Here is a 54,746-nt window from a genome sequence, read left to right as displayed (position 1 = left end):
GACAGCAGTGTCTCAGCAGCGGGCCGCCGCAGCACGGTTCGCACCCCGTGGCCGACGGGCGGGACATGTCGACAACGATCCTCGCGCGGCGATACCGTATTTTACGTTTTCCTTACCCAGGGGGCCGCCCTGGGCTTCCCTCGAACAGCAGCGGGCGGAGCCGGCATGAACGACCAACCGATGGGCCCCGACGGCGGCAATCCGCCCGCCTGGGGTGGGCAGCCCGGTCAGCCCGGCTCGAACCCTCAACCCCCGTGGTCCCAGCCGGCGCAGCCGGGCTGGGGTCCGCCGTCTCAGCCTCAACCCGGCTGGGGCCCGCAGCCCGGCTATCCGCCGCCGCCCCAGCCCGGTCAGCAGAACTGGGGAGCGCAGGCGGGCCCGCCCGGTTGGGGGCCGCCGCCGATGCCGCCGAAGAAGAGCGGTTTGTCGAAGGGCTGCCTGATCGCGCTGGTGGTGACCGGAATCATCGTGGTCCTGGGCATCGGCGCCGTCGTCGCGGGAGGCCTGTTCGTGGCCGGCAAGGTCAACGAGGCGGCGGAGCAGAGCGCGCCGGGATCGGACCGGCTGCCGAAGGAGATCGACGGGCTCGAGCTCCTGCAGGGCGGCGTGACGGGGCTGGCGTGCAGCCTCGGTGGAGGCCAGTTCGACGGCATCGCCGAGTCCGGGAAGATCGGCTCGTACTGCTACACGAACGACGCCGGCGCGTTCGCCATGGCCATCGCGGGCAGGGGCGAGGCCTTCGAGATGACGGGATCGGTGATGCTCAGCGGCGCCGGCGACGGCACGAAGCCGGAGGACGTCGACGGGGCCCGGTGCGTCCGTGACGCCGGCGCGTCGGCGATCTGCGTCGCGACCGAGAACGGCGTCACCGCCCTCGTCGTGACCTCGGGCGGAGTCAGTGAGAGCACCGCGGCCGAGATCGCGGTCACCGTCGCGGGAAGGGTCGGCTGAGCGGCGTCGTCGCGGCCGGGGCGGGGCACCGTACGATGAAGGAGACGGCGGGTTCGCCGTCTTCGGCAGGCTGGGGCACGCGAGCGGCGTGCCTGAGGGAGGGCTGTCCGTGCACTTCGACATGGTGGTGGAGACGCCGAGAGGGTCGCGCAACAAGTACGAGATGGATCCCGCGAGGCAGCGGATCCGCCTGGACCGGCTGCTGTTCACCGCCACCGCCTATCCGTACGACTACGGCTTCCTGCCGCACACCCTCGCCGAGGACGACGATCCGCTGGACGCGATGGTGCTGGGCGAGCTGCCGACGTTCCCCGGCTGCGTGATCGCCGTACGGCCGGTCGCCGTGTTCTGGATGCACGACGAGAAGGGCCCCGACGCGAAGATCCTCTGTGTGCCCGCCACCGACGATCGTTTCGCCCACATCCAGGACATCACCGACATCCAGCCGCACGTGCTCGACGAGATCGGCCACTTCTTCGAGGTCTACAAGGTCCTCGAACCGGGAAAGAGCGCCGACGCCCGCGGCTGGGAGCCACGGGCGCAGGCCGAGATCGTGGTGGAGGAGGCGCGCAGCCGGGTCGCTCAGATCTCCTGAAGGCTACTTGCCGAAACCGGCGGTCAGACCGCTGAGCAGCTGGCGGCGGCCCACCGTGTAGAGGATCAGGATCGGCAGCATGGTCAGCACGACGGCGGCGAGTACGGCGGGCACGTTGACGCCGTACGGTCCGCCCTGGAACGCCGCCAGCGCCAGCGGCAGCGTGCGCTTGTCAGGGCTCTGGGTGAGGATCAGCGGCAGCAGGAACCCGTTCCAGACCGTCAGCGCGTTGTAGATCGACACCGTCACGACGGCCGGCCGGGTGAGCGGGAAGGCCAGGCTCCAGAGTGTCTTCCACTCGCTCGCGCCGTCCAGCCGCATCGACTCGAACAGCTCCTTGGGCACGTCCCGGATGAAGTTGGCCAGCACCAGCACCGACAGCGGGATCGCGAAGGCGATCGACGGCAGGATCAGCGCGGTCAGCGAGTCGTAGAGGTGCAGCTTGATGATCAGCAGATAGACCGGGATGACGGTCGCCTGCAGCGGGATGGCCAGGCCCATGAGGAACAGCGAGTTCACCCCGCGCAGGAAGCGGCCGGCGCCGCCGCTGCGAACGATCGCGTACGACGCCATGAACGCGAACGTCACCGCGGGGACCACCGTGCCGACGGCGACGATGAAGCTGTTGAGGAAGTACAGCGGGAAGTCCAACTCGATGACGAGCCGGTAGTTCTCCAGGGTCGGGTCGGATGGGGGCGCCAGCGGGTTGGTCAGGAAGTAGGTGCTCTGTGTTTTGAAGCTTGTGATCACGATCCAGTAGATCGGGGTGATCACCACGGCCAGCCACAGCCAGCTCACGAGCCCGCCTGCCCAGTTGGGGCGCCTGGGGGCCGTCCCTGGCTGGCGTCCGCGCGTGTTGGGCGCGATGGCGCGCCCGGCTTCCGTCGGCGTTCGGGTGGCGGTCACGGTCAGGTACCTTCCAGCTGACTGGCGCCCGGGTCACGGCCGCCGAGCCGGCGCAGCAGCAGCGCCAGGGCCAGACCCAGGAGGACGAGGATGACGCCGATCACGCAGGCCGCTCCCATGAGGTTGGCCTGGAAGCCCCGCTTGTACATGTCCACCGCGAGCACGCGGGTGGCGTCGCCGGGTCCGCCCGCGGTCAGCACGAAGATCAGGTCGAAGAAGGTCAGGGAGCCGACGACCATGAGCGTGGAGGACGTGATGATCGTGTACTTGAGCTGCGGCAGCGTGATGCTGAAGAACGTGCGGACGCGGCCCGCGCCGTCCAGCTCCGCGGCCTCGTACATCGAGCGCGGGATCTGCCGCACGCCGCCCTGGTAGAGCAGCGAGTGGAACGGGATGAACTGCCAGGACACCACGAAGATCACGACGCTGAAGGCGAGCACGGGCTCGCCGAGCCAGTCCTGGTTGAGCAGATCGAGGTGCAGTCCGGCCCCGAGTCCGAAGTTCGGGTCGAGCAGCGCCTTGAAGGTGATGGCGATGGCCGCCGAACTGAGCAGCAGCGGGATGAAGTACAGCACCGCGAGCAGTTCGCGGTAGCGCTGATGACCGGCCAGGAACACCCCGATCAGAATGCTGGCCGGCGTCTGGACGGCCCAGGAGACGGCCGTCACCAGGAACGTGACCCACAGCGCGTGCGGCAGCCCGGGGTCGGTGAGTACGGCCCACCAGCTGTCGAACCCGGTCAACTGGATGTCGCCGAGTGTGTCCCAGGAGGTGAAGCTGAGCGCCAGGACCCCGATCAGCGGAATCACGGCGAAGGCCACGAAGCTCAACAGGGCCGGCACGGCCAGCCACGGGAGGACGCCGCCGCCGCGCACCTCGGGCGCGGCGGACGATGTCCGTCCAGCGGTAGTCGCGGACATGCTCACTTGCCGATGACCGCGTTCATGTTCGTCGCGAACTGCTGGGGCGAGATCGACAGCTGGAAGAGCTTGGCGATGTTGTCCAGCAGCACCTCGGCCGCGGTCGGGCTGAGCGCCTGGTCCCAGGACTGGGCGAACACCTTGGCGTTGCTGGCCACGCCGTAGACGAAGTTGAGGAACTCCGCGTCCTTGGAGCCGGAGAACAGGCTGTCGGAGCCCTTGATGATCGGCACGCCGCCGGTGTCGACCCACTCCTTCTGCTCCTGGTCGTCGAGCACACCGGAGGTGAAGAACTTCTTGGCGATCTCCTTCTCTTCCGGGGTGGCCTTCGAAGAGATCGACAGGTACTGGCCGGGGTTGCCGACGGTGTCGCTCGGGTCGCCCTTGCCCCCGTCGATCGGCGGGAAGTTCATCCAGCCGAGACCGCCACTGGGGACGAAGTCGCCGCCCTGTGCCTGCTGGATGCCGTACGACCAGCTGCCGTGCAGCATCATCGCGGCCTTACCGGTGTACAGCAACGCCTGGTCGGCGTTGGAGTCGGCGGTGACGGAGGAGAAGCCCTTGATGAACCCGTTGGCCTTGATGAGCTCCTGCATCTTGGTCAGGGCCTCGATGGCGGCGGGGTTGTTCCACGCGTCCTTCTCGCCGTCGAAGACGGCCTGGAACACCTCGGGGCCGCCGATGCGGTCGAAGAGGAACTCCAGCCACATCATGTTCGTCCAGCGCGACTGGCCGGCCAGGGAGAAGGGCGCGATCCCCGCCGCGTTGAACTTCTTCACCAGGTCCAGGATGTCGCCGTACGACTGCGGCGGTTGCGCCCCGACCTTCTCGAAGACCTTCTTGTTGTAGAACAGGACGATCGGCTGCACGGTCTCGCACGGCATGGCGTAGATCTTGCCGTCGATGGTCGCGGCGCCGAAGGCCCCGGAGAACAGCCGGTCCTTCACGGCGGCGTTCTCGTCGAACCACGAGGTGAGGTCCTCGACCTGGCCGGCCTGGACGTAGCTGCGCAGGCCGCCGCCACCCCAGCCCCAGATGATGGTGGGCGCCTGGCCGGCTCCGATCGCCGTCTTGATCTTCGTCTTGTACGCGTCGTTCTGGACGGCCGTCAGCTCGATCTGGCTGTTGGGGTTGGCCTTGTTGAATCGCTCGACGGCCGCGGTGCGGACGGGCTCGCCGGGCGGGCCCGAGAGGAACCAGTAGGTGGCCTTGGCGCCGCCTCCGCCTCCACCCCCGCCCCCGCCGGGCTTGGCCGGGCCGGACGTGCCGCAGGCCGCTAACGCGGCACCCAGGGGAAGGCCCATCGAGAGGCCGAGGAAGGTGCGACGGGAAGTAGTCCTGGACTCCACGCTGATCTCCGTACGTCTATGTCGAGGCTGGCAGCGGCTCAATGAAAGATCGAACACGGGGGCCGGTTGTCGTGGATCGTACTTCAGGGTCCCCGCCTACTCCTCCTCAGGTCAGCTCGTCGAAAAGTTTCGACACGCGCCGCGTGGCACGCAATCTAAGTTTCTCTCACTTTTCCTGTCAAGGGCATACTCGTCGAATCCCCGAGGACCTGTGTAAAGTACCTTCGCACGGTGTTCGTCTAATGATCAAACGGGGGTCCACCTAGTGATCTCGCACAGGGCGGTTCTCGAGCGGGACTACCGCTACTATCGAAAATATTTCGAAAACTTTCGAGACCAGGTTCTTTGTGAGGAGAGCAGATGACGGCGCTAGATCGGACCCCCGCGGTCGGCCAGATCCACCGGCCGTGGCAGGATCCCGCGCTCCCCGTTGCCGACCGGGTCGACGCCCTCCTCGCGGAGATGACGCTGGAGGAGAAGATCGGCCAGCTCGGCAGCCGGTGGGTCGGCAACGAGACGCAGGCCGGAGAGGGCGGGCAGCCCGGCGAGGAGGCCGCCGACACGCCGAACGTGGCCCCGATGCAGGACGTCTTCGCCGCCACGGAGACCGATCCCTTCGAGGAGGCGGTCCGTGACGGGCTCGGCCACCTGACGCGGGTGTTCGGCAGCTCTCCGGTGACGACGGCCGAGGGCGCGGCCGAGGTGGTGCGGCTGCAGCGCGAGGTGGTCAAGCACTCGCGGCTCGGTATCCCGGCGCTGGTCCACGAGGAGTGCCTGACCGGTTTCACCGCCTACGGCGCCACCGTCTACCCGGCCGCCATCGCCTGGGGCGCGACGTTCGACCCGGCTCTGGTGGAGCGGATGGCCGCCGCCATCGGGCGGGACATGCGCGCCGTCGGCGTCCACCAGGGTCTTGCCCCCGTGCTCGACGTGGTCCGCGACTACCGCTGGGGCCGGGTCGAGGAGACCATGGGCGAGGATCCGTACCTCGTGGCGATGCTCGGCGCCGCCTACGTGCGCGGCCTGGAGAACGCCGGCGTCATCGCCACGCTCAAGCACTTCGCCGGATATTCCGCGTCCCGGGCGGCACGCAACCACGGCCCGGTGTCGATGGGCCGGCGCGAGCTGATGGACATGATCCTGCCGACGTTCGAGACCGCGATCGTCGAGGGCGGCGCGCGTTCTGTCATGAACTCCTACTCCGACGTGGACGGCGTCCCCGCGGCGGCCGACCCGTGGCTGCTGACCGACCTGCTGCGCGACGAGTGGGGATTCACCGGGACGGTCGTGTCGGACTACTGGGCGGTCGCCTTCCTCGCGACCATGCACCGGGTCGCCGCCGACTCCGAGGAGGCCGGGGTGCAGGCGCTGACCGCCGGCATCGACGTCGAGCTGCCCGACACGCTCGGCTTCGGCCGGCACCTGGCCGAGCGGGTGCGGCGGGGCGAGCTGCCGGAGGCGCTGGTCGACCGGGCAGCGCGCCGCCTGCTCACCCAGAAGGTGCAGCTCGGCCTGCTCGACCCGGACTGGACGCCGGAGAGGTCGGTGGAGGGCGCCGAGGCCGTCGACCTGGACTCGCCGGACAACCGGGCGCTCGCCCGGGAACTGGCCGAGCGGTCGATCGTGCTGCTCGACGCCGGTACGGCACTGCCGCTGCTGGGCGAGGGACGGCAGCGGCCGCGCCGGGTGGCCGTGGTCGGGCCCTGCGCCGACGACCCCCGCACGTTCATGGGCTGCTACGCCTTCCCCAACCACGTGCTGCCGCGCCATCCCGGTCTGGGGCTCGGCGTCGAGGCGCCCAGCCTGCTCGACGCGCTGCGTGCCGAGCTGCCGGACACCGAGCTCGTCCACGAGCGAGGCTGCGACGTGCGGGACGGAGACCGCTCGGGCTTCGCCGCCGCGCTCGGGGCGGCGCGCGAGTCCGACCTGGTCGTCGCCGTCGTCGGCGACCTGGCCGGGCTGTTCGGGCAGGGCACCTCGGGGGAGGGCTGCGACGCCGAGGACCTGCGGCTGCCGGGTGTGCAGGAGGACCTGCTGCTCGAGCTGGCCGCCACCGGGACGCCGGTCGTGGTGGTCGTCGTGTCGGGCCGGCCGTACGCGCTGGGCGAGGTGCACACCAGGGCGGCCGGCCTCGTCCAGGCGTTCATGCCGGGTGAGGAGGGCGCCGGGGCCATCGCCGGAGTCCTGTCCGGGCGGGTGCAGCCCACCGGAAAGCTGCCGGTGCAGATCCCGCGCGTCCCCGGCGGGCAGCCGGGCACCTACCTGCAGCCGCCGCTGGGCTCCGGCGGCAACGGCATCAGCAGCCTCGACTCCACCCCGCTGTTCCCGTTCGGGTACGGCACCTCCTACACCGCCTTCGAGATCGACGACCTGCGGATCAGCGACGAGGAGGTGCCCACCGACGGCGAGTTCACCGTGTCCGTGCGGGTGCGCAACACCGGCGGCCGGGCGGGGGAGGAGGTCGTCCAGCTCTACCTGCACGACGTGCTCGCCCAGGTCACCCGGCCGATGCGGCAGCTCGCCGGGTTCGCCAGGGTCCGGCTGGAACCCGGCGCGAGCGCGCGGGCGACCTTCACCGTGCACGCCGATCGCACCGCCTTCACCGGGCGCGATCTGCGGCGCGTCGTCGAGCCCGGGGACGTCGAGGTGTTCGTCGGCACGTCGGCGTCGCACCAGCCGTGCCAGGGCGTCGTGCGGCTGACCGGCCCGCTGCGCCACGTCGGCCATGACCGCCGCCTGGTCACTCCTGTGGACGTGACACCGGCATAGGGTGCCGTCGCGCACGCCCGGACCTCCCGGCCCGATTCGGCCCGGGTCCGGGCGTGCGCTCATTCCTGATAAATGTGGACACTCCGAAGGGCGACGTGAACGGGCTTCGCGACGAGACCTGACGAGGAGTGGGCGCGTGCGGGTGCTGGGGCTGATCTCGGGGACCTCCCATGACGGGATCGACGGTGCCGTCGTGGCGTGGTCGGCGGACGGCGGTGTGCTCACCGGGGTCGTCGAGCACGCCGGCACGCTGCCGTACCCGCCCGAGCTGCGTGCGGCGATCATCGCCGCGCTGCCGCCGAACGCCGTCGACATGGCCGAGGTCTGCCGCCTGGACACGCTCATCGGCCAGGCGTTCGCCGACGCGGCGGCGCGCTGCCCGGCCGCCGACCTGGTCTGCTCACACGGGCAGACCCTCTACCACTGGGCGGAGGGCGGCCGGGTGCGCGGGACGCTCCAGCTCGGCCAGCCCGCGTGGATCGCCGAACGGCTCGGCGTGCCGGTGGTCTCCGACCTTCGGGTGCGCGACGTCGCCGCCGGAGGGCAGGGCGCGCCGCTCGTCTCGGCCTTCGACCTGCCGCTGCTGGCCGGTCTGCCGGGCCGCGGCGGGGCGCTCAACCTCGGCGGCATCGCCAACCTGACCCTGCGCGACCCCGCGCTCGCCTACGACACCGGCCCGGCCTCGGCCCTCATGGACGCGGCCGTGCTCGCCGCCACGGGCCGTCCGTACGACGAGGGCGGCCGGTTGGCCGCGGCCGGGCAGGTCCATGAGGGGCTGCTCGCCGAGCTGCTGGCCGAGCCGTACTATCACCGCCGGCCGCCCAAGAGCACGGGCAAGGAGCTGTTCCACGCGGGATACCTGGACCGGGTCGCCGGGCCGTACGGCCTGGGCCTGCCCGACCTGGTGGCCACGCTCGCGGCGCTCACCGCCGAGACGGTGGCGGCGGAGATCCGGCGGCACCGTCTCGACACGGTCGTCGTGTCCGGTGGCGGCCTGCGCAACCCGGCGCTGATGAACGGCCTGCGTGAGCGCACGCCGGGGGTGCGGCTGCTGCCGAGCGACGAGCTGGGCGTGCCATCGGACGCCAAGGAGGCGATCGCCTTCTCCTACCTGGGGTGGCTGACCGCGCATGGTCTGCCCGCCACCGTGCCCGCCTGCACGGGCGCGTCCGGCCCCCGGGTGCTCGGCGCACTCACCCCGGGGCGGGGACCGCTGCGCCTGCCCGCTCCGCTGCCGTCGGCACCCGAGCGGATCCGCATGGAGTGCCGCCCGCTGACGTAATCACGGACGCGGCGGACGGATTTGAAAGTTTTCGGACATTGACCCACGGTGGGGACGCCGAGCGGTGCTCCGCCCAACGGGCATATAACTAGGACCCTACCGGCGGAAAGGGGTTGACGTCCACCCTTGACGCCCCCCAACCGTACGCCTATATTTCCGCAAGATTAATGAGAACTAGCGAAAGTTTCGGCGCGCCGTGGTGAGGCTTCCCGCCGCGGGATGAAGCCGTCATCGGCCGAAGGGATGGCATGAACGGCAGGCACCGAGCGAGACGGGCTCCGCACCTGGTGAGAGCATGAGCGCGGTCACGACGATCGACGAGTCACCGAGCACCCCGCCTCCGCGCGACGCGAGATCACGGCACGCCGGTGGGAAGCGCCCTCCCGGTCGCACCTGGCGTCAGGCACTGCGCCGAGACTGGCAGCTTTACTCGCTGGTGATCCTCCCGCTGCTCTTCTTCTTGATATTCCGCTACCTGCCGATGATCGGCAACGTGATCGCCTTCCGGAAGTTCGAACCGGGCGGCAGCGTGCTGGGCGAGGAATGGGTGGGCCTGCGCTACGTGCGGATGTTCCTGAACGATCCGACGTTCTGGCAGGTGTTCGGCAACACCATAATCATCGGTGCGTTGACCCTGCTGTTCTGCTTCCCGACGCCGATCGTGCTCGCCCTGCTGATCAACGAGCTGCGCGGCCGGCGGGTCAAACGGTTCGTCCAGTCGGTGTCGTACCTGCCGCATTTCCTGTCGATGGTGGTCGTGGCCGGGCTGGTCATGGAGCTGCTGTCGGTGGACGGGCCGGTCAACCAGATCCTGAGCAAGATGGGCAGCGATCCCATCCCGTTCCTGCAGGAGGCGGGGTGGTTCCGGACGATCTACGTCTCCTCCGAGATGTGGCAGACCGTCGGCTGGGGCACCATCATCTACCTCGCCGCGCTCACCACCATCGACGAGCAGCTGTACGAGGCGGCCCGCATCGACGGCGCGAACCGATGGCGGCAGATCTGGCACGTGACGCTCCCCGGCATCCGGCCGACCGCGGTCACGCTGCTGATCCTGAACATCGGCACGTTCATGGCGGTGGGCTTCGAGAAGATCCTGCTGCTCTACAACCCGCTGACGTACCCGACCGGTGACGTGATCTCGACGTACCTGTACCGGATGGGCATCGTCTCCAACAGCTTCAGCTACGCCGCGGCGATCGGACTGTTCGAGGCCCTGATCGGCCTGACCCTCGTCATGTCGGCGAACCTGATCTCCCGCCGCACCGTGGGGGCGAGCCTGTGGTGACCGTCGACAGGACCCGGGGCTACCAGATCTTCCGGGTGATCAACACACTCGTCCTGACCGGCGTCCTGGTCGTCACCCTGTACCCGTTCGTCAACATCGTCGCGCGGTCGTTCAGCGACGAGTTCGCCATCCGCGCCGGCAAGGTCAACCTCTTCCCCGTCGGGTTCACCTTCCGGACGTACGAGTACGTCGCCTCCGACCCGACCTTCTGGACGAACTACCGCAACACCGTGGTGTACACGGTCGTCGCCACGGCCATCGCGATGTTCATGACCACGTGCTACGCGTACGTCCTGTCGAAGAGGCATCTGAAGGGCCGCAAGATCCTGATCGGAATCGCGGTCTTCACCATGTTCTTCTCCGGCGGCCTCATCCCCAACTACATCCTGATCTCCAGCCTCGGGTTCACCAACAGCATCTGGTCCATCGTGCTGCCCAACGCGATCAGCGTGTTCAACCTCCTGGTGATGAAGGCGTTCTTCGAGGGCATGCCGACCGATCTGGAGGAGGCCGCCGCGATCGACGGCATGAACACCTACGGCATCCTGCTCCGCATCGTGCTGCCGCTGTCGAAGGCGGTCCTCGCGACGATGGTGCTGTTCTACGCGGTGTCGTTCTGGAACTCGTGGTTCGCTGCGTTCCTCTACATGAGCCAGTCCGATCTCTTCCCGGTGACCGTCTATCTCCGCAACCTCATCGCCGGTGCCACCACGGGGACGTCCGTCGGCGCCGACGCCACCGACCTGACCGTGGCCACCAACATCAAGTCCGTGACGATGGTGCTCACCGTCATCCCGATCCTGGTGGTCTACCCCTTCGTCCAGCGGTACTTCGTCAAGGGCGTCATGCTCGGCGCGGTCAAGGGATAGCCCTCGCCTGACCCGTTTGAAACCAGCCATTTTCCAGGGAAAGGACCCCCTTCATGTATGAGATGAACCGGCGCCAGGCGATGGCCGCCGTGGGAGCGTTTCTCGCCCTCGCCGCCTGCAGTACCGACGGCGGCTCCGGTGACTCCGGCGAGGCCAAGAAGAGCGACGACTTCGCGGCGAACCGGGACGGCGCGATGTCCGACTACGCCGCCGGCAAGCAGTTCACGGCCGCCGCGCCGCTCACGTTCGGCATCCTCTACAACAACCACCCGTTCTATCCGCTCAAGAAGGACTGGCTGTTCTGGTCCGAGCTCACCAAGCGGACCAACGTGACGCTGGAGCCGAACGTGGTGCCGCTGAGCGACTACGAGAACAAGCGCAGTCTGCTGATCGGCGCCGGCGACGCCCCGATGATCATCCCGAAGACCTACCCCGGCCAGGAGACCCCGTTCGTCGCCTCCGGCGCCATCCTGCCGGTCAGCGACTACATCGACCTGATGCCGAACTTCAAGGAGAAGATCGCCAGGTGGAACCTGGAGCCCGACCTGGACACGATCCGGCAGGCCGACGGCCAGTTCTATCTGCTCCCCGGTCTGCACGAGGACTACTGGGTCGACTACTCCCTGGCGATCCGCGCCGACATCCTCGACGAGCTCGGGCTGGAGATCCCGCAGACCCTGGACGACCTGCACAACGTGCTGAAGGCGATGAAGGAGAAGTACCCCGACTCCTACCCCTTCTCCGACCGGTGGAGCAACCCCACGCCGGGCGGCGCCCTGCTGAACCAGATCCTCGGCCTGGCGTACGGCGCCCACGGCGGCTGGGGCTACCTGAACGGCGTGACGTGGGACCACACCGCGCAGAAGTTCGCCTACACCGGCGCGATGGAGCAGTACAAGCAGATGCTGCAGTTCCTCCACACGCTGGTGGAGGAGAAGCTGATGGACCCGGAGAGCTTCACCCAGCAGGACGACCAGGCGATCCAGAAGCTGGTGTCCGGTAAGTCGTTCGTGATCAGCACGAACGCGCAGACCCTGGTCAACGAGTACCGCCCGCCGCTGAAGAAGGCGAACCCGAAGGCGAAGCTGATCAAGATCCCGGTGCCCATCGGGCCGCTCGGACCGGTCAAGGCCGACGCCACCACCACCCGGCTGGAGAACGGCATCATGATCTCCAAGAAGGCCCGGGACAGCAAGAACTTCGTCGCGATGATGCAGTTCATCGACTGGCTCTGGTACTCCGACGAGGGCCAGGTGTTCGCCAAGTGGGGCATCGAGGGGACCACCTTCACCAAGGACGCCTCCGGCAAGTACCAGCTGGCCGAGGACGTCGACTTCGTCGGGCTCAACCCCGACGCGTCCAAGCACCTGCAGAAGGACTTCGGCTTCTCCAACGGCGTGTTCGCCTACGGCGGGACCACCGAGCTGCTCCAGTCGACGTTCTCCGAGGAGGAGATCGAGTTCCAGAAGGTGATGAACGCCAGGGAGGCGCTTCCGCCCGCGCCGCCGCGCCCGCTCACCGACGAGGAGCGCGAGCAGGCCTCGCTGTGGGAGACCCCGCTGAAGGACCACGCCACCCAGAACACGCTCAACTTCATCCTGGGCAAGCGGAGCTTCGACGAGTGGGACGCCTACGTCCAAGAGCTCGAGGCGAAGAACATGTCCGCCTACATCAACCTGATGAACAACGCCCACGAGCGGTACAAGAAGGAGCACGGCTGAGCGGCCCGGGTCGGCCGTGCCTGTCCCGCGGCCGGCCCGAGCCTCATCCGACGGCGGGTGAAGGACGATGACGCGCAACTCCGTTCCCGATGTGCCCTCCCACGAGACCCCGAGCCGGCTGCCGGACGCCTGGCGGTTCTGCGTCGGCACGGGCCGCTTCGATCTGGCGCTGCGCGGGGACTACCGGGAGTCGCTGGCGCTGGTCCAGCGGGAGATCGGTTTCCGGCACATCCGGGGACACGGACTGCTGAGCGACGGGGTGGGCGTGCATCGGCCGTACGAGTACCGGGGGGAGCGGCACGTACGGCACGCGTTCACCTATGTGGACCAGGTGATCGACGCCTACCTCGACCTCGGGATCAAACCGTTCCTCGAGCTGGGCTTCATGCCCTCCGGGCTCGCCTCGGGCGAGCAGACCGTGTTCTGGTGGCGCGGCAACATCACCCCGCCCCGCTCCTGGCAGGAGTGGGCCGCGGTGGTGCGGGCCACGGTGACGCACCTGATCGACCGGTACGGCCTGGAGCAGGTGCGCACCTGGCCGATCGAGGTGTGGAACGAGCCCAACCTCGAGCAGTTCTGGCTGGACGCGGACCGGGAGGCCTACCACCGCCTGTACGAGGTGACCGCGAACACCGTCAAGGACGTCGACGCCGCGCTCCAGATCGGCGGTCCGGCCATCTCGCCCGGCGCCGACGAGTGGATGGTGCGGTTCGCCGAGTTCGTCGCCGAGCGGTCCCTGCCGATCGACTTCGTCAGCCGGCACGCCTACACCTCCGGCCCGGCCCGGCATGTGCCGTTCGGCGTACACCAGACGCTGGCGCCGGCGTCGCGGCTGCTGGAGCAGTTCGCCACCCCCCGGCGGCAGCTCCGGGGCGGCCCGCTGGCGGATCTGCCGGTGCACATCACCGAGTTCAACTCCTCCTACCGGCCCGACAACCCCGTGCACGACACGGCCTTCCACGCCGCCTACCTCGCCCCGGTCCTGGCCGCGGGGGGAGACCTGGTCGACTCCTTCTCCTACTGGACCTTCTGCGACGTGTTCGAGGAGGTGGGGGTGCCGACGTCGCTGTTCCACGGCGGCTTCGGCCTGCTGACCCATCGGCAGATCAAGAAGCCCACCTATCATCTGTACGCGTTCATGGCCCGGATGGGCGGGGAGATCCTTGCCCGTGGCCGCGACCACCTGGTCACCAGGGACTCCACGGGCGGCACCGGCCGGGTCACCGTACTGGCCTGGGCGCCGGTGGACGTCACCGGCGGTCCGCCGGTCGACGGGCACACCGTGCGGCTGTCGGTCCCGATCGGTTCTCCGTCGGCGGCCTTCGTGCTGCGCTCGTCGGTGAGCGAGGAGAAGGGCAACGCCTGGCGGGCGTGGTGCGAGATGGGCCGCCCGGCGTCCCCCCGGCCCCGGCAACTGGACGTTCTCCGGGAGGCGGCCGAGCCGGTCAGGAGCCACCGCGCGCTGCCGGTCGAGGGTGGACGCGTCGATCTCGACCTCACGCTCGACCGGCACGAGGTCACGCTGCTGGAGATCACGCCGGTGGTGAACGAGACCCCGCCGTGGTGGGACGAACGCCGCCTGCTCGGCCTGGACGAGGCTCAGGGAGGCGACCGATGACCGAGACGACGATCGGACGGTTCGGGGAGGGGCCGCTCTCGCGCGCCTCCGCGCTGATCTACACCCTCCTGGTGGTCGAGATCCTGTTCCTGGCCACCACCGTGCCCGGCCTGGCCGGGCTCGTCCTGCTCGCACGCGACGCCGCCAACGTCCCGCTGGCGGCGCTGTGCCTGCTCCCGGTCGCTCCGGCGCTGTCGGCCGCGTTGTACGCGGTGCACCGCCGCCGCCTGGATCTGACCGATCTCCATCCGGCCAGGGCGTTCTGGCGCGGCTATCGGATGAACCTCCGCGGGGTCGTGAAGATCTGGATCCCGCTGCTGGCCTGGCTGACCGTCCTCGGGGCGACGCTCGCGAACTTCGCCGCCGCCGGCGTCCCGGGATGGTGGGCGGCCCTGCTGGTCCTCCTGGCACTGGTGGCGACCCTCTGGGGCGCGAACGCACTCGTGATCACGTCGCTGTTCGAGTTCCGGGCGAGGGACGTCGGCCGCCTGGCGGCGTACTTCCTGTTCTGCTCGCTCCGGATCACGCTGGGCAACGCCTGTCTCGTCATCGTGGCGGCCGGCGTCACGCTGGTCGTCACCGAGGCCGGGCTTGCGCTGCTGGCCTCGGTGTTCGTCTCGGCGCTGCTGCTGAACAGCCGCCCGATGATCGCCGAGGTCACCGAGAGATTCACCCGACCCCCCACACCCCCACCCCCTTCCCCGTGATCTTGCGAATTCTCGCACGCCATCCCCCTGACCTGCCCAAATCGATTTCGTGATCTTGCGATTTCTCGCAGGCGTACTGCCTGGCCTGCGCCTATGTGCTCGCCGACCTTGCAGTAGGCCACGAAGTGCAAGATCGCGGACGGTGTTTTCGCTGTTCAGTGGGTAGATCTGCGAGAAAGTGCAAGATCACGAACGCAGACTCCCTGGTCACGGCTTGAGATGCGAGTATTCGCAAGATCACGGGATTGGAGCTGAGGAGCCTCGTGACGATTCCCGATCAGACCGGTGCGGACACGACGACCGAGGTCCACGCGGCCTGGCTGCCGCCGGAGGCGTTCCGGGCGGTCGGCTCACGCCGCGTCCTCGTACACGGTGAGGGCCTCCTCGTCGACACCGTGCGCGAGGAGGTGGCCGGGGCCTGCGCCCGGTACGGCGGCGCGTACGACAGTGCGTACGGCGGTGCGTATGGCGGCGAGCCGCACGCCCACGCCGGGCCGTACGATCTGGTGCTCGCGCTCACGACGGCCGAGCCGCTGCCGGGCGTCGCCGGTGAGGTGCGGGCGGAGCTGCGGCGGCGGCCGGACCCGGCGATAGGCGAGCAGGGGTTCGCGCTCGCCCGCCGCGACGGTGTCACCGTCGTGCTCGCCGACGACCCGGCCGGGCTGCTCTACGGCCTGTTCCAGGTCGTACGGCTCGGCGAGGCGGCCTTCGAGGCCGACCGCCCGGTCGAGCTGCACCGGCCCGCGATGCTCCGGCGGATGCTCGACCACTGGGACAACGTCGACGTGCATCCGGTGATGGGCCAGGTCGAGCGCGGCTACGCGGGCGGCTCGATCTTCTGGCGGGACGGCGCTGCGCGCGGCGACCTGGCCCGGGTGCGGGCCTACGCGCGGCTGCTGGCCGCCTGCGGGGTGAACGCGATCGCGGTCAACAACGTGAACGTGCACGCCACCGAGGCGCACCTGCTGACCGACCGGCTCGGCGACGTCGCCGCGATCGCCGACGAGCTGCGGCCGTACGGGATCAGGGTCCACCTGTCGGTGAACTTCGCCTCGCCCGTCGTCCTCGGCGCGCTGCCGACCGCCGACCCGCTCGACGAGGGCGTACGCGAATGGTGGGCGGCGACCACGGCGAAGGTCTACGCGACGATCCCCGACTTCGGCGGCTACGTGGTGAAGGCCGACTCCGAGGGTCAGCCCGGCCCGTTCGCGTACGGGCGAAGCCACGCCGACGGCGCGAACGCGCTCGCCGACGCGCTGACGCCGTACGGCGGGGTCGTCCACTGGCGCGCCTTCGTCTACGACCACCGGCAGGACTGGCGCGACCGGTCGACCGACCGGGCCCGCGCGGCGCACGACCACTTCGCCCCGCTCGACGGCCGCTTCGGCGACAACGTGATCCTGCAGGTGAAGCACGGGCCGATGGACTTCCAGGTGCGCGAGCCGGTGTCGCCGGTGATCGCGGCCATGCCGGCCACCCGCCTGGCGGCGGAGCTGCAGGTGACCCAGGAGTACACCGGCCAGCAGCGACACGTGTGCTACCTCGCCCCGATGTGGCGTGAAGTGCTCGGATTCCGTCCCTGGGGGCCGGACGGGCCCGCCGTGGCCGACGTCGTCGGCGGCGGTGGCGGCCTGGTCGGGGTCTCCAACGTCGGCGACGACCCCTACTGGACCGGCCACCCGCTCGCGCAGGCCAACCTGTACGCCTTCGGCCGGCTCGCCTGGGCGCCGCCGCTGGACCCGGCCGCGATCCTCGACGAGTGGATCGACCTCACCTTCGCCCCGATGACGACCGGGAAGACCGCGCCTGCGGCGACCGGGGAGACCGCGCCTGCGGCGACCGGGGAGACCGCGCCTGCGGCGACCGGGGAGACCGCGCCTGCGGCGACCGGGGACGCCGAGCCGCTGCGGCGCACGCTGCACGCGATGATGGACGACTCCTGGCGCACCTATGAGCGGTACACCGCGCCGCTCGGCGTCGGATTCATGGTCCGGCCCGGGCACCACTACGGCCCCGACGTGGACGGCTACGAGTACACGCCGTGGGGCACCTACCACTTCGCCGACCGCGACGGCGTCGGCGTCGACCGCACCCGCGCCACCGGGACCGGCTTCACCGGTCAGTACCCGCCGCCGTGGTCGGAGGTGTACGAGTCGCTCGACCACTGTCCCGACGAGCTGCTGCTGTTCTTCCACCACGTCCCGTACGGGCATGTGCTGCACAGCGGCTCGACGGTCGTCCAGCACATCTACGACACCCACTTCGCCGGCGTCGAGCAGGTGGAGCGGATGCGGCTGCGCTGGGCGGAGACGGCCGGGTCGGTCCCCCCGGGACTGCACGCCCGGGTGGCCGAGCTGCTCGACGAGCAACTGCGCTGCGCGCGGGAGTGGCGAGACCAGATCAACGCCTACTTCTTCCGCAAGTCGGGGGTGCCCGACGCCCGCGGCCGCCGCATCCCCTGAGGCCCCGCCGGGCCCATCTCCGTCGAACCAGTCCAACCATGGGAGCGATCGAATGTCCGACCCTCGCATGTCCGGGTTCAGGAACCGCCTCGGCGGCCTGGCGTTCGGCGGCGACTACAACCCCGAGCAGTGGGATCCCGCCGTGTGGCGGGAGGACGTCCGTCTGATGCGCGAGGCGGGGGTGAACCTGGTCTCCCTCGGCGTCTTCGCGTGGGCCTCGCTCGAACCCGAGCCCGGCAGGTACGCCTTCGGCTGGCTGGACGAGGTCATGGACCTCCTCCACGAGAACGGCATCGCGGTCGACCTGGCCACCCCCACTGCGGCGCCGCCCGCCTGGCTGACCCACCTGCACCCCGAGGTCTTCCCGGTCATGGCCGACGGCGAGCGGTTCGGCTTCGGCAACCGCCTGCACTACGACCCCTCGTCCCCGATCTACCGCGAGTACGCGGCGAACATCACCACCAGGCTCGCCGAGCGCTACTCCTTCCACCCCGCGCTGGCCATGTGGCACATCAGCAACGAGTACGGCCCCACGGCCTACAACGAGGCGGCGTCGGCGAACTTCCGGCGCTGGCTCCGGCGCAGGTACGGCGACCTCGCCACGCTCAACGACGCCTGGACCACCCGTTTCTGGGGCCAGATCTACACGGACTGGGCGCAGATCGAGGTGCCGAGCGTGCCGCGCACCTGGATGAACCCCAGCCGCATCCTCGACTTCAAACGCTTCACCTCCGACGCCCTCCTGGAGTGCTTCATCGCGGAACGCGACATCGTCCGCTCCTTCCGCGACGACATCCCGGTCGTGACCAACTTCATGCGCTTCTACCGGAACGCCGACTACTGGAGGTGGGCACCGGAGGAGGACGCGGTGGCCCTGGACATCTATCCCGACCCCGCCGAGCCCGACTCGCACGTGTCGGCGGCCTTCCAGTTCGACCTGTTCCGGTCGCTCAAGGGCGGCCGGCCGTGGCTGCTGATGGAGCAGGCGGCCGGTGCGGTCAGCCAGTGGCGGCTCAACGTGGTCAAGGAGCCGGGGCGGATGCGGCTCGGCTCGCTGCAGGCGGTGGCACACGGCGCCGACTCCGTCATGTTCTTCCAGTGGCGGGCCTCGCGCGGCGGGCACGAACGCTTCCACTCGGCGATGCTGCCGCACTCCGGGCCCGACTCGCGGACCTTCCGCGAGGTCGCCGACCTCGGCCGCGAGGCCGGGCTGCTGGCTCCGGTGGCGGGGACGACCGCGCGCGCCGAGGTCGCCGTGCTGTTCGACTGGAACGGCTGGTGGGGGCTGGAGGAACTGTGGGGCCTGCCCCGCAACGACTTCAGCTACCCCGGCACCGTCATGCGCCACTACACGCCGCTGTGGGAGCACCACTACGCCGTCGACGTCGTGCCGACCCACGGCGACCTCTCGCGCTACAAGGTGCTGATCGTGCCCAACGCCTACCTCGTCGACGACGCGGGCGTGGCCGCCGTCACCGAGTTCGCCCGCGCGGGCGGCACCGTCGTCATGTCGTTCTTCTCCGGGGTCGTGGACGAGTGCAACCGGGTCCGCCCGAACGGCTACCCCGGCGCGTTCCGCCACCTCATCGGCGCGAAGATCGACGAGTACTGGCCGGCGCGCCCGGGGGAGGAGTTCGCCGTCGCGTTCGCCGACGGCCGTACGGCCACCGCGCACTGGTGGCGGGAGGACGTCCACCTCGAAACCGGGACCGCCCAGGCGACCTATGCCGACGGGCTGCTGGCGGGCCGGGCCGCGATCGTCGAGAACGCCTTCGGGTCCGGCCGGGTCGTCTACCTCGCGACGCTGCTGGAACAGTCCGCCTTCGACGCCGTGCTGCTGGCGGAGGTGCGGGCCGCCGGGGTGACGAACCGCTTCCCCGGCGTCCCCGCGTTCGTCGAATGCGCGGTGCGGGAGGACGAGCGGCATGAATACGTCTTCCTCCTCAACCACAGCGCCGATAAGGCCGCCGTCGTCCCGCTGGACGGCCCGGGAACGGACCTGCTCACCGGCGCCCCGGCCGCCGGCGAGGTCACCCTGCCCCCGCTGGGGGCGGCGGTGATCCGGAAGGCGGCGCCGTACGGACCGTGAGGGGGATGAGCGTGATGAGCCGGTGCGCTCGATGAGGAAGGTGAACGTTTCAATCATCCCGGACCGTATGGCCAGTTCGGCGGACCGCGTCCGCCGGGCGCCGGGCGCCACAGTTGATCCTGACTGAGGGTTGAGGGACGGTAAGGATCCCTGGCGGGAGGGCATCGGCCTCCCATTCGACATGCCAGGCCCCCTCATCCTGATCAAGGAGACATGAAATGAGGTTACGTGCGCTCTGCCTTCCGCGGGGCCGCAGCTCCGACGGGACCGGCCCCGCCACCCGCCGGAGCCTGATCCGGCGGGTGCTCGTCGCGGCGGGAGCCGCGATCCTGCTCACCCCCGTGCTCGCCTCTCCCGCCTCGGCACACGGCGCGGTCAGCGACCCGCCCGCCCGTCAGTACGGCTGCTACACCCGGTGGGCGAGCGACTGGCAGTCGCCGCAGATGGCCACCGAGGACCCGATGTGCTACCAGGCGTGGCAGGCCAATCCCGACGCGATGTGGAACTGGAACGGCCTGCTGCGCGACGGCGTCGGCGGCGACTACCAGACGGCCGTCCCCGACGGGCAGCTGTGCAGCGGCGGCCTGACCTTCAACGGCCGGTACGCCGCGATGGACGAACCCGGCCCGTGGAAGACCGTGGACAAGCCCAGCCGGTTCACGCTCAACCTGCTGGACGGATCGTCACACGGCGCCGACTTCATCCGCGTCTACGTCACCAAGCAGGGCTTCGACCCGACGACCCAGCGGCTGAAGTGGAGCGACCTGGAACTGGTCACCCAGACGGGCAAGATTCCCACCGGGTCCACGACGCCGGTCGAGGTGTACGCGCCCGGCCGCACCGGCCACCACATCGTCTTCACGCTCTGGCAGGCCAGCCACCTCGACCAGTCGTACTACTTCTGCAGCGACGTCAACTTCACGGGTGGCGGTCCCACGCCGACCCCCACCCCGACACCCACGCCGACCCCGACCCCCACGCCGACCCCGACACCCACCCCGACCCCGACTCCTACGCCCTCGCCCAGCCCCACCCCCGACCCCTCCGGGAGCTGCTCGGCCACCTACCGGGTCGTCTCGCAGTGGTCCGGTGGTTTCCAGGCCGAGGTGCGCGTGGCCGCTGGCGCTCAGCCGATCAACGGCTGGACGGTGAAGTGGACCTTCGCCAACGGTGAGAGCGTCAGCTCGGCGTGGAACGCGTCGGTGACCACGAGCGGATCCACGGTCAGCGCGCGCAACGCGGCCTACAACGGCTCCCTCGGCGCCGGCGCCGCCACCACCTTCGGATTCGTCGGGTCCGGAACCAGCGGGACGCCCACCCTCACGTGCACCGCGTAGCCGTACACCGCTCCGGCGTGAGACCACGCTGAACCCTCGCTGAGCCCGTCCGCCGCCGTCGCGCGGCGGACGGGCGACGGCCTGCGACGGAGTCCGGACCGGATGCGGCCCATCTCGCCGGTGCGGACACGTGCATCGGGCACGTGCGCGGGTAGGGATTGCGAAGCCGGAACCCAGACCATCGGGGGGTGAGCCGCGAGATGCCTGATCAGGTATTCCTCGGGGAGATGCGGCGGATCCTGGACGAGGTGTACCGCGATCGCGACAGCGCAGCGGTACGGGACGTCTACGCCTGCGCATCCGCGCACGTGCATCTGACCGCGGACAGGCTGGCGCTGCTGAACGAGATTCCGGAGGACGGCTACACCCGGGAGGAGATGGCCGAGGCGATCGATAAGGTGATCATGCGCCGGGGCGAGCAGGACAACCTCGGCCTGCTCCAGGGCCGGAGCCCGTAGCCGGGCGGAACCCGTACGGCGAACCGCCGTGGAGACCCCTTCCCGGCCGTGGGCGACCATCGTCAGCGGCCGTACGTGCCGACCAGCGTCCCGGACGCCAGCACCTTTCCCTCGATCGCGCGCCGCAGGTCGTCGGCGGAGAACCCCCCGGCCAGGCCGGACGGTTCGGCCAGCGCGTAGAGGCGGAAGAAGTACCGGTGCGGGTCGTCGCCCGCCGGCGGGTGCGGTCCGCCGTACCCCCGCTGTCCGAAGTCGTTGCGGCCCACGTGGCGATCTCCCAGATCGACACCGGCGTCCAGATGATCGCTGTCGGCAGGGATGCCGGTCACCAGCCAGTGGGTGAACGTGCCGGTGGGCGCGTCCGGGTCTTCGCAGAGCAACGCCAGCTCGGCCGTGCCGGACGGCGCCTCGGACCACTCCAGCGGTGGCGAGACGTCGCCCGCCTCGTGCGAGTACCGGCGCGGGATCATCGTGTGATCGTTGAACGCCGCGCTGCGCAGCATCATTCCAGCCATATCTGTCCGCTTCCCCGAGAGCCGGCGCCGACACCGGAGATCGGTCCGTGGCGCCCCGGCTGCCTGAGGCGACCGGACGCCGGCCGGGGAGGGGCGGCTTCGCCCCGCCTGAGAGCCTGCGTTCAGACGTTGGGCGGGGTGGCGCCGCTGTCCGAGCGCTGAGCGGGATGCGTTCGATTCCCTCGTCGGTCCGGGGCGTGGCAGACTCCGGACATGATCTCGAAGACGATCACCGCGGTGGCCTCGGGCACCTGGACACTCGGCGACCTGACGGTCAATCGGATGGGTTTCGGCGCGATGCGCCTGACGCAGAACGGCGTGGCGTTCGGTGACGGGACGCCGAGTGATCGGAGCCGGGCGATCGGTGTGCTGCGCCGGGCGGTGGAACTCGGTGTGAACCACATCGACACCGCCGCCTCGCCGTACGGTCTCCTCGACGCCGACCCGCGTGAGATCGGCGAGGTGGTCAGGCGTCGGGGGAGACGGCGTTTCCGGGGAAGGGAGTGTTTCCGGGAAAGACGGTGTTTCCGGGAAAGATCGGGGTGCGCTTGTCGAGGAAGGCGCGCACCCCTTCACGGCCGTCGGGCCGCGCCGCCGCCTCGCGGATCGCCAGGGCCTCCCGGCGCAGCGCGGTCTCCGGCGCCGGAGTGGCCACGCCGCGCAGCAGCCGCTTGACCGCGACCTGGGCCGCGTGCGGTCCCGTGACCAGTTGTGCCACGACCCGGTCCACCGCCGCGCCGAGCTCGTCGTCGTCGTGCACCTGCGCCACCAGCCCGGCCCGGTGCGCGTCCTCCGCGCTCAGGACGGGGTTGAGCAGGGCGAGGTGCAGGGCCTGATGCAGGCCGAGCGTCGCGGACAGCAGGCTGGTCCCGCCGTCCACGGTCAGCCCGACCCTGGTGTAGCCCAGGGTGAAACGGGCCGATCTGGCGGCGAGCACCAGATCGGCCGCAGCCGCGAGCGGGAAGCCCGCGCCCGCCGCCGTGCCGCGTACCACCGAGATCACCACCGCGTCCAGGCGCATCAGCTCGCTCACGATGCGGTGCAGCGCGTCGGCGAGATCGTCGAGGTGCGCCGACATGTCGTCGGCGGCGCCGAAGGACGCGAGATCGCCCCCGACGCTGAAGAACCGGCCCTCGGCGGACAGCACGACGACCGGTGCCCGGTCGGCCCTGGCCCGCCGGATCGCCTGCCACAGAGCGGCGGCCCCCGCGTTGTTGAACGCGTTGCCATGCTCGGCGTCGGCCAGCGTGATCCAGGCCGCGCCGTCGCGGAACTCGTACGTCACCGGGTCCTTGGCGCCCTCGGTCATGATCTCCCCTTCGCCGCCCTTGCTTCAGGCTCCTGTCCTACCAGCCGATCCGGCTGACCACACGACCGGCCCCCATCCCCATGAGGGCGGGATCCACCCCCGTGATCTTTCGAATTCTCGCAGGGACGCCCAACGACCTGCGCAGATTATCCTCGTGATCTTGCACCTGGCGGGGTAGCGCGAGATCACGAACAGCGTTTTCGCAGCTCAGCGGATGGGCCTGCGAGAAACTGCAATATCACGAACGCGAAGTGCCTGGTCCTGGGGGTGTGTGCGAGAAATTGCAAGATCACGGCCATGGGTTGGGGGGCGGTGTTGACCTGGCTGATCGGGCGACGTACCTTTTCTCCGAAATATTCGGCTATAGAACGAAAAATGTCGGCACAGGGGGCAGAGCGTGGCACCGGCTCGATCGGCGGAGTCGTCCTTGAGCGGGCACTGGGTCGGCACATGGGCGTGCTCACCGCAGCCGGCCGAGCCGGACGACCTGCCGCCGGGGCCGTTCACCCGGGAGGGTCTCGCGCTCGCCGACAGCACGTTGCGGCAGACCGTCCGCACGTCGATCGGCGGGCGGCGGATGCGGCTGCGCTTCTCCAACGCCTTCGGCCGTACGGCACTGCCGCTCACCAGGGTCGCCCTGGCGCTCCCGGCCGGGGCGCGGGCGGGGGCGAGGGCCATCCGGCCGTCGACCTCCCGTCCGGTGACCTTCCACGGTCGGCCCTCCGTGGTCATCCCGCCCGGAGCCCAGGTGGTCTCCGACGCGCTCGACTTCGAGCCGGGGCCCCGATCTGTCCTCACCGTCACGACCTACCTGGCCGAGGGCCTGGCCCGCGACTCCGTCACCGCGCATCCCGGCTCCAGGACCACCTCCCACCTGCTGGCCGGCGACCATGTCCAGGCCGGCGACCTGCCCGGCGCCACGCCCGTCGAACACTGGTACCTCCTCAGCGGCGTCGAGGTGTGGGCTCCGCCCACGGCGGCTGCGGTGGCCGTCGTGGGCGACTCGCTGACCGACGGCAGGGGATCCACCACCGACATGAACGACCGCTGGCCCGACCTGCTGATCGACCGCCTGCACGCGCACCCCGACATGGCGGGCCTCGCCGTGCTGAACCAGGGCATCGGCGGCAACCGGGTCCTCGCCGACGGCCTCGGCCCGGGCGTGTCGGCCCGGCTGGACCGAGACGTGCTGGCCCAGAGCGGGGTGAGATGGCTGATCGTCTTCGCGGGGGTCAACGACATCGGTACGGCCGCCGCCACCGAGGCCGCCCAGCGCGAGGTGGCGGCCGATCTGATCGCCGCCTACGACCAGATCGTCGTCCGCGCCCAGGCCGGGGGTCTTCGGGTGTACGGCGCGACGCTGACGCCGTTCGGCGGCAACATGCCGTACGACGACCCGGGCGGACGCCGGGAATCGGCCCGGCAGGCGGTCAACCGGTGGATCCGTACGAGCCGCCGGTTCGACGGCGTGATCGACTTCGACCGTGCGGTGCGCGACCCGGCCGACCCCCGGCGGCTCCTGGCGGCGTTCGACGTCGGCGACCATCTGCACCTCGGCCCGGCGGGCTACGCGGCGCTCGCCGACGCCGTACCGGCCGACCTGTTCCGGCACGACCGGCTCGCCGGGACTCCCCAGCATGCCGGGATTCCCGGGATATAGCCGGAATCACCCGGACATGGTCTCCGTGATCCAGCCGAAGATCACGGGGCCGGCAGGATCTGCCGGAGGCGGCCGGGAGGGGTCTTACGCGGCTTCCACTCCCGGGGGTAGCCGAGGGAGACCTCCTCGAAGCGGACGCCGTCGTACCAGGTGGTCCGTGGGATGTGCAGGTGGCCGTACACGACGGCGGCCGCCTGGAAGCGCAGGTGCCAGTCGGCGGTCTGCGTGGTGCCGCACCAGATGGCGAACTGGGGATAACGCAGGATCAGCGTCGGTTCGCGCACCAGGGGATAGTGGTTGATCAGCACGGTCGGCAACCCGTCCGGCCGCTCTTCGAGCCGCCGCTCGGTCTCCTTCAGCCGGGCGGCGCACCACGCCTCTCGTGACGGGTACGGGTCGGGGTGCAGGAACATCTCGTCGGTGCACACGACCCCGGTCTCGTGGGCGAGCGCGAGGGCCGCCTCCACGGTCGTCACCCCCGGCATGCGGAAGGTGTAGTCGTACAGCACGAACAGCGGGGCCACGACGACGGGACCGCCGGGGCCCGTCCAGATCGGGTACGGATCCTCGGGCGTGACCACACCGAGCGAACGGCAGATCTCGACCAGGTGGCGGTAGCGCGCCTCACCCCGCAGCCGGGACGGGTCGCGGGGATGCGTCCACAGCTCATGGTTGCCCGGCGCCCACACGACCTTCGTGAACCGCTCGCTGAGCAGCCGCATCGTGTGTTCGAAATCCTCGGCGAACTCGCACACGTCACCGGCCACGATCAGCCAGTCACCGGGTGAACCCGGCCGGAGGGCGTCGACGATCGCCCGGTTCTCCGCATAGCCGATGTGAAGGTCGCTGATGGCGACAAGTCGCTCACTCGGCAACGGTGGCCCGCCTGAAGCCTCGGCGCATCGGCACTTCCTCGTCGTCTCAACGCTGGTTCTCGTCTCGACGGTGCCACAGATGCCCGGCGAAGAACAACTTCCGATGTCGCCGCGGACCCTTGACATTGAGAGGGCAGCAGAATGCAATATATTGCATGCCAGTGCCACAGAGCCGGGGACTCGTCGCCAGGTCGCTCCTCAGGGAGAACGCCTACCAGGCGATCCGCGATGCGATCGTCGACGGCACCCTCGTGCCGGGGGAGCGGCTGAACGACAACGACCTCGCGCAGTGGCTGGGCGTCAGCCGTACCCCGGTCCGGGAGGCGCTGGCCCGGTTGGAGCAGGCCGGTCTGGTGCGGACCAAACCCGGTCGCTACACCATCGTCAGCCCCCTGGAGATCCGCGCCGTCCGCGACGCTCAATCGGTGACGGCCGCCATGCACGAGCTCGCCGTACGGGAGGCCCTGCCCAACCTGTCCGCCGCCGAACTGGACGCCATGCGTGCGGCCAACGCCCGCTTCGCCGACGCGCTGCGCCGGGGCGACGTCGACGCGGCGATCAGCGCGGACGAGGACTTCCACGGCGTGCCGGTCACCGCCTGCGCCAACCACGCCATCCGAACCGTGCTCGAGCAGTTCACGCCGGTGCTGCGCCGCCTGGAGCGACTGCGCTTCTCCTCGCTGAGCGGCCGCGAGTCGGTCGCGCAGCACGAGCGGATCATCGCCCTGTGCGAAGCGGGGGACATCGAAGGCGCGGCGGCCGCCACCCAGGCCAACTGGCGGACGCTGGTGCCCCTGCTCGACGATCTGCTCCCCGACGGAGACGAGGCGGCCTCCTCGAACTGATCCCGCGCCGATGTCCCGCTGCCTGCCCGCTGTCCGAAGCCCCCGCCAAGGAGTGACCGATGTCCCTCGACGCCTTCGAGCGCTACCCACTGCTGTTCGGCCCCAGCCCGATCCACCCCCTCGACCGGCTCAGCGACCATCTCGGCGGCGCGCGGATCTGGGCCAAGCGCGAGGACTGCAACAGCGGCCTGGCCTTCGGCGGCAACAAGACCAGGAAGCTGGAGTATCTGATCCCCGACGCCCTCGCCCAGGGCGCGGACACCCTGGTCAGCATCGGCGGGGTGCAGTCCAACCACACCCGGCAGGTGGCCGCGGTCGCGGCCAGGACCGGGATGAAGGCCGTGCTGGTCCAGGAGAGCTGGGTGGAGTGGCCGGACGCGGTCAACGACAAGGTCGGCAACATCCTCCTGTCGCGCATCATGGGCGCCGACGTGCGGCTGGTCCGGGCCGGATTCGGCATCGGCTTCAAGGACAGCTGGCGGCAGGCCCTGGACGACGTCAGGGCGGCCGGCGGCACGCCGTACGCGATCCCGGCGGGGGCGTCCGACCACCGCCTGGGCGGCCTCGGCTTCGCCAACTGGGCGTACGAGGTGCAGGAGCAGGAGCGCGAGCTGGGCGTCTTCTTCGACACGATCGTGGTGTGCAGCGTCACCGGCAGCACCCAGGCCGGCATGATCGCCGGCTTCGCCGGTCAGGACCGCCCCCGCCGCGTCATCGGCATCGACGCCTCGGCCGAGATCGCCGAGACCCGTGCCCAGGTGGAGAAGATCGCCCGCAACACCGCCGAGCTCGTCGGGCTCGGCCGCGACCTGCGCGATGACGAGATAACCGTGCTCGAGGGCTGGGCCGGGGACCTCTACGGCGTCCCCGTCCGGTCGACCCTTGATGCCATCCGGCTCACCGGAAGCCTCGAAGGGGTGATCCTCGACCCCGTCTACGAGGGCAAGTCCATGGCCGGGCTCATCGATCTCGTACGCCGCGGGGACATCCCGAAGGGTTCCAACGTGCTGTACGCCCACCTCGGCGGCCAGCCCGCACTCAACGCCTACAGCGGCGCCTTTCACTGATCAGGGTCGGTCGCATCCTGGTCAGTCGCAGCAGTTGACGCAGTTGCACCATTCGCAACATCTGCCGCACTCGCAGCAGCTGCCGTCACCCAGGTAGCAGCGGTCGTCACAGGGGCGACCCCTGCGCTTGCTCCACCGCGGCCGCCACAGGCCGCAGGTGAAGAAGGTCGCCACGCCCGCCGCCGATTTGCGCACCCAGCCGGGCCGATCGTAGGAGGCGGTCGTGACGTGGTCGTCGAAGGTGCGCGCGATCGCCCGCCGCACTTCGGCGTCGAGCAGCACCTCCACGAGGTGCCGGTCGGCCAGCTCCAGCTCGCGCAGTGCCAGGGCGAGGCCGTGGGCCGCGTCGTCGCAGAGCCGCCGTGCCTCGGCGCGGGTGGTGGCGGTCGCGGTCAGCGGATTGAAGGCCCCGCGGGCGGTGTCCTCCTCCTGGTCCTCGACCGCGTCCAGCAGGTGCGCGATCCGGCCGAAGAACCGGCCCGCCTCGGTGAGTGCGGCGGCGTTCCCCGGTTTGCCGGCGATCGTGGCGGTGTAGGCGAACGCGGCGGCGACGGCGTCCTCGGTGGGGGCGGTCAGATCGAGCAGCCGCACCGTGCCGGTGAGGCCTTCCATGGCGAGCTGGCGGTCGACCGTGGCCGTCAGCACGGCCGTGTCGAAGCCGACCGACGCGCCCATCCGGGCTCCGGCCGCCTCCCACCGGGACGCCAGCATCGTGCGGGCAGCCCCGGTGCCGGGCACGCCGTCACCGTCGGCCACGTGATCGCGGAGCTTGCCCGCGGCCAGCACCAGTGAGACCGAGGCGGCCAGCCGTACGCCCCCGGCTCGTGCGTCCACCACCTCGGCCGATCGGAACCCGCGCAGCGCGCAGGGGCCCGCGGTCCGATGCGGGGAGCCGTACGGGCTCTGCGCCTCGGCCAGGACCGAGATGATCAACCCGTCGTAGTTGGTGGCCAGCCGCGCCCCATGTCCCTGGCCGTCGCGCAGGGTCAGGCACAGCCCGCACAGGTGAGCCCGCCAAGCCCGGAACAGCGACGGGCAACCGTGACTGCCGCACGGGCGAATGATTCCGAACACGAGGCCTCGCGAACTTTGTAGCGGCCATCCCAGAAGACGGGGGGAATATTACGGGCAAACCACCCGGGCGCGGGTCCGCCGCGCGGTGGATTCTGGCTCGCGATCGGGCGTGATGGAATCGAAGGATGTGGTGCGCTCCCGGCGGGGATCCGGCTCGTCCCGGTGCCCTCGTCACTGCCCTCGTCCTGCTCTCGTCCTGCCCTCCTCCCGGCGCCTCGTCACTGCCCTCGCCCTGCCCTCGCCCGGTGCCTTCGTCCCGCGGGACGGGCTCCCCGGTGGGGAGTGGGATCGGCCGCCCGCCTTCGGCGTCCGTGGCGCCGGTGGGCCGGGCGGCCGGTGGAGACTCCTTCGGCTCAGGACTTCCTGCTCGTTGGACTCAGGACTCCCTGCCGGCGATCAGCGTATGGAGTGATCCGCTTCCGACCTGCGAGGCGGTGATCCAGATCGGTTCGTATCCCTTTGCAAGCGCCTCCTGAAGATGGTCGGAATGGTAATCGATGGAGTATCCCCAGTAGATGTAACGTTCCGGCGTGTCCATCCATATCGCGGTGTAGCGTTCATCGCTGGAGATCGTCACGATGCCGGGTTCGGCGTCGTCGCGCCGTTTCCGCTCCGAACTCAGCTCGTCCAGAGTCTGGTTCACGGTGTAATCCCATTCGACGCTGTCGACGTTCTCCACCCATGCCGCCGTGTAACGGATGTCGCCCGCTCCTCCGTAGGCGGCCACGTACGCCGGAATCAGGTTCTGGGCCTTGGCCCTGTCGTTCTGCTCGGCGAGCTCGGCTGCGGTCAGGCCGAAATAGGCCATATGCAGTACGTTGCGCTGCTCCATCACGCTCGAGAACACGGCGTCGCCGCCGGAGCCGTACGCCGCTGATATGACCTCGACATATCCCTTGTCCTTCCATATCTCCCAGAACCGCTGATATTCTGAGCCGGACATCTCCTTGCTGACGACGAACGGCGGACCCGGAGATCTGCGCCAGAGCGCGGTGTAGCCGCCTTTGGTGATCGAGATGGACAGCGGGCGATAACCCGCGGATTTCAGAGCCTCGGCCTTCTCCGCATGCTCCTTCGCCGACAGGTCGTAGTAGGAGTGGGTCTTGCCCGTCCGGATTTCCCTGAGCGAACCGTCCGGCCGCCGTTCGATATCGGTTGTCCCGGGCGTCTCCGGTGTGGGCGACGGGCTGCCCACGGGGGATGCGCTCGAAACGGGTGGTGTCGGGGAAGGTCCGGGGCTTGTGGGTCCGGGCAGAAATCCGGTTTGGACCGCGCCGAAGTAGAGGGCGACCAACCCGACGACGAGGCTGATCGTGGCCACCCGGTAATTCTTCAGGCTTATAAAGTAATTCTTCTTGTCGTATGATTCTTTTTGGACGTTGTGGTCAGGGGGAGTTGACATGCGGCTCCTCGCGCCTATTCGCTCACCGTGCCCAGATCTATACGCTACATGTCGAAAGGCGGCAAAGGGCGAAGGACGCCACCCGCATTCTTCGCGGCCCCTGCGGGCACGCCGAGTCATGCCGGGCGTTCCGGCTGCGACTCCATTCAGGTTGAGGGCGAACCGAAATGGGATGCCGCGGTGGGGCGCGACCGCGGCGTCTCCATTCGGGCCGGGCGACAGGAAAATCCCACGGAATGCCGAGCGGCCTCCGGCGATGCCATACCGCCCGAGGCGGTGCCGGCCTCCGGCTCCCCGGAGGCCGGCACCGCCATCAGGGCTACCTGGAGATTCTCATCGGTACGGCGCCGCCGCTGACCCTGGTGCGGCCGTCGGGAGAGGCGATCGACACGTTGAGTGTGCTCGGCCGTCCCATGTCGGCACCCTGGATGACCGTGAACTCGGCGGGACCCGTTTCCAGCACGCGCAGGTATCCGCCGAACGCCGCGGCGGCGGCTCCGGTCGCGGGATCCTCGACCACTCCGCCGACGGGAAACGGGTTGCGGGAGTGAAAGAGCCGGTCGTTCTCTCGCCAGAAGAGATTCACCGTCGTCCAGCCATGACGGATCATCACCGAGCGCAGGACGTCGAAGTCGTAGTCGAGGTCGGCCAGCCGCGCACGGGAGGCGGCGGCGAGAACGAGGTGTTCGACCCCGCCGAAGGCGACATGCGAGGGGAACGTCGGATCGAGGTCGTCACGCGACCAGCCGAGGGCGGCGAGGGCCTCGTCGAGTTCCTCTTCCTTCACGGGACGGGAGCGCGTGGGCACGCTGGTGAGCGTGGCGAGGAGCGTGTCGCCTTCGTCTTCGGTGTCGACGGCGATCTCACCGGCGTTGGTCTCGAACAGCAGGCGGCCGGGGCCGAGCCGTTCGGCGAGCACGATCGCGGTGGCGATCGTGGCGTGCCCGCAGAAATCGACCTCGGCGGCGGGCGCGAAGTAACGCACCCTGAACGTGCGGTGTTCCTCGTCCCCACCGGTCACGAAGGCCGTCTCGGAATATCCGATCTCCGCTGCGATGGCGAGCATCTCGGCATCGGACAGGCCCGCGGCGTCGAGGGCGACGCCGGCGGGGTTGCCGCCTTCGGGGTCGTCGGTGAAAGCGGCGTAGCGCAGAACCTCGATTTCGTTCCTCATGGCCGCTTGAATCTAACAGTCGCCGGCCCTCGATTGGGCGTCGCGTGATGCAGGGGCCGGATTCGGGCCCGACGAGGCGGCACCGGGACTTCACTCGTGATCGAGGTTGGTACGGGCCCGCTCCTGGTCATACCGATCGATAGCGGCTTGTCCGTTTTTCTTATCATGCAAGGGAGGGCCGAGGTGAACGAGTGGCCGCTGTCCACTTGACGCGGTGCCCGTCTGGGCCGCGCGAGATCCGAGGAGGTGGGACATGCCCGCTCGACCGCTGCCTCTCGCCGAGTATGAGCTGTTCCACACACGCGACCTCGACGAGGCCCGCGTGCTGGTGGCCAACGCCTTCGCTCCGCATGAACTGCACCCCGGTAAGCATGAGACTCGGTTCGACGCCCGGATGAACGGGGTCGCCTTCGACCGGACCGGCCTGTACGCCATCGACTACGGCACCGAGGCCCGGGTCGATACCGCCCCCTGGGAGAGCTGTTTTCTCGTCGCATTACCGCTGTCCGGCGCGGTCGAGGTGTCCCTCGGCCGGGAGCAGGTCTTGGCGACGCCCGAGTTCGGTTCTGTGCAATCGCCGACGGAGCGCGTGTCGCTACGTTGGCTGACCGGGGCACCGCATCTCGTCGCATGGTTCGACCGCTGGGCGTTGGAAGCCCACCTCGGCGGCATGCTGGGACGGGAGCCGCACAGGCCGATCACCTTCTCGCTGGGCATGGATCTGACCGAGCCCCTCTCTCGTTCCCTGCTGTCGGTCGTCGACCTGCTGCGCCGGGAGGTGGAGACCGGTGGCGACCTGCTGAATCAGCCGCTGTCTCTCAAACAACTCGAGGGACTGCTCATGACACAGCTGCTTTTGACCCAGCCCAGCAACTACACCTCCGAACTGACCAAGCAGCAGCCACGTCCGGCACCGGCGGCCGTCAGACAGGCCATGGAACTGATCGAGGCGCGCGCGGCCCAACCCCTCACCGTGACGGACATCGCCGAGGCCGTGGGAGTGGGCGTGCGGGCATTGCAGGAAGGGTTCCGGCGTCATCTGGACACCACGCCCACGGCCCACCTGCGGGACGTGCGCCTGGAACACGTTCGTGCCGAGCTGACCGGCTGCGGTCCCGGGGCCACGACGGTCGCCGATGTCGCCCACCGCTGGGGGTTCGTCCGCCTCGACCACTTCTCCCGTGTCTATCGGGAACGTTTCGGGGAGAGTCCATCGGAGACGCTGCACCGCTGTCGGTGACCCTTCCCAAGACGGCCAGATCACCGGCCGATGTCCATGTGAACCCCGTCAACGTCCATGCGTGCCGTTTGCCGACGATCTGCGCGAACTGAGACAGGGCGATCGATCAGCGCAGCTGCCGGCGTATCCATCCGGGGTCACACGCCACGAAAAGAAAGGGCAGCATCCACCGGCGCGTCATTGGCGCACGCTATCCGCGCCCGACCGATTGATCAACCGGTCGGGACACACGACTACGACGCGGGCGGCGCCATGGCCACGGCCCCGTCCCGCGTACGGTCGGCTTCGCGTTTCCATCCGCCGCGCTCTCGGGCAGGTAGGGCAGGATGACCGCTATGGAAGACATGATGCCGCTGATGAGGAGCGCCACCGAACGTACCGCGGGCTTGGTACGCGCGGTGCGGCAGGAGCAACTCGGGCTCCCGACGCCGTGTGCGAAGTTCGACGTCAAGGACCTGATCAACCACCTCGAGTGGGTGGCGGAGCTGTTCGAGTCGCTGGCTCGCAAGGGGCCGATGATCGAGCAGGGGCCTTACGCCGGTGACTTTCCCGAGCGAGCGGAGCGTACGCTGGCCGCCTGGTCGCGGCCGGAGCCATGGGAGGGGACCAGTCCCGCCATGGGCATGCCGATGACCATGGTGGCCCGGATGTACCTCGTCGACGTGATCGTGCACGGCTGGGACCTGGCCAGAGCCACGGGTCAGGAGTACGAGCCGGACCCCGAGGAGGTCTCGCAGGTGCAGCGTTTCACCGACTCCATGGCGGAGACGGGCAGACAGCACGGGGCCTTCGGGCCGCCGGTGGCGATCTCGGACGACGCCCCGCTGTTCGACCGCCTGCTCGGTGTCATCGGCCGGGATCCGGCCTGGACACCGTGACCTGATTCAGCACCGTCGCGCCCCATGGGTGCGGACCGGACGCCCGGGCCGAGCGTGGTTCGGATCGGCTGCGCGCCCGTCCCCCCCGGCGTTCGGCCGCCGGACCCCGGTGCTTCCGGCCGCGCCGGGAAATGTCACTGCCGACGGCTAGGGTCGCGTCGCGAGATGGTGATCAGAAGGGAACCGGAGGTTTCGATGACCGAGCCCAAGACCCACACCCTTGAGGTGCCCGGTGGGATTCTCCACTACGACGTGCGGGAGGCGGAGGGAAGCAGCGCACCGACGCTGTTGATGATCGGATCGCCGATGGGCGCCGACGGGTTCGCCTGCCTGGCCGGGCACTTCCGGGATCGTACGGTCGTGACGTACGACCCACGCGGGATCGGGCGGAGTGAGCGGACCGACGGCGCCGGAGAGTCGACGCCCGAGATGCACGCCGACGACCTGCATCGGCTGATCACGGCGCTCGGCGGCGGCCCGGTGGACATCTTCGCCAGCAGCGGAGGCGCGGTCAACGGCCTGGTGCTGGTGGCCCACCATCCGGAGCAGGTTCGTACGCTCGTGGCGCACGAACCCCCGGCCGCCCAGGCACTGCCGGACCGGGAGCAGGCGCTCGCCGCGGTGGCCGACATCCGCCGTACGTACGAGCGGGACGGGTTGGGACCGGCGATGGTGAAGTTCATCGCCGTCAGCAGCCTGCGGGGCGAGATCCCGGCGGATTTCGCCGATCGGCCGGTGCAGAGCCCGGCCGAGTTCGGACTGCCGACGGAGGACGACGGTTCCCGTGACGACCCGATGTTCGCGCAGAACCTCAGATCCTGTACGCACCACGTGCACGACTTCGAGGCGCTGCGCGCGGCGTCGACCCGCATCGTCATCGGCGTCGGGGCCGAGTCGGAGGGGGAGATGGCCCACCGCGCGGGCGTGGCGGTCGCCGAACGGCTCGGCACGAAGCCCGTGACCTTTCCCAGCCATCACGGCGGGTTCCTCGACGGCGAGTTCGGCATGAAGGGCGACCCGGACGCCTTCGCCGTCACGCTGCGCCAGATCCTGACCGAGTAGGTCCCAGGACGAGTGAGCCGGTGGCCGGCCCGGCAAAGGGCATCCGGTGGGGACCGCTCCGGCGTCCTCCTTCCCCCGGGCGGGGGCCGCTCAGATCTGGTGGGTCTGCTCGCCCGGACCACGTCCGCTGGTCCGGACCACGTCCGCGGCAGCCCACCAGATCGAGCGCGGGCGCGTCAGCCTCGCTTGTTCACCCAGATCCGCTCGACGCCCCAGGCGGTGATCCGCGCCGACGAGGTTCCGCCGACCGGCGCCCAGTTGCCGGTGACGAGGACCGGTCCACCGGCGTACGGGCTGTACGCGTAGATCGCGACGCTGTGCTCGCCCGTGCCGCCCGTGCACTTGCTGTAGGCGTAGCCGCCGGACATCCACGTGGTGCAGTCGGTGGGCGCCGCCATGGCGGGCGAGGGCGCGAGGATCGTCGCACCGAGACAGAGGGCGGCGGATCCGGCCAGGACAGAGAAGTAGCGGCGAAGACTCATGCGAGTTCTCCTCGAGATGTCGGGGGGTGAACGAAAGCTCTCTTTTAGGAAACTTTCTTAAGAGAAGGATTGATCACGTGTTGTCGCCGCGTCAAGAGACGATCTCCGTGACGGAGGCGCGACAGATCGTGAGGACGCGCCGACATAACGTCGACATGAAGGTTGTCGGGACTGCCGGGCTCGCCATGCCGGCGCCCATCGCGTCGACGGCCCGCCCGCGTCCGCTCGACCCGGCCGGACATCGGTACGGCACAGCCGGCGAAGCGTTCGTCCTCGCCAGCCGATCACGCCGTAGAGGTTGACCGCCACCCCACCTACGGGGTGGACCCGGGGCATCCACTTCTCGTGCAGGCCTGGCCCCGCTCGCCTCGGTGACGATCGACCGGTTGTCGCGAGAACGCCTGACCCGCCATCGACGCCGGATGCGCAACGTACGCACGGCTTCTTCGGGGGATCGGGTGAGTCCGACAGTTCAATGTCACGAAGAGCGCTCTCGTGGGGTGGTACGGCCTGTGGATTCACTGGCGGTCCCTGCTGAGGTGGCGTCACCCCTCAATGCGCATTTGCCGTGACCATGCTATTTTGCCCCAATTTACATGTAAGGGTGTAGCCCGGTGGTCTGCTGACCTTCTACTCTCGCGGAGTTCTCCGGAAGCACTTGTGGGAAACCCGGGGCGATGACGAGATCACAGCCGGGTAGGCACCGGGCGACCGGAGAAAACGTCACCGCGGAAAACCGGTGAACGCCGATCTTAAGTGAGAAGTGTCACCGTTTTCCGTCGCCTGTGAAGTGGAAACGGGAAACATCGTTATCGGCCTTGTCTGGATGGCCGCGGCTGTCGCAGTCTTGCTGTGGCTGTTCGGCCAGAAAGTGACGGAGGTTCACGTGGTGCAGCGGCAGCCGTTCCATTTCGGACAGGAGCTTCGGAGGCTGCGGACTGCCTCCAACCTCACACTGACCGATTTGGCCAGGAGGGTCCATTACAGCAAGGGTCAGCTCAGCAAGGTGGAACGAGGGATCAAGGCGCCGAGCAGGGAATTGGCCCGGCTTTGTGACGCGGCCCTCGATGCCGGCGGCGCTCTGGTCCGCCTCGTGCCCGGGGCGCCTGCTGAGACGACCGAGTCGCGAGAGCCACCGGACGGTACCGGCGAGGAGGTGTGGCTGATGCAATTATCCGCGGACGGCGACAGTTGGTTCCAGCCAGTAGGCCGGCGGCAGGTTCTCGCGGTCGGAGCCGTGTCCATAACCGGCGTGAGCATCGGCGGCATCCAGGCGCTCCCGAGCGCTGTGGCCGCTTCGGGTGCCGAAAGCGCGAGCACGCTAGCGGCTTCCCGGACGCTGTTCGATCAGTTCCGGCAGTTCGGTCAGGCCACCAACCCCGCGATCGTACTTCCCGCGCTCATCGCGCACACGCACACGCTGAGAGAGGTCGCCGCCGCTTCCACCGATGTTCGCATCCGTCAGCGCCTGTTCAGACTGGGCTCACGGTACGCGGAATACGTGGGCTGGCTGGTCCAGGAGACCGGAAACGATCAGGGTGCGCTGTGGTGGACGCGCCGAGCCGTCGAACTGGCCGAAGCCGGGGGTGATCGGCACCTTGCTGCATACGGATTGGTCCGCAGGGCGTTGATCACTCTCTATCGGGAGGACGCCACGCAGACCGTCGATCTGGCTCGGCGGGCGCAGGCGGATGCGGCGGTACCGTCGCGAATCCGCGGGTTGGCGGCTCAGCGAGAGGCCCAGGGCCATGCGATCGCCGGTGACTACGACGCCTGCATGCGCGCCCTCGATCGTTCCCGGGTATTGCTCGCACACCGGTCACCCGCGCCGGACGGCCCGGTCATCGGTACGACGAACCTTTCCGACCCAGTCACGATGATCACGGGATGGTGCCTGTACGATCTGGGCCGTCCGCATGAGGCCGCCGAACTGCTGGATCGGGAACTGGGCCGGGTCCCCGCCCAGGCCGTACGAACCCGGGCTCGGTTCGGGACGCGCCGGGCTCTCGCCCATGCCGTCGCAGGCGAGGTGGACCACGCCTGCGACCTCGCCGCTGAGCTGCTTGACAGCGCCGTGGCCATCGGCTCCGCCACCATCGCCGTTGACATGCGAGCACTCGCCCGCGTTCTTGGCCGCCACCAGCGAAACCCGAAGGTACGCGCCCTGTCGCCCGAACTCGGCACGGCACTGCGCATCCTTCCCAGCAGCGCATCGTCATCCTGAAGGGAGCACTCCCCGTGCCCGATGTATTCGTCAACTACCGCACCGGCGACGGCGACAAGACCGCGGCGCTGATCGCGAGAGATCTGTCGCATCGCTTCGGGGATGAGCCGATCTTTCGGGCGTCCGAGTCCATCAAGCCTGGAATGTGCTATCCGGAGGAGTTGCTGAACAACGTCCGCCGCAGCGACGTCCTACTCGCTGTGATCGGGCCGGACTGGACCCGTTTCCCCGCGTTGCACGACGAAAACGACTGGGTCCGCAGGGAGATCCTCGAGGCCCTCGCCTGCGGCATACCCGTCATCCCCGTTCTCGAGGGCCGCAGGACCGAACGGCTCACCGCGTCGGACCTCCCGGCGGAACTCCAACCGCTCGCGGACCGTCAGTCCGAACGGCTGGACCTCCACCAGGTTGAATCCGGCCTGGACAGGATCGCCAAGCGGCTGATCGAACTCGTGCCAACCCTCCGTGACCGCACCGCGGCCGAAACCATGGATTCGGGTTCGACGCACAACCATGTGGGGGATGTGCGGGGTGGCACCATCGTCCAGAGCCGTGACATCACCGGCGACGTCGGCACAGTTATCAAGGGCGACCACGGCCAGTTTCACCTGGGCAAGGGAAACCAGTACAACCAGCACTTCTCCGGACCCGGGGCCACGTACGTGCAAGGAAACAACGAGGGAGGAATCCGGCACCACTTCGACAGCTCCGGCAAAGATGAAGAGGACGACCGGTGAGCGAGCAGATCTCCTCTTCCGTCTTCAGCCGTTACACCCAAGTGCATTCGGGTCCGGGGCCGCAGTACAACACCATCATTACTCAGTCGCTCGCTGACACCGAGGGTAAGCCGTTCAGAACCATCGCCGCGGACCAGTTGCTGTGGCTGAGGCGGCGTTTCGTTCATCCCTCCGGTTTCGGTGATGCAAGGGACATGCTCATTTCCCAGCGGACCGTCCTCCTCGACGGGAAGCCGGGCAGCGGCAGGCTGGCGGCCGCACAGATGCTCCTGCATGAACTGCGTGTGGGGGATGAGACATTCAAGGAGATCCCGCTCGACAACGAGAACGACGAGGCCAAGCCCCTCATCAGCTGCGACGGCATCGCCGACGGCGACCTGTTGCTACTCGATCTGTCAGAAATCGAGGGCAAGCTCTGGGCACGGGCCCATCGTGAGCTGCATTCTCTGCGGGCCAAGGTGCACAAGTGCCGTGCCCATCTCGTCGTCGTGCTGGCTCAGGCCAATGCAGAACGGCTGGAACCGGGACTCCGTCAGTATCATGTGAGGCTCGCCCCTCCGCCGGGACCTCAGGTTTTGCAGTGTTACCTGCGTCAGGACGGCCTCAGCTGGGATGAAATGAGCTGCCCAAGCCCTGCTGTCACTGAGTTTCTGGGCGGGGAACCGTCGATGCAGGATGTCGCACGCTTCGCCGGGCTTGTTGCCGAGGCCCGGGCGACGTCCGGGGGCACGAGCGATTTCGTCGCATGGTGTAAAGAGGCCAATGCAGCACTCTCCGATAGGCAGATTCAGTTAACCGACCAACTGTCCCGATTACGGGACGGCCGGCAACGCGCACTGCTGCTCGCCACCGCGATGCTGCACGGAGAGCACGCCGATGCCGTACACGAGGCGGCCGCCTCATTGCTCAAGGAAGTGAAGCACCCGGAGGAAGATCTTCCGCTGCTGGAGCATGCGGACCTCGCCCAGCGGTTCTGTGAGATCGACGCGGAGCGCGATGCCCAAGACAGGGTGCGGTTCAAGGAACTCGGGTACGCCGCGGCGGTCCGCCGCCACTTCTGGAGGCACGTGCCAGAGTTACGGCAAAGCCTGGGCACATGGGTGGGCCGTACCGCCGTCTCCACGAGTCTGGACCAGGACGGGCGAGACAAGTTGGTCAGGCGGTTCGCTGAACTGTGCCTCCACGACCGCTACCGGGGCATGCTTTCCACCCTCGTGGAGGCGTGGACGGCGAAGGCGATGAACGGCACCGGCAGACGGGCGGCGGCGCAGGCGCTCACCAAGGGGCTCCAAGACCGGCGGCAGGGCCGGTACTTCCGGCGCCAGATCTACGAGTGGGCGACGACGAATCAAGGGCTGCCCGGCACTCTCGCCGAAGTGATCGTCGCCACGTGCACCGAAGTGATGGTGGTGCATCACCCGTACGAGGCCGTGGTCCGCCTCCATCATCTGGCCAGGCGTGAGCGGGAGACGACGCGTGCTCGTGACGCGCTCATTCGCCTCGTACGTGCGGATCGACGACTGCTCCGGCTGATGTTCGATCGGCTCAATCGTCAGTTTTCCGAGAACAGAGGATGGAAGGGCACCGACGCCGACCTGTTTCTGGAGCTGGCCGATCCGGAACTCCTGGCCGCCGCTGCGGCGGGTGCCCGGCCCCTCCTCGCCTCTGACGTCGTCCGGGATCAGGTCGCTCTCGGCTGGAGCGTGGTCTACGAGCGCGGGCCGGACGACGCGTGGGACGAACTGGCACGACGTTGGCTGCTCGCCGCCGGGGAGGCCGGGTCGCGTCACGATGTGCTGCTCGACGTACTCGTGGAGGGTGGCCGGCAGCGTACGGACGTCCTGTCCCGATTGTACGGCATGGCCGGCGAACTGGAGCGTGTCCATCCCACGCCGACGGAACACGACATGCGTCTGCGTGACCGCCTACTCAACAAGATCAATATCGCTCTGGGCATCCAGGTCGGGTGAGCCGGCCGCTGTGACCTGACAACAGGAAGGCCCTTCCATGAGTTCTGGCCGTACGACGGTGACGATCTACCTTGTCGTCTTCTGCGGGTTGATCCTCGTCGCTCTCATCCTCTTCGCTCCCCGGCCCCTGTGGCTCGGATTCCTCCTGGTCGTTCTGCTCACGGCCGGCGGGTTGGGTCTGATGAAGGGGAGGCATCGATGGGAGGAGCCCTATGCGCATCCCGCCCCGCAGCCGCCGGTCATGCCGGTCGAGCACCGGGCACATCGCCTCGCCGCTGTCGCTCTACCGAGTAACTGGGAGGACTACGACTTCGTATTCTCCGCCACCGTGCGATGGCTGCCAAGTGATGCTCGGGTGGACGAGTCCCACGTCAATCTCGAGGCCATGGCGGTCAACGCTATCCTCGAACGCGCCCGCAAGATCACAAAGGAGAGACCGCCCGGCCGCACGTCACTCGTCCAGCACGAGTTGAGCGGCGCACTGGGCCGGATGGAGCCAGACGGGACGGGGTGTCTGCGGGCGATGGCCGAGTCGGTCACGCTCACCCTCTCGGAGGAGGACCGGAATCGGCTTGCCAGGCTCATGTCGGCGCGCAAGGACAACACGCTGTGGGAACACGAGAGGAGATACGAGCAGCGCAGGCGTGAGTACCTCAGCGAGCACGTGCTGAAGGACACCGGCAGCGCCGTGGTCTGGTGGCTGGCGAAGAACGACGACCAGGTCGAAAAGACAGTGAAGGACATCGGCCTGCTCGCTCAGCTCTCCTCCGCCGCCAACAACACACACGTGACGGAGCCGTTCCGGCACCTTGTGCCCGGGCCGGACATCGAGGCGGGGGAGTTCATCTCGGCAGCCGACATCAGTAGGGGCGAATCAGCCTCGGAGTCCCGGACCCCCGCCGACCACTTCGACGGATTCCTGACGACAATGGGCCTCGACGCCGGGAACTCCCAACGGACCCTGCTCGCCCGGCACGTGGTCGATGTCCTGCGCAAACATGGCAGGGAGGACGTGGCCGACGAACTCGTGCGTCGGTTCGACCCCGACTCGTCCGGCCCTTCCCTCTTCGAGGACTTCGATCCCGCCTCCGCGCCGCCGGACGACGACGAACCGGACCGGTGAACGCCGGAAGCCCCGGCGATGGAGAACGAGGGAGAACGAGTATGGAACCTGAACTGATGGCACTGGCGAGTTCGGGAGCGGCGACGCTGGTCGGACTGATGGTCTCCGACTCCTGGGAGCGGGTGAAGGAGGTGGTCGCGCGGATGCTCGCTCGACGGGGCGGTGTGCAGAGCGCGCTGCGGGATCTCGACGCCTCCCGAGCAGGCCTGCTGGCCGGTGACGAATCGTCCGTCATCGGCGTCGAGAGCGAGTGGCGCGCCCGACTGTGCCACTTGATCGAAACCGACCCCGATTTCGCCGTTGACCTCCGGCATCTGCTGAACGTCACAGGCGCGCTGCCACCCGAAGCGCCGACGGGAGACGTGCGCAACGTCATCAGCGGAGGCGTACAGCACGGGCCGGTGATACAGGCGGGTCGGATATCCGGCCAGGTTCTCCGTCTCCCTCGGCACCCGCCGGCATCGGGTGGAGGCGACGGCTGAGGACTGCGACCCGGAGAACGCCGGACCGAGGAGGGGCAAGTCCCCACAAGCGCGGTCATCCCAGTCAAGATCGGCCTGACTCCACCTCCTATCATTCGAGTTGGGCCACCCGGGACGCGCGGAACTCCGACCTTTCTGGAGAACGCGGTGAGGCGCCGCCTGGGCCGCGCAACCTCTGGGGGAGGCGGACATGCCCGCTCGACCACTACCGCTCGCCACGCATGAGAGGTTCCGTACGCGTGACCTCGACGAGGCTCGTGTGCGGGTCGCGGACGCCTTCTTCCCCCATGAACTGAGCCTCGCGAAGCGTGAGAAGCGGATCGACGCACGGATGAACGGGGCGGCCTTCGACCGTACCGGTCTGTACTGCATGGACTACGGAGGGGAGGTGTTGATCGAGGCCGACGAGTGGGAGAGCTGTTTCGTCGTACCGATACCGCTGGCCGGTGCCGCGCAGGTGTCCCACCGCGGCGAGCGGATCGTGACGACACCCGAGCTCGGCTTCGTGCTGTCTCCGACAGAGGGCGTGACCATGCATTGGGAGGCCGGGACGCCGCACCTCGTCGCGTGGTTCGACCGTGCCGCGCTCGAAGCCCACCTCGGCGGCCTGCTGGGATGGGAACCGCGCAGTCCGCTCGTTTTCTCACTGGGGATGGACCTGACGCGACCCCTCGCCCGGTCCTGGCTGTCGGTCGTCGACATGATCCGCCGAGAGGCGGAGAACGACGGCGACCTGCTGCGCCGGCCGCCGGCGCTCAAACAGGTGGAGGGGCTGCTCATGACGCAGCTGCTGCTGACGCAGGCCAACAACTACACTCCCGCCCTGGCCGGCGAACCGCCGCGTGCGGCGCCGGCCGCAGTGAAGCGGGCCGTTGAGCTGATCGAGGCGTACGCGGCCCAGCCCGTCACAGTGGCGGACATCGCCGGAGCCGCCGGCGTGGGCGCCCGGGCGCTGCGGGACGGGTTCCGGCGCCACCTGGACACGACCCCCACGGCCTACCTGCGAGAGGTGCGCCTGGAACGCGCGCGTGCCGAACTGCGCGCCCATGGTCCGGATACGACGACGGTCGCCGACGTCGCGCGCCGCTGGGGGTTCGTCGACCCCGGCCGGTTCTCCCGCGCCTACCGGCGGCACTTCGGCGAGTCCCCCTCGCGGACGCTGCGCCGCTGAGGTCTCACAGGTGCATATCAGCCAACGGATCCCTCCTACCGTGCGAATCGCGACATGGTCGGTTCCGCTCGGGTCTGTCCGGAGCGCGCAACCTGACGGAGGTGGACATGAGCGCTCGGCCGCTACCGCTCGCCGCGTATGAACGGTTCCGCACGCATGACCTCGACGAGGCCCGTGCGGAGGTCGGGGAGGCATTCTGTCCCCATGGACTGCGCCTGGCGGATCACGGGGCCCGGCTCGACAGCCGGATGAACGCGGCGGTGTTCGACCGGACCGGCCTTTACTGCCTCGACTACGGGGCGGACGTGGTGATCACGCCGGGTGCGCTGGAGAGCTTCTTCCTGGTCCAGATCCCGCTGGCGGGTGTCGCCGAGGTGACCCAGGGCCGGGAACGGGTCGTCTCCACGACGGAGCTCGCCACCGTGCTGTCGGCGACGGAGCGGCTGTCCATGCGGTGGAGGGCCGGGGCGCCGCACCTCGTCGCGTGGTTCGACCGTGCCGCGCTCGAGGCCCGCCTCGGCGGCCTGCTGGGCCGGGAACCGCACAGGCCGCTTGTCTTCTCGCTGGGAATGGACCTGACCCAGCCGTCCTCCCGGTCCTGGCTGTCGATCGTCGACATGATCCGCCGGGACGCGGAGACCGACGGCGACCTGCTGCGCCGGCCGCCGGTGCTCAAACAGGTGGAGGGGCTGCTGATGACGCAGCTGCTGCTGGCACAGCCCAGCAACTACACTCCGGCACTGACGAGCGCGCAGCCACGGGTCGCGCCGCGTGCGGTGAAACGGGCCATGGAGCTGATCGAGGCACACCCGGCCGAACCCCTCACCACGGGCGACGTCGCCGCGGCCGTCGGCGTGGGCGAGCGGGCGCTGTACGAGGGATTCCGCCGCCACCTGAACACCACCCCCATGAGCTATCTCAGGGACGTACGCCTGGACCGAGCCCACGCCGAGTTGACCGCGTGCGGCCCGGACGCCACGTCGGTCACCGACGTGGCCTTCCAATGGGGGTTCGTCCATCTCGGCAGGTTCGCCCGCGCCTATCGGGAGCGTTTCGGAGAGAACCCCTCGGCGACGCTACGCCGGTGACCCCGCCTCCACTGTGGCGTGACCGGCCGGATGCCGCCGCCTCGACCACCGGTACGATTCGGCTTGTGGAGACCAGGGAAACCCAGATGAGCGGCGAGCGGCTGCTCAGCGCCGACCTTCTCGCCGCGGCGCTGCCGGATGACGAGCCGTCCGACGCGGAGCCGCGCACCGTCACCACGCCGGTGACCGCGTTCAAGGACATCGCGATCGGGGTCTGGGACATCGCCAGGGGGACGGCGACCGACACCGAGGTCGATGAGATCTTCCTGGTCCTGGCGGGTGCCGGCCGCGTCACCTTCGAGGACGGCTCGTCCATCGACCTCCGCCCGGGAGTTCTCGTACGGCTCATGGCCGGAGATCGGACGACCTGGGTGATCGACGAACCCCTCCGCAAGCTCTACCTCGCCTGACGCCGGGAGAGGCCGACAACCCCGGATCCGGCCTCGCCTCCTGCTCGCTCCTGCCGAACGGAAGCGGGGTGCGTGAAGGAGGATCAGGGGGTGGTGGGGAGCCAGGTGACCACCCAGTAGGCCACGCCGAAGGGGGCGTCGCCGTAGAGGGTGTGCCCCGTCCACGATCTCGCCCGGGCGGCCGCCGCCATGACCTGCCAGGCGGCGCGTCCCCGGATCAGCAGGTCGTCGCACAGGCCGGGGTCCAGGGCGGCCAAGGCGGAGAGATCGGCCCGCGTCAGTGCTTCGCCGATCGACGCGTCGACGTCCAGCGCACGGGGATCGACGTACCCCGGGGCCTTCTCCCCGCGGCGTGCGCCGCCGTCGCCGACGACCACCAGCCCGGTCCGGCCGGGCCGCGCCCCGATCTCGAGGCCCAGGTCGCGGCCGTCCCCCGGAGACGCGTGCTCGTCGACCCCCTGCAAGATCAGGGGCACCGGGTGTCCGGACAGGAGGGACCGGCCGACGGCCAGCGGCACCGGCAGCGCTCCCGGCTGCGGCGGCCGTCCCGGGGCGGGGGCCAGCCGTCCGGCCGGCGTCGGCGCGTCCGACGGGTACGGCCGGGTGTGCGGTGCCCCGCCCACCACGACGATCTCGTCGACGCCCCGGCCCACGACGGTCTCCACGGCGGTGAGCGCCGCCGCGCGCAGTTCCTCGACCTCGGGGACGGGCCCACCGGTCAGGCCGGGCAGCAGCAGCGGGGCCTGCGGGACGCAGCAGGCGGCGACGATCACGCCAGACCTCGCACGGTTCGTACGGGTTCCCGTACACCTCGTGTCACCGCGACCATGTCCAGCACCTGCCGGGTCGGCGCGACATTGTGCGCGCGGAACACCCGCGCCCCCTGCCAGGCGCACACCGCGGTCACCGCCAGGGTGCCGACCACCCGCTGGTCGACCGGCACGCCCAGGGCCTCGCCGACGAAGTCCTTGTTGGACAGCGACACCAGCACCGGCCAGCCGGTGGCCACCATCTCCTCCAGTCGGCGCGTCACCTCCAGCGAGTGCCAGGTGTTCTTGCCGAAGTCGTGGCCCGGATCGATCAGGATGCGCTCGGGGTCGACCCCGACGCTCACCGCGCGCCGGGCCAGCGCGGTGGTGCCGGCGATCACGTCGGCCACCACGTCGTCGTACTCGATCCGATGCGGGCGGGTACGCGGCGGCAGCCCGCCCGCGTGCGTGCAGACCAGGCCGACGCCGAACTCCGCGGCGACTTCGGCGAGTTCGGGGTCCGCGCCGCCCCAGGCGTCGTTGAGCAGGTCTGCGCCGGCACGGCAGGCCTCGCGGCCCACCTCACCCCGCCAGGTGTCCACACTGATGATCAGATCGGGATATCGCTCCCGGACCTCGGCGACGAACGAGGCCGTGCGGTCGATCTCCTCCCGCGCGTCGACCTCGCTTCCCGGCGCCGCCTTGACGCCCCCGATGTCGACGATGTCGGCGCCCTCGGCCACGACCTCGTCGACCCGGCGCAGCGCCTCCTCCCGGGCGAAGGTCGCGCCCCTGTCATAGAAGGAGTCAGGGGTGCGGTTGACGATCGCCATGATCAACAGGTCCTCGCCCACGGCACGTCGACCCAGTCTCAGCATGGACCCAGCCTCAGCATGCCGTGATCGCCCCTCCTGTTCACCGCCCGAAGGCCGGGTAAACCTTATCAAAGCTCCTGGTGCCGGCGTTGATCGCCGGGTAAAGGCGAAATCTCAGCGCAGGGCACGTGAGGCGTACTGCGGGACCGTCGCCATCGCGGGCCGCTCGGCGACCGCGATCTCACGTTCCACCGGCCGGTGGCCGTCCGGTCCGCGTTCGAACTGGACCAGCCGGAGCGAGGGCGCGTCCATTGGGATGATCTTGTTCTGGCGTTCCAGCCGGGACCAGGCCGTGTGCATGATCTGCCCGGCCATGCGGCCGAGCGCCTCGGTCGTCTGGTGCGAGTGCACCCGGCGGCCCAGGTCGACCTGGGCGAGCGCGTCGAGTCCGACGAGGTCGAGCAGGTCGATGAGCAGCGCCAGCTCCACGCCGTACCCGGTGACGAACGGCACCCGCTCCAGCACGTCGCGCCGGCCGGCGTACTCGCCCGCGAGCGGCTGCACGAACCCGGCGAGCAGCGGCCAGTGCAGGTTGAGCAGCGGCCGCGCGACCAGCTCGGTCACCCGCCCGCCCGTGCGGGACTCCTGTTCGTCTGCCCCGACGAACGGCCGGTCGTAGCAGCCCTTCACGTACGCGACCGAGGGGTCGGCCAGCAGCGGCCCCAGCAGACCGGTCACGAACGAGGTGCTGAACTCCCGCAGATCGGCGTCGACGAACACCACCAGGTCGCCCGACGTGACGGCGAGCGACTTCCAGAGCGCCTCGCCCTTTCCGTCGTAGTCGGGACCGTCCAGCTCGGGGAGGATCTCGTCCTGTGCGATGACCTTGGCCCCGGCCCGTACGGCCTGGTCGGCCGTGTCGTCGGTGGACCGGGAGTCGATCACGATGAGCTCGTCCACGAGCGGGGCGGCCTCGACGAGGTCGCGGCGGATGGCCGACACGATCTCCCCGACGGTGCCGGCCTCGTCGCGGGCCGGGAGGACCACGCTGACCGTGGTGCTTCCCTTCGCTGCCATCAGGGTGTCCACCGGCCAGTCGCCCGCCGACGACGTACGGCCGGCCAGCCATGCCTCCACCTCAGGTAGCACGCAGCTCTCCCCATGTGTCCGCCGAAATCCCCGCCATCACCTCACAGAGTAGGCCGTCGCCGGCGTGTGGAACCGGCGAGGTGATCCGGAATCGGGAGCCGCCGGCCGGTCCGCATATGGAGCGTGAGAGGCGGACCTGCCCGGGCGCGGGCACGGCCGGGCGGGGGAGGGTCAAAGCCTCATGCATGGGGACGCCGATCGGGGCGGCCGTGACGCCCGGCCGGAGGGCCTGGCCTTTGCCGGTCGTCGCTCCTGAATCGCTCCTGAATCGCTCCTGAATCGCTCCTATGTCGCTCCTAATGGGCGACGGTGGCCAGGTCGGCAGGGGTGCCGTCACCATGCCGGGAACGGGCGGCCGACCGAGAGCACGATAGCCGTCGGGAATGGTCCGTACGACCCGCTCGGACGAGCCGGATCGGGCCGATATTCCGTGCCGTGGAAGGCGCCCGGAAAGCTCTTGACAGGGGGTCTCCGTGACCTCAATCTGTTGCGTATAACGCTTCGCGTTTCTCTTTACACAACTGGGGATGGTCGATGATTCCTGCGTGCCCGCTTCGTTCGCTGCCGCGCGGCGAAGCGTTCCGGCTCGATGCAGAGCCGCCGATCGCGGTCTTCCACACAGAGGACGGTCAGATCTACGCGATCGATGACACCTGCACCCACCAGGACGCGTCCCTGGCCGACGGATGGCTGGAGGGCTGCGAGGTGGAGTGCCCCCTGCACGCCTCGAAATTCGATCTGCGGACCGGCCAGGTGGACGCCCCTCCGGCGAAGCTCCCCGTGCGCACCCACCGGGTCGTGGTCGAGGACGGCACGATCTTCGTCATCCCCTCAGAAGCCCCCGCCAACCTGCCACCGGGGGTCGGCGTACGTCCCCAGGGCGCCGCGTGAGAACCGTCGCGGTGGTGGGCGCCTCGCTGGCCGGCCTGTCGGCCGCGCGGGCGCTGCGCGACCAGGGATACGACGGGCGCCTGGTGCTGATCGGCGACGAGCCGCATCGCCCCTATGATCGCCCCCCGCTGTCGAAGGAGTTCCTCGCCGGCCGGATGGACGAGGCCGACCTCGCGCTGGAGACCGAGACCGACGACCTGGACGCCACCTGGATCCTCGGGACGGCGGCCGCCGCGCTCGATCCGGGCGAGCGGGCCGTACGGCTCGGCGACGGAAGGACGGTGCGCACCGACGCGGTCGTGATCGCCACGGGGGCGGCCGCCCGGACCCTTCCCGGGACGGAGCGCCTTTCCGGCGTGCACACGCTGCGCACCCTGGACGACGCCAGGGCGCTGCGGGCCGACCTCGCCGGGGCCGAGCGGCTCGTCGTCGTCGGCGCCGGCTTCATCGGGGCCGAGATCGCCTCGACCGCCCGGGCCCTGGGACTGCACGTCACCCTGGTCGAACCGGCGCCCGCCCCGTTGGCGGCCGCCATCGGCGCCGAGATGGGCGCCGTGGTGGCCGGGCTCCAGGCCGGACAGGGCGTCGAGGTGCTGTGCGGCACCGGCGTCCGCGAGGTGACCGGCACCACACGGGCCGATGGAGTGATCTTGACCGACGGGCGGCGCGTCCCGGCGGACGTGGTCGTCGTCGGGATCGGCGCACGGCCCAACGTGGCCTGGCTGGCCGGATCGGGCGTGGAGATCGCGGACGGCGTGCTGTGCGACGCGACCGGGGCCACCGGCGTGCCCGGTGTGGTGGCCGTCGGTGACTGCGCCGCGTGGTTCGACCCCGCCGGCGGGGCCCACCGCAGGGTCGAGCACTGGACCGGGGCCGCACGCCGCCCGGCCGTCGCCGTACGCGCGCTGCTCGCGGGTGCCTCCGCGACCTCGGGGTGTTCCGGGAGCGACGTCCGGCCGCCGGAGCCGCCGTACTTCTGGTCCGACCAGTGCGGTGTGCGGATCCAGTTCGCCGGGCGCACCGGACCGGGCGACGAGATCACGGTCGAGGAGGGTAGCCTCGCTGACCGGAGCTTCGTGGCGGTCTACCGGCGCGGGGACCGTCCGGTCGCGGTGCTCGGGATCGATCTGCCGCGGCCCTTCACCCGCTGGCGCAAACGGCTGGCGGCCGAGGCGCTCCAGAGCGCCGCGCCCTGATTCCTGAGACCCTGAGAGCAGGCCGGATGAGGCCTGCAGCACCCGCCGATCGAGAAATCGTGGAGGAGACAACCATGGCGCATGAGGTTCGCGGCGTCGTCGCGCTCGCCAAGGGGCAGCCGGTCAGCCTGGAGACCATCATCGTGCCCGACCCCGGTCCAGGCGAGGCCCTCGTCAAGATCCAGGCCTGCGGGGTGTGCCACACCGACCTGCACTACCGGGAGGGCGGCATCTCCGACGACTTCCCGTTCTTCCTGGGCCATGAGGCGGCCGGCGTCGTGGAGGCCGTCGGCGAGGGCGTGACCGACGTCGCCCCCGGCGACTTCGTCGTGCTCAACTGGCGGGCCGTCTGCGGCGCGTGCCGCGCCTGCCTGCGTGGCCGTCCGCAGTACTGCTTCGCCACCCACAACGCCAAGCAGAAGATGACGCTCGCCGACGGGACCGTACTGTCGCCGGCCCTCGGCATCGGCGCGTTCGCCGAGAAGACGCTGGTGGCGGCCGGTCAGTGCACCAAGGTCGACCCCGCCGCCTCGCCCGCGGCCGTCGGCCTGCTCGGCTGCGGCGTGATGGCCGGCCTCGGCGCCGCCATGAACACCGGCGGCGTGACCCGCGGCGACTCGGTCGCCGTCATCGGCTGCGGCGGCGTCGGCGACGCCGCGATCGCCGGGGCCGACCTCGCCGGAGCGACCACGATCATCGCGGTCGACGTCGACGACCGGAAGCTGGAGTGGGCCCGCCGCTTCGGCGCCACGCACACGGTCAACTCCAGAGAGACCGACCCCGTCGAGGCCATCCGCGACCTGACCGGCGGCTTCGGCGCCGACGTCGTCATCGACGCGGTGGGCCGGCCCGAGACCTACCGCCAGGCGTTCTACGCGCGCGACCTGGCCGGGACCGTCGTGCTGGTCGGCGTGCCCACCCCCGAGATGACGCTGGAGCTGCCCCTGCTCGACGTGTTCGGCCGCGGCGGCGCGCTCAAGTCCAGCTGGTACGGCGACTGCCTGCCCAGCCGCGACTTCCCCATGCTGGTCTCGCTCTACCGGCAGGGACGGCTCGACCTGGACGCCTTCGTCTCCGAGACGATCGCGCTCGACGAGGTCGAGGCCGCGTTCGACAAGATGCACCGCGGTGAGGTGCTCCGTTCGGTGGTGGTGTTGTGATGCGGATCGAGAAGGTCGTCACCTCCGGGACGTTCAGCCTCGACGGCGGGACCTGGGAGGTCGACAACAACGTCTGGCTGCTCGGCGACGACGACGAGGTGATGGTCGTCGACGCCGCGCACGACGCCGACGCGATCGCGGCGGCCGTCGGTGATCGGCGGGTCACCGCGATCGTCTGCACCCACGCCCACAACGACCACGTGAACGCCGCGCCCGCCCTCGCCGAGAGGACCGGCGCGCCGATCCTGTTGCATCCCGACGACGAGGTGCTGTGGAACCTGGCTCACGCGGAGGCCAAGCCGGACGGCCCGCTGGCCGACGGGCAGACGCTGCGGGTGGCGGGCGTGGACGTGCGGGTGCTGCACACGCCGGGTCACGCGCCCGGCGCGGTCTGCCTGCACGTCCCCGAACTCGGCGTGGTGTTCACGGGAGACACGCTCTTCCAGGGCGGGCCGGGCGCGACGGGACGTTCCCACAGCGACTTCCCGACCATCATCTCCTCCATTCGCGAGGTGCTGCTGCCCCTGCCGCCGGAGACGGTGGTGCACACCGGGCACGGCGCCGACACCACCATCGGCGCTGAGGCGCCGCACCTGGACGACTGGATCCGCCGCGGCCACTGAGCCGCGAGCCGCAACCCCCTACCGCGCACGACCAGCAGGAGCGAACCAGTGAGCACCACCAGCCTGCCCTCAGGTCCCCAGCAGAGCCTGCCCCCCAGCCTGATGTCCACTCTGCCCGGCGCTTACTACACGGACCCGGACGTTTTCGCCCTGGAACAGCGGCGCATCTTCGAGTCGATGTGGTTCTGCGCGGTTCGGGCCGCCGACCTGCCCCGTCCCGGGGCGTTCAAGACGGTGCAGGTCGGCTCCGAGAGCATCCTGATCACGCGGGCGCGGGACAACTCGATCCGCGCCTTCTACAACGTCTGCCGGCACCGGGGGGCGCGGATCAGCACCGAGGAGTCGGGGGAGGTCAAGCGCGCCTTCCAGTGCCCCTACCACGCCTGGACGTACGACCTGGACGGCCGGCTGGTCGCCGCGCCCAACCTCACCAAGATGCCCGACATCGACCGGGTCGCGTACGGCCTGGTGAACGTGGCCGTGCGGGAGTGGCTGGGGTACGTGTGGATCTGCCTGGCCGACGAGCCGCCCTCGTTCGAGGAGGACGTCATGGGGGAGGTGCGCACCCGGCTCGGCGACGTCGCCCACATCGACAACTACGATGTCGCGGGCCTCAAGGTGGGCAGGCGTATCGTCTATGACGTCAAGGCCAACTGGAAGCTGATCGTCGAGAACTTCATGGAGTGCTACCACTGCGCGACCATCCATCCGGAGCTCACCGAGGTGCTTCCGGAGTTCGCCGACGGTTACGCGGCGCAGTACTACGTGGGGCACGGCGCGGAGTTCGGGGCGGAGATCCAGGGTTTCACCGTGGACGGCTCCAGCGGCCTCGACCGCATCCCGACGGTCAGCCAGGAGCAGGACCGGCGCTACTACGCGATCACGATCAAGCCGCAGGTCTTCGTCAACCTCGTGCCCGACCACGTGATCTGGCACCGGATGTTCCCGCTGGCGGCGGATCGTACGGTGGTGGAGTGCGACTGGCTGTACCTCCCCGAGGTCGTGGACGGCGGCGTGGACATCGACAGGTCCGTGGAGCTGTTCCACCGGGTCAACACGCAGGACTTCGACGCGTGCGAGCGGTGCCAGCCCGCGATGGGCTCGCGCACGTACGCCGACGGCGGGGTCCTGGTGCCCAGCGAGCACCACATCGGCCTGTTCCACGACTGGCTACGCGGCCGGTTGTCGGATTGAGCAACAGCACGGAAGGGCGTTCATCAGATGACGCGCAAGGCACCTCGTGACGACGTCGGCGACGAACGCCTGGAGATCCGTCCGCCCAAGGACTGGGCGGGCGGGATCCCCGCGGTCGGCCACGCGCTCGGTACGGCGTACCGCCAGATGGGCGCGGGCCGTACGGCGCTGACCCTGCTGCGGGTCAACCAGAAGCACGGGTTCGACTGCCCGGGCTGCGCCTGGCCCGAGGGGGATCATCGCAGCCCCGCCGAGTTCTGCGAGAACGGCGCCAAGGCGGTCGCCGAGGAGGCGACCGTCCGCAGGATCACCCCGGAGTTCTTCGCCGCGCACCCGGTGAGCGAGCTGGCCGGGCGCAGCGACTACTGGCTGGGCCAGCAGGGCAGGCTGACCGAGCCGATGCACAAACCGGCCGGCGCCGACCACTACGAGCCGGTGTCGTGGGAACGCGCCTTCGCGATCATCGCCCGCGAGCTGAAGGCGCTGGCGAGCGCCGACGAGGCCGTCTTCTACACCTCGGGCCGCACCTCCAACGAGGCGGCCTTCGCCTACCAGCTCTTCGTCCGCCGGTTCGGCACGAACAACCTGCCGGACTGCTCGAACATGTGCCACGAGTCCAGCGGGTCGGCGCTGACCGAGACGCTCGGCATCGGCAAGGGCACGGTGCTGCTCGACGACCTCTACCAGGCCGAGCTCATCTTCGTGGTGGGCCAGAACCCCGGCACCAACCACCCGCGCATGCTCAGCGCGCTGGAGAAGGCCAAGCGGAACGGCGCACGCATCGTGGCCGTCAACCCGCTGCCCGAGGCGGGGCTGCTGCGGTTCAAGAACCCGCAGCGGGCCTCCGGCGTCGCCGGCGGCGGCACCACGCTGTCCGACCGGTTCCTGCAGATCCGGCTCGGCGGCGACTGCGCGCTCTTCCAGGCGCTGTCGTCGCTGCTGCTGGCGGCCGAGGACGCCGCCCCCGGCACGGTGGTCGACCGCGAGTTCGTCGACGAGCACACCCACGGGTTCGACGAGTGGGCGGCGCACGTGCGCGACCTGGACTGGGCGGAGGTGCTGGAGGCCACGGGGCTGACCCGGGCGGAGATCGAGGCGACGGCCCAGGACGTGCTGGCCGCCCGATCGGTCGTGGTGTGCTGGGCGATGGGACTCACCCAGCACAAGAAGTCGGTCCCCACGATCAGGGAGATCGTCAACTTCCTGCTGCTGCGCGGCAACGTCGGTCGGCCCGGCGCCGGCGTCTGCCCGGTGCGGGGCCACTCCAACGTGCAGGGCGACCGGACGATGGGCATCTACGAGAAGCCGCCGGCGGCGTTCCTGGACGCGCTGCGCGACGAGTTCGGATTCGAGCCGCCGCGCCGCCACGGCCTGGACACGGTGGACGCGATCCGGGCCATGCGCGACGGCGCGGCCAAGGTGTTCTTCGCCATGGGCGGCAACTTCGTGGCCGCGACCCCCGACACGGCCGCCACCGAGGCGGCCATGCGCCGCTGCAAGCTCACCGTGCAGGTGTCGACCAAGCTGAACCGGTCGCACGCGGTGTGCGGCGAGGAGGCGCTGATCCTGCCCACGCTGGGCCGTACCGAGCGGGACGTGCAGCGCGGGGGAGAGCAGTTCGTCACGGTCGAGGACTCGATGGGCATGGTGCACGGCTCCAGGGGCAGGCTGCGGCCGGCCTCGGCCGCCCTGCTCTCGGAGGTCGCGATCGTGTCCCGCCTGGCCCGCGAGGTCTTCGGCGACGACGATCCGCACGTCCCCTGGGCGGAGTTCGAGGCGGACTACGACGCGATCAGGGACCGGATCGCCCGGGTGGTGCCGGGCTTCGCCGACTACAACGAGAAGGCCCGCCGCCCCGGCGGTTTCACGCTGCCGAACGCGCCGCGTGACGAGCGCCGTTTCCCGACGGCGACCGGCAGGGCGAACTTCACCGTCAATCCACTGGAGGTGCTGCGCGTCCCGGCCGGCCGGCTGCTGCTGCAGACCATCCGCAGCCACGACCAGTACAACACCACGATCTACGGTCTGGACGACCGCTACCGGGGCGTACGGAACGGCCGCCGGGTGGTGTTCGTCCATCCGGACGATCTCGCCGAGCGCGGCCTCGCCGACGGCGACATGGTCGACCTGGTCAGCGAGTGGCCCGACGGGGAGCGGGTGGCCCCGGGATTCCGCGTGGTCGCCTACTCGACGGCGCGCGGCTGCTGCGCGGCCTACTTCCCGGAGACCAACGTGCTCGTGCCGCTGGACTCGGTCGCCGAGACCTCCAACACACCCACGTCCAAGAGCGTCGTCGTCTCCCTCCGCCCGGCCTCCGGCTGAGGCCCCCCGACCCGCCCCCCCGGGGGGACCCACCCCCCCCCGGGGAACCCATCCCCCCGGGGAACCCATCCCCGTGGACTCACCCCCCGTGATCTTGCAGTTGCGGGCACAGATGCCCCATCACCTGCGAAATCTCTATCCGTGATCTTGCAAAAGCTCGCACACATGACCGTTCACCAGCGGAGACACCTTCGGTGATCTTGCAGTGCAAGATCACGTACGGCGAAATCGCAGGTGGGACGCACTGCCTGCGAGTTTCTGCAAGATCACGAAGGGGGCATTCCCAGGTCAATGGCCACTGCTGCGAGAAACTGCAGGATCACGGGGGTGGGGTTGGGAGGGGGGTCAGCCGCCGAGGTGGTGGCTGATCTCGGCGGCGCCGGCCATGAGGACGGGGGCCAGCTCGTGCATGCGCCGCTCGCTGAAGCGGTAGGCCGGGCCGGAGGCGCTCACCGCCGCGACCACCTCGCCCTGGAAGGACCGGACGGGGGCGGCCATCGCGTTGAGGCCGATCTCGAGTTCCTCGAGCGTGATGGAG

At 69.5% G+C, this 54,746-nt stretch carries 47 protein-coding genes and 1 pseudogene (1 of these 48 running past the window's edge); 34 read left to right on the top strand and 14 right to left on the bottom strand.

Features of this window, described 5'->3' with window-relative positions:
* The first annotated feature begins 165 nt into the window (after positions 1–165).
* Both AP234_RS07675 and AP234_RS07670 read left to right on the top strand, forming a co-directional pair.
* Complete coding sequence (locus AP234_RS07675; RefSeq protein ID WP_152990280.1) at positions 166–951, top strand: hypothetical protein; 786 nt, start codon at positions 166–168, stop codon at positions 949–951.
* Positions 952–1,060: 109 nt separating this feature from the next.
* On the top strand, positions 1,061–1,546 hold the full coding sequence (locus tag AP234_RS07670) for an inorganic diphosphatase (protein WP_055478792.1): 486 nt from the start codon (positions 1,061–1,063) through the stop codon (positions 1,544–1,546).
* A 3-nt stretch (positions 1,547–1,549) separates the two neighbouring features.
* Here AP234_RS07670 and AP234_RS07665 read toward each other — a convergent pair whose 3' ends face one another.
* Genes AP234_RS07665 through AP234_RS07655 form a run of 3 tightly spaced genes read right to left on the bottom strand, consistent with a single transcriptional unit; the run spans position 1,550 to position 4,721 of the window.
* Positions 1,550–2,458 carry a carbohydrate ABC transporter permease gene (locus AP234_RS07665; protein WP_431998260.1) on the bottom strand — a complete coding sequence of 303 codons (909 nt, stop codon included), beginning with the start codon at positions 2,456–2,458 and terminating at the stop codon, positions 1,550–1,552.
* Positions 2,455–3,372, bottom strand: coding sequence for a carbohydrate ABC transporter permease (locus tag AP234_RS07660; RefSeq protein WP_055478791.1), 918 nt, complete (start codon positions 3,370–3,372; stop codon positions 2,455–2,457). The genes AP234_RS07665 and AP234_RS07660 overlap by 4 nt, the downstream gene beginning before the upstream one ends.
* Before the next feature lie 2 nt (positions 3,373–3,374).
* Positions 3,375–4,721, bottom strand: coding sequence for an extracellular solute-binding protein (locus AP234_RS07655; protein WP_235558014.1), 1,347 nt, complete (start codon positions 4,719–4,721; stop codon positions 3,375–3,377).
* Positions 4,722–5,081: 360 nt separating this feature from the next.
* Between AP234_RS07655 and AP234_RS07650 the strand changes: the two genes are divergently transcribed.
* The 11 genes from AP234_RS07650 to AP234_RS07600 all read left to right on the top strand — a co-directional run bounded on the left by AP234_RS07650 (position 5,082) and on the right by AP234_RS07600 (position 21,321).
* On the top strand, positions 5,082–7,490 hold the full coding sequence (locus AP234_RS07650; protein ID WP_055478789.1) for a glycoside hydrolase family 3 N-terminal domain-containing protein: 2,409 nt from the start codon (positions 5,082–5,084) through the stop codon (positions 7,488–7,490).
* A gap of 136 nt (positions 7,491–7,626) precedes the next feature.
* Positions 7,627–8,772 (top strand): anhydro-N-acetylmuramic acid kinase, encoded by a 1,146-nt coding sequence (locus AP234_RS07645; RefSeq protein ID WP_055478788.1) that lies wholly within the window; start codon positions 7,627–7,629, stop codon positions 8,770–8,772.
* A 295-nt stretch (positions 8,773–9,067) separates the two neighbouring features.
* Complete coding sequence (locus AP234_RS07640) at positions 9,068–10,060, top strand: ABC transporter permease subunit (RefSeq protein ID WP_083501859.1); 993 nt, start codon at positions 9,068–9,070, stop codon at positions 10,058–10,060.
* Complete coding sequence (locus tag AP234_RS07635) at positions 10,057–10,929, top strand: carbohydrate ABC transporter permease (protein WP_235558013.1); 873 nt, start codon at positions 10,057–10,059, stop codon at positions 10,927–10,929. The genes AP234_RS07640 and AP234_RS07635 overlap by 4 nt, the downstream gene beginning before the upstream one ends.
* A 53-nt stretch (positions 10,930–10,982) precedes the next feature.
* The gene (locus AP234_RS07630) at positions 10,983–12,650 is read left to right on the top strand and encodes an extracellular solute-binding protein (protein ID WP_055478786.1); all 1,668 of its coding nucleotides are present in this window, start codon (positions 10,983–10,985) and stop codon (positions 12,648–12,650) included.
* Positions 12,651–12,717: 67 nt separating this feature from the next.
* Positions 12,718–14,268, top strand: a complete 1,551-nt coding sequence (locus AP234_RS07625) for a GH39 family glycosyl hydrolase (RefSeq protein ID WP_055478785.1) — start codon at positions 12,718–12,720, stop codon at positions 14,266–14,268.
* Positions 14,265–14,975 carry a DUF624 domain-containing protein gene (locus tag AP234_RS07620; protein ID WP_055478784.1) on the top strand — a complete coding sequence of 237 codons (711 nt, stop codon included), beginning with the start codon at positions 14,265–14,267 and terminating at the stop codon, positions 14,973–14,975. The genes AP234_RS07625 and AP234_RS07620 overlap by 4 nt, the downstream gene beginning before the upstream one ends.
* Positions 14,976–15,238: 263 nt before the next feature.
* Positions 15,239–17,437, top strand: a complete 2,199-nt coding sequence (locus AP234_RS07615; protein WP_055478896.1) for an alpha-glucuronidase — start codon at positions 15,239–15,241, stop codon at positions 17,435–17,437.
* Positions 17,438–17,489: 52 nt separating this feature from the next.
* Positions 17,490–19,526 (top strand): beta-galactosidase, encoded by a 2,037-nt coding sequence (locus tag AP234_RS07610; RefSeq protein WP_055478783.1) that lies wholly within the window; start codon positions 17,490–17,492, stop codon positions 19,524–19,526.
* Between the two features lie 218 nt (positions 19,527–19,744).
* A complete protein-coding gene (locus tag AP234_RS39420; RefSeq protein WP_083501858.1) occupies positions 19,745–20,863 on the top strand; it encodes a lytic polysaccharide monooxygenase in 1,119 nt (372 codons plus the stop codon).
* A gap of 200 nt (positions 20,864–21,063) precedes the next feature.
* The gene (locus tag AP234_RS07600) at positions 21,064–21,321 is read left to right on the top strand and encodes a hypothetical protein (RefSeq protein ID WP_152990279.1); all 258 of its coding nucleotides are present in this window, start codon (positions 21,064–21,066) and stop codon (positions 21,319–21,321) included.
* Between the two features lie 62 nt (positions 21,322–21,383).
* Here the strand turns inward: AP234_RS07600 and AP234_RS07595 are convergent, their stop codons facing one another.
* Complete coding sequence (locus AP234_RS07595) at positions 21,384–21,836, bottom strand: YbhB/YbcL family Raf kinase inhibitor-like protein (protein ID WP_055478781.1); 453 nt, start codon at positions 21,834–21,836, stop codon at positions 21,384–21,386.
* Positions 21,837–22,049: 213 nt separating this feature from the next.
* Here AP234_RS07595 and AP234_RS34710 point away from each other — a divergent pair.
* Positions 22,050–22,250: pseudogene (locus AP234_RS34710) on the top strand (aldo/keto reductase); the annotation flags it as partial.
* Positions 22,251–22,302: 52 nt separating this feature from the next.
* Here the strand turns inward: AP234_RS34710 and AP234_RS07585 are convergent.
* Positions 22,303–23,145 carry an enoyl-CoA hydratase-related protein gene (locus AP234_RS07585; protein WP_055478779.1) on the bottom strand — a complete coding sequence of 281 codons (843 nt, stop codon included), beginning with the start codon at positions 23,143–23,145 and terminating at the stop codon, positions 22,303–22,305.
* A gap of 427 nt (positions 23,146–23,572) precedes the next feature.
* Between AP234_RS07585 and AP234_RS07580 the strand changes: the two genes are divergently transcribed.
* A complete protein-coding gene (locus AP234_RS07580) occupies positions 23,573–24,805 on the top strand; it encodes an SGNH/GDSL hydrolase family protein (RefSeq protein ID WP_055478778.1) in 1,233 nt (410 codons plus the stop codon).
* A gap of 41 nt (positions 24,806–24,846) precedes the next feature.
* On the opposite strand, the gene AP234_RS07575 is transcribed toward AP234_RS07580, so the two are convergent.
* Complete coding sequence (locus AP234_RS07575; RefSeq protein ID WP_055478777.1) at positions 24,847–25,680, bottom strand: metallophosphoesterase family protein; 834 nt, start codon at positions 25,678–25,680, stop codon at positions 24,847–24,849.
* Positions 25,681–25,835: 155 nt separating this feature from the next.
* On the opposite strand from AP234_RS07575, the gene AP234_RS07570 reads away from it, so the two are divergent.
* Positions 25,836–26,525 (top strand): GntR family transcriptional regulator, encoded by a 690-nt coding sequence (locus AP234_RS07570; protein ID WP_055478776.1) that lies wholly within the window; start codon positions 25,836–25,838, stop codon positions 26,523–26,525.
* A 59-nt stretch (positions 26,526–26,584) separates the two neighbouring features.
* The gene (locus AP234_RS07565) at positions 26,585–27,592 is read left to right on the top strand and encodes a 1-aminocyclopropane-1-carboxylate deaminase (protein WP_055478775.1); all 1,008 of its coding nucleotides are present in this window, start codon (positions 26,585–26,587) and stop codon (positions 27,590–27,592) included.
* 21 nt (positions 27,593–27,613) lie between these two features.
* Here the strand turns inward: AP234_RS07565 and AP234_RS07560 are convergent, their stop codons facing one another.
* The 3 genes from AP234_RS07560 to AP234_RS07550 all read right to left on the bottom strand — a co-directional run bounded on the left by AP234_RS07560 (position 27,614) and on the right by AP234_RS07550 (position 31,242).
* On the bottom strand, positions 27,614–28,666 hold the full coding sequence (locus AP234_RS07560; protein WP_055478774.1) for a DUF5685 family protein: 1,053 nt from the start codon (positions 28,664–28,666) through the stop codon (positions 27,614–27,616).
* A gap of 376 nt (positions 28,667–29,042) precedes the next feature.
* Positions 29,043–30,068, bottom strand: coding sequence for a hypothetical protein (locus AP234_RS07555; protein ID WP_152990278.1), 1,026 nt, complete (start codon positions 30,066–30,068; stop codon positions 29,043–29,045).
* Between the two features lie 319 nt (positions 30,069–30,387).
* The gene (locus AP234_RS07550) at positions 30,388–31,242 is read right to left on the bottom strand and encodes a PhzF family phenazine biosynthesis protein (RefSeq protein ID WP_055478772.1); all 855 of its coding nucleotides are present in this window, start codon (positions 31,240–31,242) and stop codon (positions 30,388–30,390) included.
* Positions 31,243–31,495: 253 nt separating this feature from the next.
* On the opposite strand from AP234_RS07550, the gene AP234_RS07545 reads away from it, so the two are divergent.
* The 3 genes from AP234_RS07545 (at position 31,496) to AP234_RS07535 (ending at position 34,422) form a co-directional block, all read left to right on the top strand.
* Positions 31,496–32,482, top strand: coding sequence for an AraC family transcriptional regulator (locus AP234_RS07545; protein WP_055478771.1), 987 nt, complete (start codon positions 31,496–31,498; stop codon positions 32,480–32,482).
* Between the two features lie 356 nt (positions 32,483–32,838).
* Positions 32,839–33,360: a TIGR03086 family metal-binding protein gene (locus AP234_RS07540; protein ID WP_083501889.1), complete on the top strand. Its 522-nt coding sequence runs from the start codon at positions 32,839–32,841 to the stop codon at positions 33,358–33,360.
* 195 nt (positions 33,361–33,555) lie between these two features.
* Entirely contained in the window at positions 33,556–34,422 is an 867-nt protein-coding gene (locus AP234_RS07535; RefSeq protein ID WP_055478894.1) for an alpha/beta fold hydrolase, read from the top strand.
* Between the two features lie 176 nt (positions 34,423–34,598).
* Here AP234_RS07535 and AP234_RS07530 read toward each other — a convergent pair whose 3' ends face one another.
* Positions 34,599–34,904 carry a hypothetical protein gene (locus AP234_RS07530; protein ID WP_055478769.1) on the bottom strand — a complete coding sequence of 102 codons (306 nt, stop codon included), beginning with the start codon at positions 34,902–34,904 and terminating at the stop codon, positions 34,599–34,601.
* Between the two features lie 763 nt (positions 34,905–35,667).
* Here AP234_RS07530 and AP234_RS07525 point away from each other — a divergent pair.
* From AP234_RS07525 to AP234_RS07490, 8 genes are all read left to right on the top strand, one after another.
* Complete coding sequence (locus tag AP234_RS07525) at positions 35,668–37,128, top strand: helix-turn-helix domain-containing protein (RefSeq protein ID WP_235558012.1); 1,461 nt, start codon at positions 35,668–35,670, stop codon at positions 37,126–37,128.
* Between the two features lie 14 nt (positions 37,129–37,142).
* A complete protein-coding gene (locus AP234_RS07520) occupies positions 37,143–37,865 on the top strand; it encodes a toll/interleukin-1 receptor domain-containing protein (protein ID WP_055478768.1) in 723 nt (240 codons plus the stop codon).
* Positions 37,862–39,835: a hypothetical protein gene (locus AP234_RS07515; protein WP_055478767.1), complete on the top strand. Its 1,974-nt coding sequence runs from the start codon at positions 37,862–37,864 to the stop codon at positions 39,833–39,835. The genes AP234_RS07520 and AP234_RS07515 overlap by 4 nt, the downstream gene beginning before the upstream one ends.
* Before the next feature lie 37 nt (positions 39,836–39,872).
* Positions 39,873–40,958 carry a hypothetical protein gene (locus AP234_RS34225; RefSeq protein WP_063842799.1) on the top strand — a complete coding sequence of 362 codons (1,086 nt, stop codon included), beginning with the start codon at positions 39,873–39,875 and terminating at the stop codon, positions 40,956–40,958.
* 41 nt (positions 40,959–40,999) lie between these two features.
* Complete coding sequence (locus AP234_RS07505; protein ID WP_055478766.1) at positions 41,000–41,440, top strand: hypothetical protein; 441 nt, start codon at positions 41,000–41,002, stop codon at positions 41,438–41,440.
* A 190-nt stretch (positions 41,441–41,630) separates the two neighbouring features.
* Positions 41,631–42,611: an AraC family transcriptional regulator gene (locus AP234_RS07500; RefSeq protein ID WP_055478765.1), complete on the top strand. Its 981-nt coding sequence runs from the start codon at positions 41,631–41,633 to the stop codon at positions 42,609–42,611.
* A gap of 107 nt (positions 42,612–42,718) precedes the next feature.
* On the top strand, positions 42,719–43,699 hold the full coding sequence (locus AP234_RS07495; RefSeq protein ID WP_055478764.1) for an AraC family transcriptional regulator: 981 nt from the start codon (positions 42,719–42,721) through the stop codon (positions 43,697–43,699).
* Positions 43,700–43,764: 65 nt separating this feature from the next.
* Positions 43,765–44,109 (top strand): cupin domain-containing protein, encoded by a 345-nt coding sequence (locus tag AP234_RS07490; RefSeq protein ID WP_200926261.1) that lies wholly within the window; start codon positions 43,765–43,767, stop codon positions 44,107–44,109.
* 83 nt (positions 44,110–44,192) lie between these two features.
* On the opposite strand, the gene AP234_RS07485 is transcribed toward AP234_RS07490, so the two are convergent.
* The 3 genes from AP234_RS07485 to AP234_RS07475 all read right to left on the bottom strand — a co-directional run bounded on the left by AP234_RS07485 (position 44,193) and on the right by AP234_RS07475 (position 46,822).
* A complete protein-coding gene (locus AP234_RS07485; RefSeq protein WP_055478763.1) occupies positions 44,193–44,882 on the bottom strand; it encodes a hypothetical protein in 690 nt (229 codons plus the stop codon).
* Complete coding sequence (gene folP, locus AP234_RS07480) at positions 44,879–45,736, bottom strand: dihydropteroate synthase (RefSeq protein WP_055478762.1); 858 nt, start codon at positions 45,734–45,736, stop codon at positions 44,879–44,881. The genes AP234_RS07485 and folP overlap by 4 nt, the downstream gene beginning before the upstream one ends.
* A gap of 111 nt (positions 45,737–45,847) precedes the next feature.
* Entirely contained in the window at positions 45,848–46,822 is a 975-nt protein-coding gene (locus AP234_RS07475) for a glucosyl-3-phosphoglycerate synthase (RefSeq protein ID WP_055478761.1), read from the bottom strand.
* A gap of 534 nt (positions 46,823–47,356) precedes the next feature.
* Here AP234_RS07475 and AP234_RS07470 point away from each other — a divergent pair.
* The 6 genes from AP234_RS07470 to AP234_RS07445 all read left to right on the top strand — a co-directional run bounded on the left by AP234_RS07470 (position 47,357) and on the right by AP234_RS07445 (position 54,208).
* Positions 47,357–47,713, top strand: coding sequence for a bifunctional 3-phenylpropionate/cinnamic acid dioxygenase ferredoxin subunit (locus AP234_RS07470; protein ID WP_055478760.1), 357 nt, complete (start codon positions 47,357–47,359; stop codon positions 47,711–47,713).
* Positions 47,710–48,909, top strand: coding sequence for an NAD(P)/FAD-dependent oxidoreductase (locus AP234_RS07465; RefSeq protein ID WP_055478759.1), 1,200 nt, complete (start codon positions 47,710–47,712; stop codon positions 48,907–48,909). The genes AP234_RS07470 and AP234_RS07465 overlap by 4 nt, the downstream gene beginning before the upstream one ends.
* A gap of 74 nt (positions 48,910–48,983) precedes the next feature.
* A complete protein-coding gene (locus AP234_RS07460) occupies positions 48,984–50,069 on the top strand; it encodes an S-(hydroxymethyl)mycothiol dehydrogenase (protein ID WP_055478758.1) in 1,086 nt (361 codons plus the stop codon).
* Complete coding sequence (locus AP234_RS07455) at positions 50,069–50,692, top strand: MBL fold metallo-hydrolase (protein WP_055478757.1); 624 nt, start codon at positions 50,069–50,071, stop codon at positions 50,690–50,692. Before AP234_RS07460 ends, AP234_RS07455 begins: the two co-directional genes overlap by 1 nt.
* A 102-nt stretch (positions 50,693–50,794) precedes the next feature.
* Positions 50,795–51,886 (top strand): aromatic ring-hydroxylating dioxygenase subunit alpha, encoded by a 1,092-nt coding sequence (locus AP234_RS07450; RefSeq protein WP_055478891.1) that lies wholly within the window; start codon positions 50,795–50,797, stop codon positions 51,884–51,886.
* 27 nt (positions 51,887–51,913) lie between these two features.
* Positions 51,914–54,208: an FdhF/YdeP family oxidoreductase gene (locus tag AP234_RS07445; RefSeq protein WP_055478756.1), complete on the top strand. Its 2,295-nt coding sequence runs from the start codon at positions 51,914–51,916 to the stop codon at positions 54,206–54,208.
* Positions 54,209–54,553: 345 nt separating this feature from the next.
* Here the strand turns inward: AP234_RS07445 and AP234_RS07440 are convergent, their stop codons facing one another.
* On the bottom strand, positions 54,554–54,746 hold the 3' portion of the coding sequence (locus AP234_RS07440) for an IclR family transcriptional regulator (RefSeq protein ID WP_235558010.1). Its footprint extends 584 nt past the window's final position; the window shows 193 of its 777 coding nt (coding positions 585–777); the start codon falls outside the window, past its right edge; the stop codon is at positions 54,554–54,556.

Origin of the sequence: Sphaerimonospora mesophila (assembly GCF_001417795.1) — a bacterium.
GTDB lineage: Bacteria > Actinomycetota > Actinomycetes > Streptosporangiales > Streptosporangiaceae > Sphaerimonospora > Sphaerimonospora mesophila.
This window is presented reverse-complemented; position numbering and strand designations above follow the sequence as displayed.

What these genes read in the sequence shown, in the direction of transcription:
- AP234_RS07675 (WP_152990280.1), top strand. Translation starts at nt 166, where the DNA reads ATGAACGACCAACCGATGGGCCCCGACGGCGGCAATCCGCCCGCCTGG.
- AP234_RS07660 (WP_055478791.1), bottom strand. Translation starts at nt 3,372, where the DNA reads ATGTCCGCGACTACCGCTGGACGGACATCGTCCGCCGCGCCCGAGGTG.
- AP234_RS07650 (WP_055478789.1), top strand. Translation starts at nt 5,082, where the DNA reads ATGACGGCGCTAGATCGGACCCCCGCGGTCGGCCAGATCCACCGGCCG.
- AP234_RS07640 (WP_083501859.1), top strand. Translation starts at nt 9,068, where the DNA reads ATGAGCGCGGTCACGACGATCGACGAGTCACCGAGCACCCCGCCTCCG.
- AP234_RS07630 (WP_055478786.1), top strand. Translation starts at nt 10,983, where the DNA reads ATGTATGAGATGAACCGGCGCCAGGCGATGGCCGCCGTGGGAGCGTTT.
- AP234_RS07625 (WP_055478785.1), top strand. Translation starts at nt 12,718, where the DNA reads ATGACGCGCAACTCCGTTCCCGATGTGCCCTCCCACGAGACCCCGAGC.
- AP234_RS07620 (WP_055478784.1), top strand. Translation starts at nt 14,265, where the DNA reads ATGACCGAGACGACGATCGGACGGTTCGGGGAGGGGCCGCTCTCGCGC.
- AP234_RS07610 (WP_055478783.1), top strand. Translation starts at nt 17,490, where the DNA reads ATGTCCGACCCTCGCATGTCCGGGTTCAGGAACCGCCTCGGCGGCCTG.
- AP234_RS39420 (WP_083501858.1), top strand. Translation starts at nt 19,745, where the DNA reads ATGAGGTTACGTGCGCTCTGCCTTCCGCGGGGCCGCAGCTCCGACGGG.
- AP234_RS07600 (WP_152990279.1), top strand. Translation starts at nt 21,064, where the DNA reads ATGCCTGATCAGGTATTCCTCGGGGAGATGCGGCGGATCCTGGACGAG.
- AP234_RS07595 (WP_055478781.1), bottom strand. Translation starts at nt 21,836, where the DNA reads ATGGCTGGAATGATGCTGCGCAGCGCGGCGTTCAACGATCACACGATG.
- AP234_RS07585 (WP_055478779.1), bottom strand. Translation starts at nt 23,145, where the DNA reads ATGACCGAGGGCGCCAAGGACCCGGTGACGTACGAGTTCCGCGACGGC.
- AP234_RS07570 (WP_055478776.1), top strand. Translation starts at nt 25,836, where the DNA reads ATGCCAGTGCCACAGAGCCGGGGACTCGTCGCCAGGTCGCTCCTCAGG.
- AP234_RS07565 (WP_055478775.1), top strand. Translation starts at nt 26,585, where the DNA reads ATGTCCCTCGACGCCTTCGAGCGCTACCCACTGCTGTTCGGCCCCAGC.
- AP234_RS07555 (WP_152990278.1), bottom strand. Translation starts at nt 30,068, where the DNA reads ATGTCAACTCCCCCTGACCACAACGTCCAAAAAGAATCATACGACAAG.
- AP234_RS07550 (WP_055478772.1), bottom strand. Translation starts at nt 31,242, where the DNA reads ATGAGGAACGAAATCGAGGTTCTGCGCTACGCCGCTTTCACCGACGAC.
- AP234_RS07545 (WP_055478771.1), top strand. Translation starts at nt 31,496, where the DNA reads ATGCCCGCTCGACCGCTGCCTCTCGCCGAGTATGAGCTGTTCCACACA.
- AP234_RS07540 (WP_083501889.1), top strand. Translation starts at nt 32,839, where the DNA reads ATGAGGAGCGCCACCGAACGTACCGCGGGCTTGGTACGCGCGGTGCGG.
- AP234_RS07535 (WP_055478894.1), top strand. Translation starts at nt 33,556, where the DNA reads ATGACCGAGCCCAAGACCCACACCCTTGAGGTGCCCGGTGGGATTCTC.
- AP234_RS07530 (WP_055478769.1), bottom strand. Translation starts at nt 34,904, where the DNA reads ATGAGTCTTCGCCGCTACTTCTCTGTCCTGGCCGGATCCGCCGCCCTC.
- AP234_RS34225 (WP_063842799.1), top strand. Translation starts at nt 39,873, where the DNA reads ATGAGTTCTGGCCGTACGACGGTGACGATCTACCTTGTCGTCTTCTGC.
- AP234_RS07505 (WP_055478766.1), top strand. Translation starts at nt 41,000, where the DNA reads ATGGAACCTGAACTGATGGCACTGGCGAGTTCGGGAGCGGCGACGCTG.
- AP234_RS07500 (WP_055478765.1), top strand. Translation starts at nt 41,631, where the DNA reads ATGCCCGCTCGACCACTACCGCTCGCCACGCATGAGAGGTTCCGTACG.
- AP234_RS07495 (WP_055478764.1), top strand. Translation starts at nt 42,719, where the DNA reads ATGAGCGCTCGGCCGCTACCGCTCGCCGCGTATGAACGGTTCCGCACG.
- folP (WP_055478762.1), bottom strand. Translation starts at nt 45,736, where the DNA reads ATGCTGAGACTGGGTCGACGTGCCGTGGGCGAGGACCTGTTGATCATG.
- AP234_RS07470 (WP_055478760.1), top strand. Translation starts at nt 47,357, where the DNA reads ATGATTCCTGCGTGCCCGCTTCGTTCGCTGCCGCGCGGCGAAGCGTTC.
- AP234_RS07460 (WP_055478758.1), top strand. Translation starts at nt 48,984, where the DNA reads ATGGCGCATGAGGTTCGCGGCGTCGTCGCGCTCGCCAAGGGGCAGCCG.
- AP234_RS07455 (WP_055478757.1), top strand. Translation starts at nt 50,069, where the DNA reads ATGCGGATCGAGAAGGTCGTCACCTCCGGGACGTTCAGCCTCGACGGC.
- AP234_RS07450 (WP_055478891.1), top strand. Translation starts at nt 50,795, where the DNA reads ATGTCCACTCTGCCCGGCGCTTACTACACGGACCCGGACGTTTTCGCC.
- AP234_RS07445 (WP_055478756.1), top strand. Translation starts at nt 51,914, where the DNA reads ATGACGCGCAAGGCACCTCGTGACGACGTCGGCGACGAACGCCTGGAG.